Source organism: Myroides sp. NP-2 (assembly GCF_014145665.1).
Lineage (GTDB): Bacteria > Bacteroidota > Bacteroidia > Flavobacteriales > Flavobacteriaceae > Flavobacterium.
The window spans coordinates 115,344-173,014 of record NZ_JACHTD010000006.1; the positions used below are offsets into that span (position 1 = coordinate 115,344).

52 protein-coding genes, 2 tRNA genes and 2 pseudogenes (1 of these 56 only partly in view) are annotated in these 57,671 nt (G+C 36.8%); 24 read left to right on the forward strand and 32 right to left on the reverse strand.

The window, feature by feature from the left end; all coding sequences use genetic code 11:
* Positions 1 to 925: the 5' portion of a GSCFA domain-containing protein gene (locus H4K35_RS07785; protein WP_182626805.1), read on the reverse strand. The gene continues 32 nt to the left of window position 1, outside the view; only the first 925 of its 957 coding nucleotides appear in the window; the start codon lies at positions 923 to 925; the stop codon falls past the left edge of the window.
* A 63-nt stretch (positions 926 to 988) separates the two neighbouring features.
* Entirely contained in the window at positions 989 to 3,625 is a 2,637-nt protein-coding gene (gene alaS / locus H4K35_RS07790; RefSeq protein WP_182626806.1) for an alanine--tRNA ligase, read from the reverse strand.
* A gap of 216 nt (positions 3,626 to 3,841) precedes the next feature.
* Between alaS and H4K35_RS07795 the strand changes: the two genes are divergently transcribed.
* From H4K35_RS07795 to H4K35_RS07815, 5 genes are read left to right on the forward strand one after another with little or no spacing between them, the layout of a single operon-like run.
* Positions 3,842 to 4,819 (forward strand): M23 family metallopeptidase, encoded by a 978-nt coding sequence (locus tag H4K35_RS07795; protein ID WP_182626807.1) that lies wholly within the window; start codon positions 3,842 to 3,844, stop codon positions 4,817 to 4,819.
* On the forward strand, positions 4,819 to 5,148 hold the full coding sequence (locus H4K35_RS07800; RefSeq protein WP_182626808.1) for a MerR family transcriptional regulator: 330 nt from the start codon (positions 4,819 to 4,821) through the stop codon (positions 5,146 to 5,148). Before H4K35_RS07795 ends, H4K35_RS07800 begins: the two co-directional genes overlap by 1 nt.
* A gap of 12 nt (positions 5,149 to 5,160) precedes the next feature.
* Complete coding sequence (locus H4K35_RS07805; RefSeq protein WP_182626809.1) at positions 5,161 to 5,745, forward strand: LemA family protein; 585 nt, start codon at positions 5,161 to 5,163, stop codon at positions 5,743 to 5,745.
* 5 nt (positions 5,746 to 5,750) lie between these two features.
* Positions 5,751 to 6,191: a TPM domain-containing protein gene (locus H4K35_RS07810; protein ID WP_182626810.1), complete on the forward strand. Its 441-nt coding sequence runs from the start codon at positions 5,751 to 5,753 to the stop codon at positions 6,189 to 6,191.
* Between the two features lie 6 nt (positions 6,192 to 6,197).
* On the forward strand, positions 6,198 to 7,025 hold the full coding sequence (locus H4K35_RS07815) for a YgcG family protein (protein ID WP_182626811.1): 828 nt from the start codon (positions 6,198 to 6,200) through the stop codon (positions 7,023 to 7,025).
* Positions 7,026 to 7,351: 326 nt separating this feature from the next.
* Here H4K35_RS07815 and H4K35_RS07820 read toward each other — a convergent pair whose 3' ends face one another.
* From H4K35_RS07820 to era, 3 genes are all read right to left on the reverse strand, one after another.
* On the reverse strand, positions 7,352 to 10,105 hold the full coding sequence (locus tag H4K35_RS07820; protein WP_182626812.1) for an outer membrane beta-barrel protein: 2,754 nt from the start codon (positions 10,103 to 10,105) through the stop codon (positions 7,352 to 7,354).
* A 61-nt stretch (positions 10,106 to 10,166) separates the two neighbouring features.
* Positions 10,167 to 11,480: a ribosome biogenesis GTPase Der gene (gene der, locus H4K35_RS07825; protein ID WP_182626813.1), complete on the reverse strand. Its 1,314-nt coding sequence runs from the start codon at positions 11,478 to 11,480 to the stop codon at positions 10,167 to 10,169.
* 66 nt (positions 11,481 to 11,546) lie between these two features.
* Positions 11,547 to 12,434, reverse strand: a complete 888-nt coding sequence (era, locus tag H4K35_RS07830) for a GTPase Era (RefSeq protein WP_182626814.1) — start codon at positions 12,432 to 12,434, stop codon at positions 11,547 to 11,549.
* A 162-nt stretch (positions 12,435 to 12,596) separates the two neighbouring features.
* Between era and H4K35_RS07835 the strand changes: the two genes are divergently transcribed.
* From H4K35_RS07835 to H4K35_RS07845, 3 genes are all read left to right on the forward strand, one after another.
* The gene (locus H4K35_RS07835) at positions 12,597 to 13,253 is read left to right on the forward strand and encodes a CatB-related O-acetyltransferase (protein ID WP_182626815.1); all 657 of its coding nucleotides are present in this window, start codon (positions 12,597 to 12,599) and stop codon (positions 13,251 to 13,253) included.
* Positions 13,254 to 13,394: 141 nt separating this feature from the next.
* Positions 13,395 to 13,467 (forward strand) — tRNA-Met (locus tag H4K35_RS07840).
* A gap of 167 nt (positions 13,468 to 13,634) precedes the next feature.
* The gene (locus H4K35_RS07845) at positions 13,635 to 14,252 is read left to right on the forward strand and encodes a peroxiredoxin-like family protein (protein WP_220497665.1); all 618 of its coding nucleotides are present in this window, start codon (positions 13,635 to 13,637) and stop codon (positions 14,250 to 14,252) included.
* 601 nt (positions 14,253 to 14,853) lie between these two features.
* Here the strand turns inward: H4K35_RS07845 and H4K35_RS07850 are convergent.
* Positions 14,854 to 15,702: an AraC family transcriptional regulator gene (locus tag H4K35_RS07850; protein ID WP_182626816.1), complete on the reverse strand. Its 849-nt coding sequence runs from the start codon at positions 15,700 to 15,702 to the stop codon at positions 14,854 to 14,856.
* A gap of 85 nt (positions 15,703 to 15,787) precedes the next feature.
* On the opposite strand from H4K35_RS07850, the gene H4K35_RS07855 reads away from it, so the two are divergent.
* From H4K35_RS07855 to H4K35_RS07870, 4 genes and pseudogenes are all read left to right on the forward strand, one after another.
* Positions 15,788 to 16,735, forward strand: coding sequence for an NADP-dependent oxidoreductase (locus H4K35_RS07855; RefSeq protein ID WP_182626817.1), 948 nt, complete (start codon positions 15,788 to 15,790; stop codon positions 16,733 to 16,735).
* A 1-nt stretch (position 16,736) separates the two neighbouring features.
* A complete protein-coding gene (locus H4K35_RS07860; RefSeq protein WP_182626818.1) occupies positions 16,737 to 17,690 on the forward strand; it encodes an alpha/beta hydrolase in 954 nt (317 codons plus the stop codon).
* Positions 17,691 to 17,693: 3 nt separating this feature from the next.
* A complete protein-coding gene (locus H4K35_RS07865; RefSeq protein WP_182626819.1) occupies positions 17,694 to 18,275 on the forward strand; it encodes an NAD(P)H-dependent oxidoreductase in 582 nt (193 codons plus the stop codon).
* Positions 18,276 to 18,294: 19 nt separating this feature from the next.
* Positions 18,295 to 18,444: pseudogene (locus H4K35_RS07870) on the forward strand (transposase); the annotation flags it as partial.
* Here H4K35_RS07870 and H4K35_RS07875 read toward each other — a convergent pair.
* Both H4K35_RS07875 and H4K35_RS07880 read right to left on the reverse strand, forming a co-directional pair.
* Positions 18,428 to 18,910 (reverse strand): hypothetical protein, encoded by a 483-nt coding sequence (locus tag H4K35_RS07875; protein WP_182626820.1) that lies wholly within the window; start codon positions 18,908 to 18,910, stop codon positions 18,428 to 18,430. The pseudogene H4K35_RS07870 and the gene H4K35_RS07875 overlap by 17 nt on opposite strands.
* Positions 18,903 to 19,460 carry a hypothetical protein gene (locus tag H4K35_RS07880; protein WP_182626821.1) on the reverse strand — a complete coding sequence of 186 codons (558 nt, stop codon included), beginning with the start codon at positions 19,458 to 19,460 and terminating at the stop codon, positions 18,903 to 18,905. The genes H4K35_RS07875 and H4K35_RS07880 overlap by 8 nt, the downstream gene beginning before the upstream one ends.
* A 113-nt stretch (positions 19,461 to 19,573) precedes the next feature.
* On the opposite strand from H4K35_RS07880, the pseudogene H4K35_RS15790 reads away from it, so the two are divergent.
* Positions 19,574 to 19,744, forward strand: a pseudogene (locus H4K35_RS15790) (IS256 family transposase); the annotation flags it as partial.
* 58 nt (positions 19,745 to 19,802) lie between these two features.
* Here the strand turns inward: H4K35_RS15790 and H4K35_RS07890 are convergent.
* The 9 genes from H4K35_RS07890 to H4K35_RS07930 form a co-directional block, all read right to left on the reverse strand.
* Positions 19,803 to 20,360 (reverse strand): hypothetical protein, encoded by a 558-nt coding sequence (locus H4K35_RS07890; RefSeq protein ID WP_182626823.1) that lies wholly within the window; start codon positions 20,358 to 20,360, stop codon positions 19,803 to 19,805.
* Positions 20,361 to 20,463: 103 nt separating this feature from the next.
* A complete protein-coding gene (locus tag H4K35_RS07895) occupies positions 20,464 to 20,967 on the reverse strand; it encodes an endonuclease V (RefSeq protein ID WP_182626824.1) in 504 nt (167 codons plus the stop codon).
* A gap of 28 nt (positions 20,968 to 20,995) precedes the next feature.
* Complete coding sequence (locus H4K35_RS07900; RefSeq protein WP_182626825.1) at positions 20,996 to 21,535, reverse strand: hypothetical protein; 540 nt, start codon at positions 21,533 to 21,535, stop codon at positions 20,996 to 20,998.
* A 183-nt stretch (positions 21,536 to 21,718) separates the two neighbouring features.
* A complete protein-coding gene (locus H4K35_RS07905; RefSeq protein WP_182626826.1) occupies positions 21,719 to 22,675 on the reverse strand; it encodes a hypothetical protein in 957 nt (318 codons plus the stop codon).
* Positions 22,676 to 22,679: 4 nt separating this feature from the next.
* Complete coding sequence (locus H4K35_RS07910) at positions 22,680 to 24,026, reverse strand: hypothetical protein (RefSeq protein ID WP_182626827.1); 1,347 nt, start codon at positions 24,024 to 24,026, stop codon at positions 22,680 to 22,682.
* Between the two features lie 83 nt (positions 24,027 to 24,109).
* A complete protein-coding gene (locus tag H4K35_RS07915; RefSeq protein ID WP_182626828.1) occupies positions 24,110 to 24,502 on the reverse strand; it encodes a hypothetical protein in 393 nt (130 codons plus the stop codon).
* Positions 24,495 to 25,319, reverse strand: a complete 825-nt coding sequence (locus H4K35_RS07920; RefSeq protein ID WP_182626829.1) for a hypothetical protein — start codon at positions 25,317 to 25,319, stop codon at positions 24,495 to 24,497. The genes H4K35_RS07915 and H4K35_RS07920 overlap by 8 nt, the downstream gene beginning before the upstream one ends.
* A complete protein-coding gene (locus H4K35_RS07925; protein WP_182626830.1) occupies positions 25,316 to 26,590 on the reverse strand; it encodes a hypothetical protein in 1,275 nt (424 codons plus the stop codon). The genes H4K35_RS07920 and H4K35_RS07925 overlap by 4 nt, the downstream gene beginning before the upstream one ends.
* A gap of 2 nt (positions 26,591 to 26,592) precedes the next feature.
* The gene (locus H4K35_RS07930; protein ID WP_255492399.1) at positions 26,593 to 28,830 is read right to left on the reverse strand and encodes a type VI secretion system Vgr family protein; all 2,238 of its coding nucleotides are present in this window, start codon (positions 28,828 to 28,830) and stop codon (positions 26,593 to 26,595) included.
* 727 nt (positions 28,831 to 29,557) lie between these two features.
* Here H4K35_RS07930 and H4K35_RS15905 point away from each other — a divergent pair.
* Entirely contained in the window at positions 29,558 to 29,749 is a 192-nt protein-coding gene (locus tag H4K35_RS15905) for a transposase (RefSeq protein WP_220497668.1), read from the forward strand.
* Between the two features lie 147 nt (positions 29,750 to 29,896).
* A tRNA-Met gene (locus H4K35_RS07940) sits at positions 29,897 to 29,969 on the forward strand.
* A 62-nt stretch (positions 29,970 to 30,031) separates the two neighbouring features.
* Here H4K35_RS07940 and H4K35_RS07945 read toward each other — a convergent pair.
* From H4K35_RS07945 to topA, 10 genes are all read right to left on the reverse strand, one after another.
* Positions 30,032 to 31,060: an SseB family protein gene (locus H4K35_RS07945; RefSeq protein WP_182626831.1), complete on the reverse strand. Its 1,029-nt coding sequence runs from the start codon at positions 31,058 to 31,060 to the stop codon at positions 30,032 to 30,034.
* A 213-nt stretch (positions 31,061 to 31,273) separates the two neighbouring features.
* A complete protein-coding gene (locus H4K35_RS07950; protein WP_182626832.1) occupies positions 31,274 to 31,828 on the reverse strand; it encodes a hypothetical protein in 555 nt (184 codons plus the stop codon).
* Between the two features lie 100 nt (positions 31,829 to 31,928).
* The gene (locus H4K35_RS07955) at positions 31,929 to 33,845 is read right to left on the reverse strand and encodes an ABC-F family ATP-binding cassette domain-containing protein (RefSeq protein WP_182626833.1); all 1,917 of its coding nucleotides are present in this window, start codon (positions 33,843 to 33,845) and stop codon (positions 31,929 to 31,931) included.
* Between the two features lie 5 nt (positions 33,846 to 33,850).
* The gene (locus tag H4K35_RS07960; protein WP_182626834.1) at positions 33,851 to 34,906 is read right to left on the reverse strand and encodes an FAD-binding oxidoreductase; all 1,056 of its coding nucleotides are present in this window, start codon (positions 34,904 to 34,906) and stop codon (positions 33,851 to 33,853) included.
* 66 nt (positions 34,907 to 34,972) lie between these two features.
* Positions 34,973 to 35,860 carry a gliding motility protein GldN gene (gene gldN / locus H4K35_RS07965; RefSeq protein ID WP_182626835.1) on the reverse strand — a complete coding sequence of 296 codons (888 nt, stop codon included), beginning with the start codon at positions 35,858 to 35,860 and terminating at the stop codon, positions 34,973 to 34,975.
* A 36-nt stretch (positions 35,861 to 35,896) separates the two neighbouring features.
* On the reverse strand, positions 35,897 to 37,462 hold the full coding sequence (gene gldM, locus H4K35_RS07970; protein WP_182626836.1) for a gliding motility protein GldM: 1,566 nt from the start codon (positions 37,460 to 37,462) through the stop codon (positions 35,897 to 35,899).
* 27 nt (positions 37,463 to 37,489) lie between these two features.
* Positions 37,490 to 38,158, reverse strand: coding sequence for a gliding motility protein GldL (gldL, locus tag H4K35_RS07975; RefSeq protein WP_182626837.1), 669 nt, complete (start codon positions 38,156 to 38,158; stop codon positions 37,490 to 37,492).
* Positions 38,159 to 38,214: 56 nt separating this feature from the next.
* Positions 38,215 to 39,615 (reverse strand): gliding motility lipoprotein GldK, encoded by a 1,401-nt coding sequence (gldK, locus tag H4K35_RS07980; RefSeq protein WP_182626838.1) that lies wholly within the window; start codon positions 39,613 to 39,615, stop codon positions 38,215 to 38,217.
* Between the two features lie 128 nt (positions 39,616 to 39,743).
* On the reverse strand, positions 39,744 to 40,892 hold the full coding sequence (locus H4K35_RS07985) for a formimidoylglutamase (RefSeq protein ID WP_182626839.1): 1,149 nt from the start codon (positions 40,890 to 40,892) through the stop codon (positions 39,744 to 39,746).
* Between the two features lie 13 nt (positions 40,893 to 40,905).
* Positions 40,906 to 43,449 (reverse strand): type I DNA topoisomerase, encoded by a 2,544-nt coding sequence (topA, locus tag H4K35_RS07990; protein WP_182626840.1) that lies wholly within the window; start codon positions 43,447 to 43,449, stop codon positions 40,906 to 40,908.
* Positions 43,450 to 43,955: 506 nt separating this feature from the next.
* Between topA and miaB the strand changes: the two genes are divergently transcribed.
* The 8 genes from miaB (at position 43,956) to H4K35_RS08030 (ending at position 51,450) form a co-directional block, all read left to right on the forward strand.
* Entirely contained in the window at positions 43,956 to 45,404 is a 1,449-nt protein-coding gene (gene miaB, locus H4K35_RS07995; RefSeq protein WP_182626841.1) for a tRNA (N6-isopentenyl adenosine(37)-C2)-methylthiotransferase MiaB, read from the forward strand.
* Between the two features lie 37 nt (positions 45,405 to 45,441).
* Complete coding sequence (locus tag H4K35_RS08000; protein ID WP_182626842.1) at positions 45,442 to 46,734, forward strand: sigma-54-dependent Fis family transcriptional regulator; 1,293 nt, start codon at positions 45,442 to 45,444, stop codon at positions 46,732 to 46,734.
* Positions 46,735 to 47,241, forward strand: coding sequence for an LptE family protein (locus H4K35_RS08005; RefSeq protein WP_182626843.1), 507 nt, complete (start codon positions 46,735 to 46,737; stop codon positions 47,239 to 47,241). It begins immediately after the preceding gene.
* 104 nt (positions 47,242 to 47,345) lie between these two features.
* A complete protein-coding gene (locus tag H4K35_RS08010) occupies positions 47,346 to 48,350 on the forward strand; it encodes a tetratricopeptide repeat protein (protein ID WP_255492400.1) in 1,005 nt (334 codons plus the stop codon).
* 2 nt (positions 48,351 to 48,352) lie between these two features.
* Positions 48,353 to 48,736: a preprotein translocase subunit SecG gene (gene secG / locus H4K35_RS08015; protein ID WP_182626845.1), complete on the forward strand. Its 384-nt coding sequence runs from the start codon at positions 48,353 to 48,355 to the stop codon at positions 48,734 to 48,736.
* A 150-nt stretch (positions 48,737 to 48,886) separates the two neighbouring features.
* Positions 48,887 to 49,162, forward strand: a complete 276-nt coding sequence (gene groES / locus H4K35_RS08020) for a co-chaperone GroES (protein ID WP_182626846.1) — start codon at positions 48,887 to 48,889, stop codon at positions 49,160 to 49,162.
* Between the two features lie 38 nt (positions 49,163 to 49,200).
* Complete coding sequence (gene groL / locus H4K35_RS08025; protein WP_182626847.1) at positions 49,201 to 50,829, forward strand: chaperonin GroEL; 1,629 nt, start codon at positions 49,201 to 49,203, stop codon at positions 50,827 to 50,829.
* A gap of 84 nt (positions 50,830 to 50,913) precedes the next feature.
* Positions 50,914 to 51,450, forward strand: coding sequence for an adenylate kinase (locus H4K35_RS08030; RefSeq protein WP_182626848.1), 537 nt, complete (start codon positions 50,914 to 50,916; stop codon positions 51,448 to 51,450).
* A gap of 42 nt (positions 51,451 to 51,492) precedes the next feature.
* Here H4K35_RS08030 and rpe read toward each other — a convergent pair whose 3' ends face one another.
* From rpe to H4K35_RS08045, 3 genes are all read right to left on the reverse strand, one after another.
* Positions 51,493 to 52,161, reverse strand: coding sequence for a ribulose-phosphate 3-epimerase (gene rpe, locus H4K35_RS08035; protein WP_182626849.1), 669 nt, complete (start codon positions 52,159 to 52,161; stop codon positions 51,493 to 51,495).
* A gap of 72 nt (positions 52,162 to 52,233) precedes the next feature.
* Positions 52,234 to 52,938, reverse strand: a complete 705-nt coding sequence (gene lipB, locus H4K35_RS08040) for a lipoyl(octanoyl) transferase LipB (protein WP_182626850.1) — start codon at positions 52,936 to 52,938, stop codon at positions 52,234 to 52,236.
* A gap of 10 nt (positions 52,939 to 52,948) precedes the next feature.
* A complete protein-coding gene (locus tag H4K35_RS08045) occupies positions 52,949 to 53,113 on the reverse strand; it encodes a YqaE/Pmp3 family membrane protein (RefSeq protein WP_182626851.1) in 165 nt (54 codons plus the stop codon).
* 198 nt (positions 53,114 to 53,311) lie between these two features.
* Between H4K35_RS08045 and lysS the strand changes: the two genes are divergently transcribed.
* Positions 53,312 to 55,012, forward strand: a complete 1,701-nt coding sequence (gene lysS / locus H4K35_RS08050; RefSeq protein ID WP_182626852.1) for a lysine--tRNA ligase — start codon at positions 53,312 to 53,314, stop codon at positions 55,010 to 55,012.
* Positions 55,013 to 55,046: 34 nt separating this feature from the next.
* Here lysS and H4K35_RS08055 read toward each other — a convergent pair whose 3' ends face one another.
* Both H4K35_RS08055 and H4K35_RS08060 read right to left on the reverse strand, forming a co-directional pair.
* On the reverse strand, positions 55,047 to 55,910 hold the full coding sequence (locus H4K35_RS08055) for an RNA polymerase sigma factor RpoD/SigA (protein ID WP_002987652.1): 864 nt from the start codon (positions 55,908 to 55,910) through the stop codon (positions 55,047 to 55,049).
* Positions 55,911 to 56,094: 184 nt separating this feature from the next.
* Positions 56,095 to 57,480, reverse strand: a complete 1,386-nt coding sequence (locus H4K35_RS08060) for an NAD(P)-binding domain-containing protein (RefSeq protein ID WP_182626853.1) — start codon at positions 57,478 to 57,480, stop codon at positions 56,095 to 56,097.
* Positions 57,481 to 57,671 lie beyond the last annotated feature (191 nt).

Here is a 57,671-nt window from a genome sequence, read left to right on the forward strand (position 1 = left end):
GCAAATCGTCGATTTTTTCAATCAACGTATCTAAAAACTTCAAATGTTGTGCCGCTGTAGGATTAAAAGGACGATGGTTCAATCCTCTTTGCACCTCCTCTACTTTTTTCATCACTTCCATCATTGCTTCGTCAATGTAGTGGGCAACAAATCGCTCCCAAACATACTGAATAGCAATAGCATTAGGATGGATTAAATCGGCTGCATAAAAGCGATAATCGCGTAATTCATCCATTACAATTTCGTAAACGGGAATATAGCTTACCTTATCATCCTGTAAGTCGTCGATTGCGTCGTGTAGGGCAGCAAGTAGTATACTTTTACTGCGTTGATTTTCGGAAAAACCATCTTTCGTATGGCGAACAGGAGAGATCGAACACATGATATGCGCATGTGGATTCAGCGTTCGAATCATTTGCACAATAGACGTATAGCTTTGTCTTACTTCTTCATAGGTCAACAGACGCTTGTCAAATTGCGTATTAGGCAACTTATGACAATTAGCCACAATCTCTTGGGTTTCTTTGAATACGTACACCCAAGCTGTTCCGAAAGTCAGCATAATAAACGAGCTCTCGCGCAAAGCAACTTGTAAGTCGAACACCTTGGCGTTTAACTTTACTACAATATCCTCTTGCTCCAATTCGTTTAAATCGGAATGAGCTGCGAAAGAACTCCATATTTCTTGGTGTTCAAAAACATCTGCAGCGGTAAATTCAAAATTATGCACTGCGTATTCCACCACTTTCTCTATAGCTTTGGGATGAAACAAAATCCCAAAAGGGTTGGTGGTTTGCTGAAATTGAAACGACTTAAGCTTTTCTCCTATATTCGCTGCAAAACAAGATCCCAAGCAGAGAATCTGGTCGTCATAGGTGATTTTTCTCCCTCCATAAGACAAGGGAACAACGGTACTAAAATTCATATCCTAGATCTAATAAGAAAAAAAGATTCCTGCGAATAGGAATCTTTTTATGGTAAAACTACATTAGTTCAAATAATCAATAGCATGGCTGATTGCCTCTTTCATGCCCTCAGGATTTTTACCTCCTGCAGTAGCGAAGAACGCTTGTCCTCCACCGCCTCCTTGGATATATTTACCCAATTCGCGAACAATCTGTCCAGCATTCAAGCCTTTTGTTTCTACAATTTCTTTAGAAACATAACACGTCAACATGGGTTTATCATTGACAACAGAACCGAAAACGAGGAATAAGTTAGCGTATTCGCTTCCTAATTCGTAAGCGAGATCTTTTGCTCCATTTGCATCTAAGTCAACCTCAACAGCTAGGAAAGAAACCCCGTTAATCAATTGAATTTGTCCTTTTAATTCGCCTTTTACGTTTTTCGCTTTCTCTTTCAATAATTGCTCCACTTGTTTTTTAAGTCTTGCATTCTCATCTTGTAGAGAGACAACAGCTTTAAGCGTATCTTGTGGGTTTTTCAACACCGCTTTTAATTCCTTTAACGTATTCTCTTGCTCGTTGTAAAACGCACGTGCAGCTTGGTTACTAATTGCCTCAATACGGCGGATTCCAGCTGCAACAGCACCTTCACTTACAATTTTAAACTGCCAAATATCGGCTGTATTTTGGACGTGAGTACCTCCACATAACTCCATACTCTCACCAAAGCGAATTGCGCGAACCTCATCTCCGTATTTTTCACCAAAAAGAGCCATTGCTCCTTCTGCAACTGCTTGATCAAAAGGAATACTTCTTCTTTCAATCAACGGCAATTGCTCGTGAATTCGCTCATTGACGAAATCCTCTACCCTTTGCAATTCCTCTTCTGTCACTTTAGCAAAGTGAGAAAAGTCAAAACGCAAATGAGTCGGAGCAACTAAAGATCCTTTTTGCTCTACATGCGTTCCTAAAATCGTACGCAATGCCTGGTGCAACAAGTGAGTAGCAGAGTGATTTGCCATGGATTGCTTGCGTGCCTCGACATCCACTTTAGCGGTAAAAGTTCCCTCTACATTGGCAGGTAATGCTTTTACAATATGTAAAATTAAATTGTTCTCTTTTTTAGTATCCAGTACTTCAATTGATTCATTAGCCGTTACAATAGCACCGCGATCGCCTACTTGCCCTCCTCCTTCTGGATAGAATGGCGTCGCATCTAAAACCAATTGGAATAATTTTCCATCTTTCTTACTGTCTACTTTTCTATAACGCGTAATTTTTACTTGGTTCTCTAACTGATCATATCCAACGAACTCTTCGACGTTACCGCCGATCAATACCGTCCAATCATCTGTTGAAACTTCGGAAGCCGCTCTTGAACGCGTTTTTTGTTCATGCATAGCTGCTTCAAATCCTTTTTCGTCTAACTCCAAGCCTTTTTCTCTCAAGATTAAAGCCGTTAAGTCAATAGGGAATCCAAATGTGTCATACAGTTCAAATGCCTTAGCACCATCTACAATGTTACCGTTTGTTTTCTCAATCACTTGATCCAACAAATGCAATCCTTGCTCTAAGGTACGCAAGAAAGAAGCTTCTTCTTCTTTAATAACATTTTCGACTAAGTTTTTTTGTGATACGATCTCAGGAAAGAACGTTCCCATTTGCGCAGACAATACCTCTACTAATTTATAGATAAAGGGTTCTTTAATTCCCAAAAAGGTAAATCCATAGCGAATTGCGCGACGCAAAATACGACGAATTACGTAACCAGCTCCATTGTTTGATGGCAGCTGTCCGTCTGCAATGGCAAAAGCAACTGCACGTACGTGATCTACCACTACGCGGATTGCAATATTAATTTTATTTTGTTGTTCGCTTATCCCTTGAACAGTATTATCTGTGTATTGCAATCCTGTAACTTCTTCAACTTTTCGGATTAAAGGCGTAAATACATCTGTATCGTAATTTGAAGTTACCCCTTGCATCGCCATACACAAACGCTCAAATCCCATTCCTGTATCGACGTGTTGTGCTGGTAGTTTTTCAAGTGATCCATCCGCTTTTCGGTTGAACTCCATGAATACGTTATTCCAAATTTCAACAACTTGAGGGTGATCAGCATTCACTAAAGAGAAACCAGAAACAGCTGCTCTTTCCGCATCAGTACGCAAGTCGATGTGAATTTCAGAACAAGGTCCACAAGGTCCTTGGTCTCCCATTTCCCAAAAGTTGTCCTTTTTATTCCCCAAGATGATGCGATCTTCCGAAACGTATTGTTTCCAAAGGTCGAATGCTTCTTGATCAAAAGGTACATTTTCCGCTGGGTTTCCTTCGAATACAGAAACGTATAAACGGTCTTTTTCTAATTTTAAAACCTCAGTTAAAAACTCCCAAGCCCATGCGATTGCTTCTTTTTTAAAGTAATCACCAAAAGACCAGTTCCCCAACATTTCAAACATGGTATGGTGGTAGGTGTCAAAACCAACGTCTTCTAAATCATTGTGTTTTCCCGAAACGCGTAAACATTTTTGAGTATCTGCAATACGCTTGCTTTTCGGCGTGGCGTTTCCTAAAAAATATTCTTTAAACTGGGCCATCCCAGAGTTGTTAAACATTAAAGTTGGATCATCTTTTAAAACGATCGGTGCTGAAGGAACAATTAAATGTCCTTTTTCTTCAAAAAAGTTTAAAAACTTCTGACGAATTTCTTGTGATTTCATATTTTCGGAAACTAATATTTTCTATCAAACATTTGAATTACTTGCTAATTATCTCGTGTAAACTGGCATAGACTAACAAAATGTGTTAATTTTTTATTTCCATTTGTTACCTAATCAAGTATTAAACCAAAACATTGTTTAAATTTGTTGTTCAATGCCTTTTTATTCTATCCAAGGTGTTCACGAAATTATTGCAAAAATAGTGTTTTTTAAATTATGGCTAAGGTAAAATATTATTACGATTCTGAAAAGTTAGCGTTTCACAGAATACGTCCAAAATCTTCGAAGCGAATCGTAAACATATTGTTATTCATTCTATCGGCAGCAGCATTTGGATTACTTGGCTTATTTATATTAATTAATGCCAGTATATTAGCGACACCAAAAGAGAAAATGCTCGAGCGAGAAGTGGCTGAATTCAAGACCAATTATACCTTGCTAAATAAAAAGATAGACCTGATTGCGGAAGTATTAGATGAATTAGAAGTTCGAGACAATGAAATTTACAGGGCTTACTTCAACACAGCTCCTATTCCGGCAGAACAACGTCGCGCAGGACTGGGTGGATTAAACCGCTACAAAGAGTTTAAGAACTTGCAAAATGACAAGCTCTTACGCCTCACTACAGAAAAAGTGGATATTATAGCAAAGCAAACGGCCATACAGTCGCGCTCTTTAGATGATATTATCAACTTAGCCAAAGGAAAAGAAAAGCTATTAGCAGCAATTCCTGCGATTCAGCCAGTAAAGAACGAAAGTCTAAAACACATGGCCTCTGGGTATGGATACCGAAGTGACCCTTTTACAAAAATTAAAAAATTTCACGCGGGAATGGATTTCTCTGTCAATATTGGAACGCCTATTTATGCAACGGGAGATGGACGTGTGACACGAGCCAACAACCAGCTTCCTGGCTATGGAAATTTAATAGAAATAGAACATGGCTATGGGTACCAAACGCGTTATGCTCACTTGAGCAAGTACAACGTAACCCAAGGGCAAACCGTAAAAAGAGGTGACATCATTGGTTATGCAGGTAGCACAGGACGAAGCTCAGGCCCGCATTTACATTATGAAGTTCACTATAAAGGCAACCCTGTCAATCCGCTAAACTATTACTATGGCGATATTTCAGCCAAAGAATTTGAGCTGTTGTTACAAGAAGCGAACCACGAAAATCAATCCCTAGACTAATGAAAGTTAATTTACCAGAGAAACGATATTACAGCATAGGCGAATTAGCAAAGGCTTTTGATGTCAATACTTCTTTGATCCGCTTTTGGGAAAAGGAATTTGACATTATTAAACCGAAGAAAAACGCCAAAGGCAATCGCATGTTTTCCCAACAAGACGTCAAAAATTTCGAACTTATTTACCACCTTGTAAAAGAGAGAGGGTTTACCTTAGACGGAGCAAAAGAACAACTAAAATTAAAGCCCTCAGAAGCCGTTGACAATTTAGAAATCATAAAGCGACTGGAATACATTAAAGAAACATTAATAAGTATAAAAAACGAACTCTAAACAAAAAAGAACATGAAAAAAGCGTTACCCATTATTATCGCCCTAGTTGTATTAATTGGAGGCTACTTCTTATTATCCATGAATTACCAAAACACTGCTTTAGTACACAAACAAGCCGTGGATAAATCGTGGGCAGATGTAGAAGGTGCTTACCAAAGAAGAAATGATCTAATCGGAAATTTAGTTGAAACAGTAAAAGGAGCTGCAGATTTTGAAAAATCAACGTTAGAAGCTGTAGTAAATGCAAGAGCCAAAGCAACTTCAGTAAATATCGATCCAACGAATATGACCGAAGAACAATTGGCTAACTTCCAACAAACACAATCGGGCGTATCAAGTGCATTAGGCCGTTTATTAGTTACGGTTGAGAAATACCCTGATTTAAAAACAAATCAAAACTTCTTAAAATTGCAAGATGAACTAGCGAGTACAGAAAATCAAATTTTCACTCAACGCAGCCGTTTTAACGAGGCTGTTCAAGCTTACAACGGTTATATTTTAAAAATACCTAATAAGTACTTTTTGAGTGGGTATACAGAACGTCCTTTCTTCAAAGCAGAGGCTGGAGCGGAAAGTGCACCTAAAGTAAAATTCTAATTCATATGCAACCTATCCATCAATTTTTAAGTCCATCGGATGAACAAGAAGTGATTGAAGCAATCACACAAGCGGAAAAAAACACGACAGGTGAGATTCGAGTACACATCGAGTTAGCATCAGACAAAGAGCCTTATGCAAGAGCGCAGGAAGTATTTTTCGAATTGGCTATGGATAAGACCACTCATGCGAATGGTGTTTTATTTTACGTTTGTTTAACTTCTAAAGCTTTTGTTATTCTAGGGGATAAAGGGATTGATCAACGCGTGCAAAAAGAAAATTTTTGGGAAGGCACAAAAGAATTGGTCATCAATCACTTCAAACAAGGATTGTATAAACAAGGGCTGATTTACGGCATACTCAAAGCAGGTAGTCAATTAAAGATCTATTTCCCTTCTACAGGGGAAAACAACAACGAACTATCGAACGAAATATCAAAAGCTTAACAAAACATGCAAAAACGAAGAAATAAAGTCCTATCATTTGTTGTATTTGCTTTCATTTTCCTTTGTTCGCAAGTCAATTATGCCCAATTTGATATTCCGCCTGTTCCTTCAAAAGCACAACAGACCTCAGTCTATGATTATGCTCAGATACTAAGCAGTCAGCAGAGCAAAGCATTAGAAGAACGCCTGCTAACATATAGCAAGGAAACCTCAACGCAAATTGTTGTAATTACCATTCCCTCTTTAGAAGGAGAGAGCATAGGTATATTGGGGCCTAAGTGGGGACAAACGTGGGGTATTGGTCAGAAAGACAAAGGCAATGGAGTACTCATCCTCTTAGCGGCTAAAGAAAGACAGATTGGCATCTATCCAGGATATGGAGCAGAAGTTCAAATTACTGCGGGACAAGGCGGCGAATTGATTCGAAATAGGATTATTCCTGAATTCAAGAAAGGCGACTATTACGCGGGATTAAATGAAGGTGTCACGGGGATAATGGAAATGCTAGCAGGTACTTATCAAGCAGATAAAGACACCCGTATGGAGGGCGATAACGAACTTGGAGGTTTACTTTGTGTATTTGCTATCATAGCCTTGATTATTGGAACTATTGTATTTAAAAACAAAAATAACAACGGAGGAGGTCGTGGTGGCAATGGATCCCATCGCGGTTTCTTAGATGATTTAGCCAGTATGGTTATCCTGAGTAACCTAGGAAGAAGCTCCGGTGGCGGTGGCTTTGGAGGAGGCGGAAGCTTCGGTGGCGGCGGCGGTTTTGGCGGCGGCTTCGGAGGTGGAGGTTTCTCTGGTGGTGGATCAAGCGGAAGTTGGTAACCAATACATACAAAGAGGGTGATCTTAATAGATCACCCTCTTTTGTTTTTTAGCCGTTCGCTGAACCATTTACCATAAGTATATCAACATAATACCTCTATTGTACGTCCATAGTGCCTCTATAAAACAACCGCGTTTTAATAGAGGCACTATGGACTTATAATGGACTCACTATGGACTCACTACCTATCATTTTCCTTCTGATCCTATTCTAGTCTTGTAAAAACAACGCGTGATTTTGCCCGTTTTTTACTCCTAGTAAGCTTGAGATTATCTAGTTTACAAATTAACGCTGTAATTTTTCCTTTTCACCTCGCCTTTTTCATTTATCTTGTACGCATCATACTGCCTCGAGAACTCCTTCCTCCTCCATAATTCCCTCTATTTCCTCTTGTTTCTTTTCCGCCAAATGCCTTTAGACTATAGGTTAAAGAAAACATCACATAGCGCTTTAAAACCAAACTCTCCGAATCGACAATTGACGTTGCATCTATCGTTCTTCTCGAACTGGTGTTCTGATTCAGTACATCATACACTTTTACTTTAGCTTTGAATCGATCCCCAAAAAACTCATACGCCAAACTGATGTTCCACATATAGAAATCTCGATTATAGCCACTGGCAATTTGCGAGTTATACGTGTAACTAAAATCATTGCCAATCGTAAATTTACTCGGCCAATATAAAATCGCTTCCAAAGCCGCATTGTGTGTGTAAGTACTAGCACGATCAACATTAAAATTCTTGTAACTCGACCAATTCGTCGTATAATTGTAAGAAGGTGATATGCGAACTAATTCGTCATAATCAAAACTTGCATATACCCGAGGACTTAAACTATTGGAAAGTGCATCATAGGTTACCCCATCGATATAACCTTTACTCACACTGTGATTATATCGCAGATTAACCCCATAACGCAAAGCGATTTCATCCCATTTGGACGATCGATACCACGATCCATTTAACGACCAGTTATAAGCCCCTGATACATTTTTATAGGTAGAAATACTCTTGCGATCCTCATCATAATCTACAGCACTAACAATACTGTTGTTCAAAAGGTTGATATTTCCGTAAAGCGAATAGCCCGAACGCGTTTGAAAATTATACGATCGATAACTCGCATTAAAGGAGTGATTTCCCGTAGGACGCAAATCGGGATTTCCAACAAAGGTGTGCAGCGGATTACTCACATCAACGATATCCAAAAGCTCCGTCGCTCGTTGATAGGTCACATTGTAATTATAGGTGAAAAAGAAAAAATTCCCCCTTGATAACAAGTAGCGAAGATTGAGCCGAACATTAGGATCAATGTACTTTTTGTCTAACGCATAAAGTTGATTGTTGTATAAGGCTTCTACGTTATTTTTTACAATTTGAGTCGATGTATTAAAATCGGCGTTGAATTTCTTATGAGTAAAATTAAACCCTACATAAGGCGCTACTGTAGTTTGAACCGTCAAATAGCGATTGGTTTGCAAGGTATTTAAATCTGTATACCCTTGTGTGGCTTCATTGAAGTCAAATACTTTTGCATCGGTAATGGTTTGGTTTCTGTCCCATCTATTTCCGATTAGCATCGTTAATGAATCAGTCACAGGTTGGCTATACTCAAAAGAAAGCGTATAGGAGTCATTGGAGTTGTTCTGTTGTTGATACTGACGACGAATATCCACTTCTTGTTCAGATTTATAAAAGTTTGTCACAGACTCTTGCAAGATATCACTCGTATTCACCCCATTAGAGTTTAAAAATTCAACAGTAAAAAATTGTCGATCTCTTTTTAACTTTCTCATATAGCGCATGGCGTTTGAAAAACTATTGCTTTCCCCTTTGCTTTTCGCTTGAGATTCACTGTCATTGAGTAATTCCCCCGCTTCATTCAGTGCCTGATCTGACGAATTTGTACTCGAATTTGAATAATTGCGTTGAAAACTAGGCATGATGTAAAAGGAGTCTTTCTCGCCAATATAATCAATCGACACATTAGCCGAATGTCCCTCAGAATCACTGTTAGATCCCGATTCCGAATTGTTGGTGAATTCACCCGAAGGTAAAAACTGGGTTACAGTAGAACGGTTCTTACTTTCATTGTCGGAAAAATTATAGTTGTAACTGCCATTAACTTTTAATTTACTCGAGAGGTCTTGCACAAAATTGACCCCTAGCATTCTCGATGCTGTAATTCCGCCAGAACTTCTCCCCATCCGCATATTGTCAAACACCTCATCCATAGAGAATCCCATCGCATTGATGTTGTTGGCAGAACCAATTACATTTAGCTGAGTTTTGTCAAAAAAAGTATTGAAAAACAAGCTGCCTTCATAGCGTTCGTCTGAGCCATAGCCTCCAGTTAATTTCCCGAAATATCCCCTATTATTCTCTTCTTCAATGGTGATATTAATACTAGCATGATCTGATTTTGCACGTTCACCTGTGAATTTCTCTTTCTTGGTTTTCTGATCGGTTACTTGCACCTTATTGATGATCTCAGCGGGCAAATTTTCCAAGGCTATTTTGCCATCCTCTCCAAAAAAAGGTTTTCCATTTACCAGGATCTCATTGACTTCCTTTCCGTTAATTGTGATTTTCTTATTTTCATCCATCTGAAATCCAGGCAATTGTTTGAGCAATTGTTCTAAATTCGCATCGGGTCGTACGGAGAATGAAGAGGCATTGAACTCCAGGGTATCCTTCTTCACGCGAATAGGAGGTATGTCTGCTTGAATGACCAATTCATCCAAATTCGTAATGAGTTCTTTCAGCTGAATCGTTCCTAGGTCATAGGTAGTTTTATCTGTAGGTTCTAAAGCTTTTACATAAGGTTTAAAACCTAGCATACTAGCTTTAAACAGTACTTTTTCTTCGGGCATTTTTACTTTGAGATCAAAATTGCCTTCGGCATTGGACATGCTGTATTCCAAAACTGAATTGTCTTTTTCTCTGACTACATATACTGTTACGGCTTCCAAGGGATTTTTAACAGAATCGGTCAATTTTCCGTGAATACTAACCGTTGATTGGGCCAACACTATTGGAGCCATTAAGAGTATGATCAAGCCTAATATTTTCTTCATAGCAATAAAAAACGGTCTTTGTTCTTTCAAACAAAGACCGTATATTTTAGTATAATTACAATTATTTTTGTCTAAAATAAATATCGATAGGTACACCGCTAAAGTCATAAATCTCGCGTAATTTATTCTCAACAAATCGGCGATATGGATCTTTGATATACTGAGGTAAATTTGCAAAAAACACAAATTGAGGCGATGGAGTTGGCAACTGCATACAATATTTAATCTTGATATACTTTCCTTTAATTGCTGGCGGAGGAGTATGTTCAATAATTGGCAACATTGTTTCATTAAATTTAGAAGTCGAAATGCGGTTCTTTCTATTTTCATATACTTGAACTGCTGTTTCTAAAGCTTTTAATAAACGCTGTTTCGTAATTGTAGAAGTAAACACAATCGGCACATCCGTAAACGGAGCAATGCTTTCGCGAATTTTATCTTCAAATTGTTTTGACGTTAGTGTATCCTTATCAATTAAGTCCCACTTATTTACTAAAATAACAATTCCTTTTCTATTTTTCTCAGCTAACCAGAAAATATTTTGATCTTGTCCTTCAAAACCTCTCGTCGCATCCACCATTAGAATACAAACATCACTGTGTTCAATAGCGCGAATAGAACGCATTACAGAATAAAATTCTAAATCTTCTTTTACTTTTGTCTTTCTGCGAATACCCGCAGTATCAACTAAATTAAAGTCAAAGCCAAATTGCGTAAAACGCGTGTCAATAGCATCTCTTGTCGTTCCTGCAATATCAGTTACAATATAGCGATCTTCTCCAATTAACGCATTGATAAAACTTGATTTCCCAGCATTTGGACGTCCTACTACCGCAAAACGAGGAAGTTCTCCATCTTCACTTTCTTCTCTGATTTCCTCCTCTGGCAATACTTTTATTACCTCATCTAATAAATCCCCCGTACCACTACCGCTCATTCCGGCAATTGGATAAATTTCACCCAATCCTAAATTGTAGAATTCATAGGTATCTTCCATGCGCTTTCCACTATCCACCTTGTTTACTGCTACAAAAACAGGCTTTGTTTCGCGGTGTAATAGTTTGGCTACTTCAGCATCCATAGGAGTAATTCCCTCTTCTACGTCTACTACAAATATGATCACGTCCGCCTCTTCAATAGCTAATGCTACTTGACGTCTGATTTCTTCTTCAAAAACATCATCAGAACCTTTTATATATCCTCCTGTATCGATTACAGAGAACTCTCTTCCATTCCATTCTGATTTGCCGTAGTTTCTATCACGAGTTACCCCGCTAACCGAATCTACAATTGCCTCTCTCCTTTGAATCAAGCGATTAAAGAAAGTGGATTTTCCTACGTTTGGTCTCCCAACTATGGCTACTATACTACTCATATACTATTTTAATATGTCGCAAAGTTAATACTTCAATGCAATATTTGATGCTATTATTTAATTTCTCTATTTTTTTTGATTGTATCCGAAACGTCTCAATTGATAATCGCTCGATCTCCAATCCTTATTCACCTTGACAAACAATTCTAAGTGAACCTTTTTACAAAAGAACTTTTCCATCTCCTCACGAGAGGCAATACCCACCTTTTTCAATGCGGCCCCTTTGTGGCCGATTAAAATTCCTTTTTGGGTGTCTCGTTCCACCATAATAATGGCTTTGATGCGAATAATATCTTCTTCTTCTTTAAATTCTTCTGTTTCTACCTCAACGGCATAAGGAATCTCTTTGTCGTAGTTCAACAAAATTTTCTCGCGAATAATCTCACTGACGAAAAAACGTTCTGATTTATCAGTCAACGCATCCTTAGCATAAAAAGGAGGTGATTCTGGAAGCAATTCAATAATGCGATCATACACCGCTTGTGTATTGAATTTCTCCAAAGCAGAGATAGGGAAAATCTCAGCATTTGGGACTTTTGATTTCCACAAGGCTACTTGTTCCTCCAATTGCTGCTGGTTGGATTTATCAATCTTATTCAACAACAACAAAATAGGCACTTTAGAATGAATGATTCGGTTGAAAAAAGCTTCGTCTTTTAGTTCTTTCTCCCCTACTTCAACCATATAAATTAAGACATCTGCGTCTTCAAAAGCAGATTTTACAAAATCCATCATGGATGCTTGCAATTCATAGGCAGGTTTTATGATACCCGGTGTGTCCGAAAATACAATTTGATAATCCTCTTCATTTACAATTCCTAAAATGCGATGTCTTGTTGTTTGTGCTTTTGATGTAATTATCGATAATCGCTCCCCTACTAATGCATTCATTAGGGTAGATTTACCTACGTTAGGATTACCTATAATGTTCACAAATCCAGCTTTATGTGCCATAAAAATATATTTTTCGCTACAAAGGTAGTTTTTATCAATGAGATAGTTGAAAAAAAATGAAAGAACTCGACCTAAAACCTTCCCAAAAGATTTTTTTGGGGATCAAAATTTTGATTTAGATGCAAATTGACTAGCTTTAGGTTTTAAAACGAATACAATTTTATGCATACAAACCACAAACATTGGTCCATCGTTGAATATTTACACCAAACCGTAAAGAATCCCAATATCCACATCAAGGGAAATACTAGTTATTACAGTGCTGCATGGAGCGGTTCATTTGAAGAAAGTGTAGTGCGTTATTTATATGGAGATGATTATAGTACGAGCCAATGGGAGCCTGCTTGGCCAATTGATCAACTCTATATTGGATCCCACGTTTGCATTGCAGCAGAAGCAGTGATTCTAATGGGGGGCAATAATACCCATCGCACGGATTGGTTTAGCTTATACCCTTTTAGTGAAACACTCGTCCAATCTTATGAGCAAAAAGGAGATACTAGTATAGGCGATGGTGCATGGATTGGTATGAGGGCAATGATTATGCCAGGGATTACTATAGGAGAAGGAGCCGTCATTGCATCAGGAGCAATCGTAACTAAAAATGTTGAGCCCTACACCATCGTGGCAGGCAATCCAGCTAAACCCATTAAAACGAGATTCGATGCTTCAACTATTAAAACACTATTGCAATTGAAGTTGTATGAGTGGCCAACCGCCAAATTCCAGGCCTTACAGCCTCATCTGTGTGCGAATGACATCGCAAAATTGGTACACGAAAGCTATTTATATGATCTGGCACATGATCTATCAAAATAATTTAAAAAAAAGAAAAAGACAACTACACTAATGCTCAACCCCTTACACCAAGAACTTTCAACAAAGTCTGAGTAATTGAAAAAAAAACACTGCTTTACTTGTTTCATAGCAATATTAGTTTGTATATTTGCACCACAATAGCGCGGGATAGAGCAGTAGGCAGCTCGTCGGGCTCATAACCCGAAGGTCACAGGTTCGAGTCCTGTTCCCGCTACAAAGCCAAAAAGACTTAATCATTTGATTAAGTCTTTTTTTTTGCACTTTTTTTTACACCTCCTCCCTCATGTATTCCAATATTGACTTTTTTATCCCTTAGGGACAAAACTATGCGGTATTGTCTCCTTGGATTTAATTCCAAATCTTTGCTGAAAATTATCGCCCATGATCCCTACATTAACTCAACAAATTGCTGAATTAAATGAAAATTTAGCACAACAAGTACCCACAGAAGTATTAACTCGTTTTGGTCAATCCATTGAAGACCTCAAAAAATTACAACTCGAACAAAGAGCCATTGCACTAGGCGATCCTTTTCCTAACTTCAAACTTCTGAATACGGAAAATCAAATAGTGGAATTGAGTGAATTAGTGCGAAAAGGACCCGTAATCATCAGTTTCTTCCGCGGATCCTGGTGTCCTTATTGTAATTTAGAGCTACGCTCCTTCCAAAATAAACAAAGTAGTTTAGCGCAACAAAAGACAACTGTTGTTGCCATTTCTCCTCAACTTCCCGCGTATAACCTAGAACTGAAACAAACCCATCAGTTGGATTTCGAACTTCTTACGGATCGAGATAATCTATTGGCTAAACAAATTGGAATTGCCTTTCAATTACAAGACTATATCATTCCCATCTATGAAACACTAGGCATTGATCTCCCTACCTTCAATGGCACAGCACAACATGAATTACCTATTCCCGCTGTTTTTTTATTGAACCAAGAGGGAATTGTCACTTATAAATTCGTCGACTCGAACTATATGAAACGCGATGAGTAAATGGTGAGTGGTGAGTGGTGAGTTACTTTTAATCAAAACTACGAGTTAGAACAGGCTCTTATCGATATAACAACACGTGATTTTACTAAAAAAGAACTTGATTTATACACGCTTAGACAAGTCGCCTTAGAAGATATTGCTCAAGATACCCTTTACAAGAGATACCGAAACACTCAACTTAATTTAGTACCACTTATCCATGGAAAGGAAAAGAAAGTCTATGTTCTAACTGGACCATCGATAAGTGGAGTCGTTATTTTTGGAAATGATTACCTCATCACCTTCAACAAAGACAATACAATACGCTCCAAAAAACAGCTTCACAAAAACATTATTCCCATTAACACAAATGAAACAGAAAATGGACATCTTGTACTGAGTACTATACATTCCCATTTACCTGAAACAGGTCACTTACCTACTGCAACGGATATTTGTACTTTATTGCTTTATTCGCCATTTACTACTTGGGAGAGTCACCTCATTATTTCAGATAAGTATAGAAGTATTTGGGACTGTAAAAAAAGTGATTTACTTGTATTATCGAATGAGGTAGTCGACAAGATAAATCAACATCAAGACGCTAAAGAAAAAGATTAAGTCAATACTTTTCAACACTTACCACTTCCCCTTTCCGAAACGCAGACATGCTCATACCTTTATGGCGTTTAAAGAACTTATTGCAATGACTTTCATCTGCAAATCCAAATTCATGAACTATTTCATTGATTCGCAGATCACTAAAGAGCAACCGGTGTTCAATTAGTCGGATTTTATAAGCTGAAATATACGCTTGTAACGATTCACCTCCATGCTTGCGAAAATAACTTCCCAAATAAGTTGGCGACATGCCAAATCGATCGGCAATGGCCGCTATTTTCAACAAGTCTGGTTCTCGAATGTGTTGCTGAATATAGTTGAGTATTTGTACGATTTTAGCATCGCTAGTCTCTCCTAAAGGTTTTAGTTGAATTTGAGCGATATTACGGGCAGCAATAACTAGAATGGCATTGACAATCGGTCGAATTAAATCTTCATTATACATCAATTCTACCTTCAACACTCCTTGTAGGGTTTGTATTAACTGTGCAACTAAGCGCTTATCCTCTTGGTGAACCAATACAGAAGCAGAAAGATGAGAGGCATAATACAACAGGCATTCAATATGATCAATACTCTTCCATTGGTATTCTTTGACATAAGACTCTCCAAAGCGAATCACCATAAATTCACATATTCCCTCTAAATCAAATTCATGACAATCTTGAGGCGTAATCAAAAACAGATCGCCTGCTTGAAAGGGAATGCGATTGCCATTGACGGCATGACTTCCACCTCCTGCAATCACGTACACGAGTTCAAAGAAATTAAACTGCCTATTGCGCAAAGGGCAAACCTCTACTTTTTCATAGTACACCTCTAGGGCTTGGTAAATATTTTCTTTCGCCATACTGCAAAAATACCGAAATACACTTGATTTATACCTAATAGCACATAATTTATCAGTCTATTTTTGCTTGAAGTAAAAAAAGATAATGAAAGCAATTACATTAGAAGGATTTGGAGGGATTGAACATCTCCAGTATAAAGATATTCCTATCCCTAGACCCCAAGCGAATGAAGTACTCATTCAAACCAAAGCAATCAGCATAAATCCCGTAGATATAAAAGTTCGCACCCGTCAAGCGCCCTTAGCAGAACAGCTTCTTCAACATCACCCGTTGATTCTGGGATGGGATATTTCAGGGATTGTCATTGAAGTGGGGGCCTCAGTGACAGATTTTACCGTTGGAGATGAAGTTTTTGGCATGGTTAACTTTGTAGGTCATGGGCAAACCTATGCTGAATATGTAGCTGCCCCTGCCCATCATTTAGCGTTAAAACCCACCCATATTTCTCATTCAGAAGCTGCAGCGAGTACACTCGCCGCACTGACTGCTTGGCAAGCGTTTACGTCCTATGGAAAATTACGTCCTCATGATCGCTTGCTCATTCATGCCGCTGCTGGTGGTGTCGGCCATTTCGCCATACAAATCGCAAAATACCTCGGTGCTTACGTCATTGCTACTTCATCTACAACCAATAAGGATTTTGTACTTTCTTTAGGGGCTGATGAGCACCTAGACTACCGTCAGGTTGATTTTGAAAAAGAATTGAGCAACCTCGATTTTGTTCTAGAAGCCATAGGAGGTTCAAATTTTCAAAAGTCCGTTGCTATACTCAAACCATTTGGAACTATTGTCACCTTACCGTCTGGGCACACAAAAGAAGATGAACAAAAAGCACAAGCTAAGTTTTTACACGCTTGTTATTTTATGTCTGTGTATTCGAGTCAAGAGGATATGAAGCAAATTGCTCAACTATTAGCAGCAGGTCACATCAAACCTCATATCTCCCACCTTTATTCTTTTGAAGAATTACCACAAGCCCATCTACAACTAGAAAGCGGACATACCGTAGGAAAAACAGTAATTGAATTTTAACATGATACAACAAGATATTGCTATCGAATTAATGCAAGCCATAAACGAAAGCCCATATAGTCAAATTGACTATGATCATCTATTAGTTCATCATCCTGAGCAAATTCGCATTGAAGAACAACAACTAGCGAATAAAGAGGAGCCGCTGGATATTCCCGAAGGCTTAACCGTTGAAAATATAGTAATTCCCTCTCGCAACGCTGAACGGAGCATTCGTTTGAGAACCTATCGTCCTTCAAATCAAAGCAAGCTTCCTATACTGCTGTATTTCCACGGAGGAGCCTTTATTTATGGGACTCCTGAGCAATATGATTTTATTTTTTATCCATTGGCATTGGCTGTGAATATAGCAATTGTATCAGTGGATTACAGATTAGCCCCCGAGCATCCATTTCCAGCAGCCTTAGAAGATGGATATGATGCATTACTATGGTTAGTCCAAGAAGCGGGTCAATTGGGAGGAAATAAAGAGGATATCAGCCTTGGTGGAAGTAGTGCAGGGGGGACTATCGCTGCTTCTCTTGCTCATTTAGTCCGAGACAAACAAGAAATTGTTATACAGCATCAATATTTGCTATATCCCCCTATGGACCACCGTTTGCTCACGCCTTCCATGCAAACGTTAGCCCATGCCCCTATGCAAAGCAAACAAGCAGCTGCTTGGATGTGGCACTATTATTTAGGCACACATCAAGATCCTCCACTCCCCTATGCAGTACCTCTTTTGCAAGCGGATGTATCTCATCTGCCTCCAACTACGATTATCATAGCCGAAGCTGATCCGCTTAAAGATGAGGCGAAACAATATGCAGAACGCCTCCAACAAGCGGGCATTCCAACAACTCTTTTTAAAGTTAAAGGAGCTACGCATGTATTTGACTTTTTTCCAACAACTATGGCCCGCGAATTTTGGCAGCAACAAATTACCTATTTAAAATCTATTTTTATTCGATAACCCATGAATATACTAGTCATCAATGGACATCCTAATCCAACGAGTCTTACGACCTCTTTGGCACAAACATATATTGAAACTGCACAAAGTTTAGGTGCTTCAGTTCGTTATCTGCCGATCGGCGACCTACACTTTAATCCGAATCTTCAATACGGATATGCAAAACGCATAGAATTAGAACCCGATTTACTTCGTGCATTAGACGATATCAATTGGAGTACCCATCAGGTTTGGATATACCCGATGTGGTGGGTTGGCATGCCTGCAATTATGAAAGGATTTTTTGATCGTTTATTTTTACCGGGATTAGTGTTTAAGCATCATATGACCAAGCCTACCGAAGGACTTTTACAAGGTAAAACAGCACGTATTATAGTCACTATGGGTGATCTATCTCCAGAAATCCATCACTCCGTTTATCGCGATAGTGGCATCACTCCCTTACAAGAAGGCATATTAACCTATTGCGGTGTTCAAGTAGAAGAAGCCGAAGTATTTGGTCCTCTAAACGATTATAGTCCAGATGACATCCGTCAACTCCTCTTACAAATGAAAGAAAAAGCGAAAGAGGATGTGAAAAAATAGTATTCGGTCAAGGTAAAAAAACAACCTTGTTGAAAATGCGATGAGACCAGTAGCGCTTGGACGTAAAAACTCCCTCTTTGCAGGATCACATGATGCTGCACAAAGAGGGACGATGATTTATACTTTTATTGCTAATTGCAAAAAGTATGATGTTAATCCATACCAATGGCATAAAAATAGTACAGATCTATATCTTTAATAGCATACGATGCAGCGATATCACGAGCCATTTCTCCTAAATAATTCCCTCCAAAAAGAGCTACTTTACTTACTATACTAAAAGTATTTTTTGCTCTATTCCATTTTACTCTAGAGTTATACTTACCTATTGCTTTCTGATGGTTACTTGTATTATTAGCCCCTTGTCTAGTCCCATTTTTATTACTAAAAATATCTTTGTCCTTTTGCATCTGCTCAGCTAATTCAGGATTAGATACAACAGAGTTCCACTGTGTTTTACATTTAAAATCCTCGTCAATAACAATATCAATTTCTACTAAAAGAACTTTTTCTTTACTTCCTAACAAAACAGAAGATTGTACACGACGATTCTTATCTATTTGCAATTTTCTATAATCCGTACCTACATGATGGGTACAGACTACATAATTTCCTTCATATAAATAGCTACTCATCTTTTATATATTTGGGATTAATATACATGCGCATAGCCTTATGACCTTTTCCTAATGAAGTATGCACCTCTTGTCTTTCAAAACCGTATTGATTTACAAAAACTCGTAAAATATGTTGCACTTCAGCAAATTGATCAACATTAGATTGTTTTGAAGAAAGTCTAATGCCAAATTTAAATATAGTATTATCTGTGAAATAAAAACGCAAACTTCCTTTTCCCATATTTGAGTTTTGTCCTCTAATATCAGCCCCATAAATCTTCTCTATTTCCTCAATCTTTTTAGACAACACTAATTTTTCATTTTTATACACTTCCATATTATCATTTTCAAACACTATTTTTAAAGAATACTTAGTAAAGTAAATAGTGCCATAAACTAAAACTTGCCAAATTGCTCCCATTAGAATCACACGAGCAAGCATATTATGAGTAATAAGAATACTACCAATTAATAAAGCTATGTTAAGACTAATAAACATAAGCCCTAAAAGCCCTAAAAAACCAAGACTTGACGCTTTTAGACTAAACTCTTTCTCTATCTTTTTCATCTTTTTAATAATTCGAATTAATATACATAAACATATACTTACTTTTTCCCAACTTAGTATAATGATCTTGTTTAACGAAACCATATTCATCTATAAAATAACTAGGTTGAGTAAAATACACCAAGAACAAATTATCCTTCCCTACAGATGAAGCTGTGATGAAATCCGTATATTTGGCTGTAAGAGAAGCAACTAAAAAATGGTACATGCCTGTGAGAAACTGGGGAGTGATTATTGATCAATTCTTAATCCTATTTAAGAAAGGGTTAGACTCTAGAAAGTAAAACCTAACCCAAGCTTTATTTTTGAACTCACACACTTTAAGAGACAGTGCCTAATAAATTATAAAACACTAAAAATTTTTCCAAAAAATAAAATCATTAATATTAATGGAAATGCATAAATCATCCCTGCCATTCGTATCAGATTATCACTAAATTTATGTTTTTCTTGTATTTTATGTTTTTTTAAATATAATTCTATTTCAGACATATAGTTGACATCAATATGCAATACATGTTTCTTTCCTTTCTTAGTCTTAATTCGAAATAAAAAATACTTTTCTATATTTGTACACATATAGTAATCCTGTATATCACTTAGATTTACTACTCTGTCTTTATAAATCATACGCTCTGGAGTGAATGTTACCACTATAGCTGTCTCATTAAGATGCTTAACCATATATCTAAATAACAATCCTCCTACTGCTGCTACTAATATTAACCGGGTGCTTTTATTATAAGAGGCTGCCAACATAGCAGGTGCTATTACTGGTATCCACATATATAATACTTTTAGCGATGTATAATAATTAAAAGCTTTTATATCTATTAACTCTTTTAAATTCTTCTTGTTATCTACTTCTTTATACTGATTCTGCGGCCAATCTTTTCTCATCCCTATTTTATTTAACCTATAAATCCACTTGCTTTAATTCAAACTTAGAAATAATTTGATAATTATTCTTTACCTGTTCACTCATTGTAATACTCGCAGATTTCTAATTCTTTTTTGTTTCAGTATCCATTAGTTTTAATAAATAAGGCATTCTATACTCTCCATGCATTTGTTGGATATATTCTTTTGCTTTATTCAATTCAATACCAACTGCTGAGACATATAAAGGCTTTTTACTTTCTCCTCTATAGACCTGCGCTACAAGCTGAGCAGAAGTAAAAAAATATGACTTAGCTACACCTATTACAGGTATTTTAGTGTCTAAAGCTTCAAATACATAACTACCCAATCCCTTTTTTTTATGGTCATCTAAATAAACATAACCATCTACTATAATCAATTCAATGTACTCTCGATTAAGCGTATTTACCAATTCTAAAATACATGGTAGCTCTCTTTTATAGAAAGCTCCTGGCTCATACTCTTTCTGTAGAGGTAACAACTTTTCTATAATATCTATAGGAGCTTTTGAATCAAAAGATTCAAACAAAACACCTACTACCTTTGCCCCAGTCTCGTAGTAGTACACATCTACTGCTAATATCATATTTAGATTTTTTAATCTTACAACGACTTCAAATATTATAAGGAGGTCTTAAATAAGGGTTATCTCTTTTAAACTCATATTCTACCAATTCCTTATCAGATAGTTCTAACAACATTCTTATATACTTCGGTAGTCTTTCATAAGACATATTAGTTATTATCTTATCACCTTCGGGTATTTTGTCCCCTTTAGTTACATCGTAGTAAAATTTTTGAACATTAATTATCTCATAATTATGACCTATTTCTAAATATTTCACTAATCTACCATTATAGTTTATACTTACTGATGTAAGGTATCCCTTCTCAAATTCTTTTGAGATTCCAAACTCAATATTTCCTCTACACTCACTAATCAGTATCAATTCTTCTTCTTCATTATACACATGCTCCAATCCATTTTTTAAACCATCTATAAATTCTGCTTCACTTTCTATCTTACCTTGCCATTTATTATATATTACTCCCGTATAAGGCTTCGTTAATTCCGGGTCTAAATAGTATGTTACTATCCCATTTACATCATTCTCTACATAAAATGAATCATCAATATCTTCTAATCTCATCATTTTTTTTTATATTATTTGTGTCCATGTAGTTGAATTCCATCAGTCAATTATTCACACTTGGCGTGTAATATTTAGAACACTCAAGATGTACTTGCTCTGGGGCATACTTTGTTATTGTCTTTTGAGCACAACTACGTACTTCTAAGTTCAAAAAAAGAAGAACATATATACTCCTCTGCATAATCAACGGATTACTTCTAATGGTGCTCCTGCCTTAGGGCGGTGGAGATACATAAAGTATTGTGTCGCATCACCATTACTATCTTCTCTCATTAATGCAGAGAAATTAATATAATACTTATCTTCCATTTTGGCTAATTTTACAATCTTTCCATTACCATAAAATTTCATTTGGTAACCAAAGAAGATAAAGGGAGCTTTCTCGTTAACATCTTCTACAAGACCATTAACTATAGCTTTAGATTTATATTCCTTATTCTGATATAGAGATTGTGCTATTTCATATTGTCTCTTATAATACTTCCCTGCTAATCCATTAACATCTTGACTTTCGTAAAGATGTATTAAATCCTTATAAAATACTTCAACTTCTTTTAGCAATTCTTCTTTATTCTCTTTAGACAAATCAACACTATTAGTCCATCCCTGCACTTCATGCTCATAGGGCACTTCTGGAGCATCAAAGAATAAATTAATCTCATAGAATGGTACTTTGCCTTCCTTCTTAGACATCTCATAGGTAAAAACATCTTTAAAGTCTTTAACCTTCTGTTGACTATAATCGCCATAATTAATACTTAGCTTTAATTCTGCTAAAGACAAATCTATTTCTTTCCCCATATTAAACTCATCATCCACAGGAGGTGTCATTCGCACAGTCAGAGATTGTTTACCTGGTTTTAAGATAGCCTCATTTATAGGTATTGATCCTGTAATAATTCCTGGATCATAATTAAATTTAATAGGATAATCATTTACTAACAACTCAAAACTAAAATTAGCGGCTGTAGCTATATGTAGTGTGTACTCTGGATTATACTTGTATCTCTTTACTTCTTTATAGATATTGGCTACTTTCTGTACATTTTCCATATCGATTATTTCTTCTTTTGTTATTGTCTTTTGAGCACAACTATTTAGCCCTATACTCAAAAAAAAAACGATTAATACTCTTTTCATTTTTTTATGATTTTAAATAAAATTTGTCTGTCTTACCAGTCCATTCAGCAAATGTTGTTTTTCCTTCTATCTCTTTTTTATAACCTGCAACTTTCTCTGCTTTTTTATTATCTTTCTCTTTTCTTAACTCAACAACAATCATAGCAGAGAATTCTAACAATATTCCCTCAAAAATAAGTTCTGTTTGCATATAGACTCCTTTGCGGTCAACACCTAAACTAAAATTTGTTCCTAATCCTGAACTAGCTCCTGCACTAAATCCTAACTTAGCTATTGCTTTATAGTTCAAAATTTGCTTAGTACTGGATAAATTAAGTTTTAGTTCTAATTTTACCTGGATTGATGCCCCTCCTTTTGCGGATATATCCTTGAAACCCGCTAACATATTATGTTGAAAACCTACTTCTGCTTTAATTTGACCAGACACTATAAAATCTAAATTAAAACAACTATCATCATCAGCTAACAAGTCCATTAGAATATCAACAGTCTTTAATAATGCATATGCAATAGGATGTTTTCGAGCTACCAATTCTAGAATATCCCATCTTATAGATGTACCTACTAAAGGGCTAGCACTCAAATTAATATCAATCCCTAATCCTTGCCTCCCTACTAATGAAGGATATTCTTTAGAATCAATAGCTTCATAAAACCATGAGCCTGCAAAAGCAATTTTGGGATATAGAATTTCATATTCTACAGATTTTCGGCCTTTATAAAACAGATTCCGATCTAATAAATCCCTGTTTTCACCAATGGCTGTAAAAGCTTTATCGACCTTTTTAATTATATCATCCGAAACCTCAGATTGATAATACTGCTTTAACTTAGGTAGGGTATCTTCCTTCCATCTTTTGACTATCTCTGTGTCATTGGATATTGAGTCTATCTTTCCATTTGAAGTTGTCATAAGTTCTAAAGGATACATAGTTTTATCCATTTTTTCAAACATCTGTTCTACTACTCTTTCAACTCCTTTATTATTGATAAACACTCGTTCTTTAAATAGAGTGACTTTTTGTTGATTTCGATTGACCTTTATCTTATAATGAATTTGAAGTTGCTTAGGTGAGTACTTTATGTGCACCCCATATTCCTTATCCGAAGTTATAGATTGTAACCGAAGTTGTGTACTAGCTAGGGTAATGTCTTGCCTAGTCAGATAGTTATCCGCAGGCATATACACAGACTCTAAATATTTAGGAAAGGAGATGCTCAATAAATCCACTACAGAGCAGCGAGCATTGTGAAACTCTACCAACTCCTGCATAGTGATATCGTACTCTGCAGCTAAATCTTCTAGGGTAGGATAGCCTTTTGTTTTCACTCTTATAAAATCTTCTTTCATATACCACTAGCTTTCACATCTAAGTTTAAGTTTTTTTTCAATCCTTTTCTAGTAAACATACCTAATACTTCAAACACTCAGTTTTAAAACAATGATGAATCCCACTCTATCAGATCATTTACATTCTTCTCATCTGGCTTTGACAACTCAAAGTTTAATTTATATACTTCATCTTTTAAGACAGATTTAAATACTCTAACCTTATCATCAGATGTAATAAAAAACCTATATCCATATCCATTATGTTTATACTGTCCACTATCTAGAGTCAAGAGAACTTTAGAAACATCAAATTCATTAATAATAACATTAGAGAATCCGAATGGATTGAAACTCGTAGTGTATACAGTACTTGTATCTAAATCTATTTTATTAAATCTATAGGTATTAACAAGTCCTACACTAGGTTCAGACAAGCTATAAATCACATTATCAAGGATTTTAATATCAGTAAACTCTTCTGTTCTATTAATCAATCTCTGGGAACTCAATTAAATATTCTTCTCGCATCAACTTACCTGTCTCATAATTATAGCACAATAATACTTTACCAAAACCTAATTTCTTCATTACCTCCCATTCCTTACTTTTCCAATTAATATCTATTTCTAAACGCTTTACGTCTTCCCTATCATAGGGATTGATGTAAAAATAATTACTCTGTCTTTCATTACTTTGTCCTATCATTTCCAACTCTCTTCTAAGTAATTCTTCTTTAATCATTTCTTCTCCTATTAAATTAGTGGTTAGTACTTCTGCATTAATCGCTCTTTCAATAGTCAAAGTATTATAGTTACCAATACCAACTCTAGTCTTTTCTAATTTGCTTATTAAACTATCTAAATTAAAAGGTAAAGCATCATACTTTTCTGCATAATCCTCTATTTTTACAATATTTCCTTCTTTATTAAAGAATTTAAAAACTCCATACTTAAAACCTAGAAAAATTTTACATAATCTCTCTCTCTCAACATGAATGAGACCTAAGCTATTATATTGTCTAGTAAAAAAATACAAATTTGGAACAGGAGGAAGAAAACTTTTTAAATAATACCGTTCTTTTTCTCGTAGTACAAATATTGATTTTTCTTCTATAATTGTATCTGATATAGAACTATACCTAGTAAATTTCCTCTTACTAGAATCACTATTCCCTCCACTACTTACAAAATCATTAAAATTTTTTATATCAAATGTATCAATCTTCACATTAACAATATTACTTTTTTGATTAACTTTTAACTCATTACATGAAACATTTATAAAAAACAAAACCAACAAAAAATATTTCATAATTTATCATTTAATTTTCGCCATTGCCAAATTGTTGTTGTAAACCGATTCTTATTCTTATGGTGGCTATAATCCATTATATTATCAGTTTTATATATCTCAAATGTATATCCTGCATCATTATCAAAACTATGATATAACCCCATTACATGTAATAATTCATGGCTAACTGTAGTAGTATTATCTCTATTTCCAAACACTACGACTGCTTTTTCATTGCCAACACCTCCAGCTATACCATTTAAGTTTTTTGAATTTGGAACAGAGTATACCCTATAATACATGTTATAAATGTCATTTTCTTTTTCATTCATGAAAATATCATCAAAATAATGCACAATTGATCTAATATTAGAATCATCTAACACTTTTTTATCACCCTTCGTTTTTGCAGTAAAAAAAATCTCATCATACCAATTACTTTCTACAACTAAGTCATCAGATAATTCCTCTATATCAGGAAGGATGTAAGCTTGATTTAACGAATTTCTTAACACTAATATTTCCTCTGGAGAAATGTCTTTTTGTCCATCAATTGTAGGATATGACACATTTATCAGTAAAATTTTAACATTTTTAATCTCACCATTTTTAACAATCACTAATTCACCAACAATACTTTTTATACCATCTTCTATTTTTACAATTTTAATACTTTGATTTTTGTTAAAAGATTTCAAAGCTCTAATTGTTATTGCATTAGCATTATAGTATGTTCCTTCTTCGCTAGGATGAGATTGATTCAATATTACAGTAAATAATTCTTTATTATAATCAAATTCAACAGAATCAGTAATTTTACTTATTCTATAATATAAATCTAATGTAACTTCCTGTCCACCTAGTAATGTTAAAAACGGTATATAATATTTTTCTCTAATTGAACTAATAACATTATATTCTTTAACACATTTAAAATATTCTTGAAAACTTTTTATAAATTTTGCTTTTTTACTTGTTGCATAGTGCATTCCATACTTTCCTACTATATCGGAATATCTCTCATCTACTTGAACCGTACTATCTGTACCATTTCTAACCCAATCGAAACCAAACTCCCCTTTCCATGTCCTGTTAGGACGAAAATGGACAATATAAGATTCTTCATAAACCAATATGGGAATTAACGGCTTTCCATACTTCACACCACTCTCTGCACCTACTTGACTGACTACTTCTTCTGAACTATTAATAATTTCTTTTTGAGCATAAGCATAACTATTTCCTCCTGTAGTTTCGATAATATCTCCTTCAACCTCTCTAATCTTCATCTCTAATTATTTTTAGATTTTTCACCTGAATTATTCTGTATTTCTTGTGCCGAATGCTGTTCTATATTTCCAGTACTTTGGTTCATAATCTTCCCATTGCTAACATTAACTCTATCTTCCTCTGTATGAGACTCTAGATTTCCTTTAATATACTCTACCATTTTTCCCAATACATTAGTCATATAGTTAGCACCTATGTTTAGATTCTTCATAAGTCCTACTCGCTCAGAACTATTCATCATAACTGTTTCTGTTTTATTCATAGTCACAGTCGTAGTCATATTCTCAGCTACATTGATATTTAGATTCTTACTGTTGAGTGTCATCGTCTCAGGAGCTGTAACAGTTATATTCTTGTTTCCATCCATATACCATACATTCCCACTTGGATCTTTTATAGTAATACTACCTTCGTTATCCTCATCATCTATCTGTATAGTAACTCCACTTCGTGTGGTTATAGTTTTTAAATGATTATTAGTTCCTCCTCCTGCTCCTATACCTCCATGGAATAAACCTCCCATTACAAAAGGTCTATCAGGGTGGTTACCTACAAAACTGATCATCACTTGATCTCCCTCTTCTGGTATAGCTACAAACCCTCTGTTAGAACCTACCTTATCACTACTACCTGCATCTGGTGTCATCACGCGAATCCACTCTGTACTTTGACCTCTATACTGCCAATCAAATTGTACTTGTACTCTGCCTTTTCCTTGTGGGTCAGCATTGCTAACTACTGTAGCTATCTGTTGTTCCACTGTAGGATGATTAAAATCTATACGTGGGATAAACCCCGTTTGTGCATCCACAGCTTCAAAGTAGCCATGATACTTACCTAAAGTGTCTACCGTATGGGTAATATCAGTAATCATCAGAGTAGTGAAGTGGTTACTCTGTTTAGTTAACGGATCTAACATATCTAGTTCTACTATACAACCTGGATATAAAAAGGGCACTGTGGTCACGCCTGAGGTTATAAACACATGAAGTCCTTCACTACCTATAACTCCTTTCTGAGCTTGTAATACATCTTGATCTGTAGATGCTTTCATTGGTGCTAATTGCAGGGAAGGTGCTGTGAATATATCCTCTGATTTCTGATACGCTACTTTGGCTAGTGTTCCCTTGACATCTAGTTTCGTTTCACCTGCTGCACTTAGTTTTTGATTGGTATAACTATTATATCCATATAGTTGTCTATTAACATGACGAGCTTGCATGCGTATTTGGATATCTTCTACATCTCTACCATATACCAGCTGTATAGGTTCTTCTCCAACAGGTAAATCTCCAAAATACAACTGTTCTCCATCATAAAAAAACTGTTCTCCATAAGCCTCTGCCATACGAGCTAGATAATTATAGGCAGTCTCGTTATACTGACATGAATAAGATAAATTACAATTCTTACTAGACCTTATAAATGACTTATACTTGCCATTACGCTCATAACCTTCTTTTAATATACTGTGTACTATAGAACTAAGGGACTCTGGCTCTAAGCCGCCAAAGCTCTGAATATGAGGAGCCATATCAAGTAATATGGTCGGACTGTATCCTTTTAGTACAAGATAGCCACGACTTCCATGAGCTTGTTTAAAACTTACATCGGTAACGATTCCATAAAAATCTCGCTCTGGCTTTTCTTTGATATTTTTATAGTTTAAAGTCACTAATATGCGTTTTCCTAAAAGATTTTGAGCCTGACTCATCTGATACGTTTCTTCTACACCTAGTGCATCATGACTGAGCTCCAATGTAAACTCATGGTGTTTCTTTACACTCTGTTTAAGCTCAAAATGCTTATAGTTTTTAAGCACTTTTCCATCTACTACTATGGTTAAATCAACCAGGTGATTCACCCCTGGTATGAAGTGATTTAATATAGCAACCGCATTACTAATAGCACTATTACCTGTATTAATATTACTGATTTGACTTAAAGGCTGTGGTGTGTCTACTCTGCCATTTATTCCTTCAATCTGATGTTGATATGCAGATGTCTTACCCATCACACTACCAGCAGTTCCATAGGCAGTAGAGGCAAAGCCTGCTATCTCTTGTGGGTGAATAAGTACCTTTTCTTCTACTAAATCCTCTGTTTTTTCCGTTGCTTTTTCCGTTGCATACTCATTTGTAGCATCACTTAGTATCCCCTTGCTTTGTCCTGGGATTTCTTTAAAATTCTCTTTCATAGTCATTTTCTTTTTCTTCTTTGGTAAGCAATTAAAAAACAACAAGCTTGACAAGCAACATTTAAATTAAAAGACTAAATAGAGCATGGTAATTTAGCGCTGTTTTTGCTCGTCCTAACTCTTGATTAAGCACTTAGCCAGTTCCTTGGTAAGTTTAATTTTCATAATTGATAGATGCCTCACACCGAATGCCACTACCGTTCGAGCTACTCGTATTGAAGGTTCAATACTTTTGTGCTTCTCTCTCATTGAATTGATAGATAGCACTTCGTGTATGCCCTTAACCTTATGAATTACATGACTCAAACCTAAAAACAAATTTTTTTACAAAAAAGCAATTGGGTAAAATCTTGAAAAAATAGGGGGATTCTACGCATAATATTTTGTTAAAGAAGTGTTTTGAAGATGCGCTATTTTAAATATATATAAATGATTACCAATTAATTAGCACCTAAATCCAAGCTCAAAAGTATCCATTGCTATAAAACATGGACCAAACAGAAGCCAATTGAAGAAATTTTGATAAAGGTATTTTTAGCCTTATAGTCCAAATGACATCCGTCAATTCCTCTTACAAATGAAAGAAAAAGCGAAGGAGGAGGTGAAAGAATAGTATTCGACCAAGGTAAAAAAACAACCTTGTTGAAAATGCGATTAGTGGACTTGCTAACTTAGTCTGGACAAAGAGTTAAGCATAAAAACTTATCCTTGAACTAAGAAAATAATTAAAAAGACCTACAATACTGCTTTTAAGAAGCAAGCCGTTGAACTGGCTAAAGAAAGAACAAGCAAATCAGAATTAGCTCGAAAACTTGGAATTCGAGCCACTTTATTGTATAAATGCTCTAAAGAAGCTCAAGAATTTGGAGATGGTAGTTTTCCAGGCAATGGCAAACAAAAGCTTACACCAGAACAAGAAAGAATAAAAGAGATAGAAAAAAGTGAGCAGCTGTTGAATTAGAACATGAAATAATAAAAAAAGCAATTACATCAAAAAACAAACAACTAAAAATCAGACCAATACCCCTATAATAGGTATATAAATTATATTTTATTCCTTTTTATTTGTTTTGTATCATAATTAGTTTGTATATTTGCACCACAATAGCGCGGGATAGAGCAGTAGGCAGCTCGTCGGGCTCATAACCCGAAGGTCACAGGTTCGAGTCCTGTTCCCGCTACAAAGCCAAAAAGACTTAATCATTTGATTAAGTCTTTTTTTTGTACTTAAGAGTTAAGCATTTTAACTACCTATAGTCTCTTCTATCGTTGGGCGTGCACGATCACCCGCCATAACTTCTAAAATTAAGCTTTTTACGTTTTCATTGACTTCATCTTGAGGTTCTAATACCAATGCTTCCTCAATTAAAGCCAACGCTTCATGATCGCGTTCTGCCAAAACCAAATTCATGGCATGATTACCCATCAAAGCAAAATCATCAGGTTTTCGCTTCATGGATGCTGCTGAATAGTACAGCGCTTTTTCCAAATCGCGTAAGTGAACGGCTTCTAAAGCAGCTTCCATCGGAATGGAGTGGTTTTCTTGGTTAATTGCAAACGCTTGTTCCAATAGAACGAGAGCCTCTTCATGACGTCCTAAACGCTGCAGGGCTTTAGCCATCAATACCATACTCGGCCAATGGTCTTCAATTAAAAGCAAACACTGCTGAAAGTAATCCACTGACTCCTCCAACTTCTTTTGATCTGCAGGATCCAATACCTCCATGCGGTATCCGCCTAATAGAATTAGTCCTTCTTGTTTGTCACAAGCTAAATTGTAAAGATTCGAGAATTTCTCCGTTCGAATTCGCTCAGCCTCATCCGCATCAATGCGATCGTAAATTGTCCCATTCATCAGCTGTTCGATCTCCTCAGGAACCAGGTCTTTCCCATAAGGGGAATAAGGATTCAAAATAAACGATGCCCCTTTGGTCATAGCGAATAAATCTTGTCCTTTTAAACTAATATAGGATACTTTTTCCTTGATGATCTCTTGATCAAATATGCGGTTCAACGAAGTAAAAACAGGAATTTTACCTCCCTCAAAAGAGACCAATTTCAATTTGCTGTTTTCTTCTACGATTTGTTCTCCTTCGGCTACTTCTAAATAATCAGGAGTCAACACAATCAATTGGTTCCAGATTAACTTTTGATAAAAATACTTTTGAGCATCAACATTGGAAGATGCTTCCATTAAATAGCGCTCTAACTCGTTTTCTGGGAAGGTTGATTTATTTTCTTTTTTCTTTTTAAAAAGATCTAATAGTTTCATTTCTACACACTTAATTAATACCCCCTATACCAAAGCTGGCTTGCTTTCTGTATTTAGGTCTATCTTTTTTCATTCGACAACTATTAAAGATACGACAAAGCCAAGCGTCCTTCCAAACACTTAACAATACATTAGAACTAAAAAAACGGATATAGGATTAAAAGATCACCAAGTCCAATATGCTAAATGCAGCTATAAGCACCATCGTATTAATTATCTGCTACTGATCTTCGCTCCTGATTTAAAATTTTCTTTGGTTTTGGTACGCAGTTTAACGACTGTAACTGGTTTTTCAAAGCCCAATTGATCCAAAACAACAACTTCAGAATCTAAGATAAAATTTTTGTCTATCAATACATATTCAGGCTTAACATTCAATACGGTTTGATTGAGCAAAAAAACAACATGACTATCCACTAATCCAGCATCTTTCGACCATTCTTGTAAGGTGAGTAATTGCAGTTGTTTAGCATCCTTGGTTTCCATTTTAATTTTGCGATCGTAGGTAAATCCATCCATTGCAAAAGCTCCTTTTTCCAGCGTAATATCTTTGATCATTTTAGGATTCAATCCTAAGCTACTATAACCTGAATAAACTTGATTCTGAATCTCTATTACATAAGAATAATTGTGTTGATTCAAATCGGCTAGATTAAACGTAGCTGTCGCAACAGCGGAAGGGTTGAGTTTTTCTTTAGATTGCGCAACAGTAGCGCTGCTCCATAGTCCTAGTGTACTTAGACAAATAAGGTAAAAAATGCGTTTCATAATCTTTATTTTCTCTTAAAAATAAACAAAAAACACCTAAAAAACACAGAACATAAAAAAAGGTTTGAGCGAATTGCACAAACCTTTTCTATATTCTCCTTTACATTAGCTCTGCAGCAACATCTTCCCATTCCTGCATCAATGCCTCTACTTTCTTTTTATTCTTCTCATATGCGCTAAAAAAAGCTTCATCTTGCATGAGTTTCTCATAATCTACTGCTAAACGCTCATCGTCTTTGGCGATTTTCTTTTCCAACTCACTGATCTCACTTTCAATTTTACTCAATCGATTTTGCAGTGTTTTCTGCTTTTTTTGATCCTCATATGATAAAGCCTCCGCTTTTTTCTCTGCCACTTTTACCACTTGAGGTTCTTGTTTATCGCTTTTCTTTTCAATTTCACGCATGTTTTGCGCTTTGCGTTCTTCCAAGAAATAATTAATATCTCCAAGGTATTCTTTGATTTTTTGATCTTTGAACTCGTAGACAAGATTGGTCAATCCTTGTAGGAAATCACGGTCATGCGACACTAAAATCAAGGTTCCTTTAAAATTCAGCAAGGCCTGTTTCAACACATTCTTCGATTTAATATCCAAGTGGTTGGTCGGCTCATCCATTAGTAATACATTAATAGGCGAAAGAAGCATACGACACAGAGCCAAGCGATTTCGCTCGCCTCCAGATAGCACTTTTACTTTCTTTTCAACATCATCTCCTCTAAATAAGAAAGCACCAAGCATATCGCGCACTTTTACGCGATTCCCATCGGTTGCAGCGTCTAACATCGTATCTAAAAGTGTTTTTTCTCCATCCAAATAATCCGCTTGATTCTGTGCGAAATACCCGATTTGTACGTTATGTCCTAATTTGATCGAGCCTTCATAGTCAAATTCATTCATCACTGCTTTGATCAACGTTGATTTTCCTTGACCATTTTGTCCGACAAAGGCAATTTTACTGCCGCGTTCTATTAAAAAATTGACGTCTTTAAAAATAACCTTATCGCCAAAGCGCTTGGTAACACCTTCCATTTCCAATACTACCTTACCTGGGTCGATACTCACCGGAAACGATATGTTCATAACTGCATTGTCGTCTTCATCGACCTCAATACGCTCTACTTTATCCAATTTTTTGATCAGCGATTGCGCCATAGACGCTTTGGTTGCTTTATAGCGGAAACGCTCAATCAACTTCTCTGTTTCTTCAATTTTCTTCGCTTGATTTTTTTGCGCCGCCAATTGCATTTCGCGCAATTCTTCGCGTAGAATTAAATATTCAGAATAAGGCTTGTCGAAATCGTATATCTTTCCTAATGAAATTTCAATGGTGCGATTCGTTACATTATCTAGGAACATTTTATCGTGGGAAATAATAACTACAGCTCCAGGATAGCTTCTTAAAAACTGTTCCAACCAAATTATACTCTCAATATCCAAGTGGTTGGTTGGCTCATCCAGTAAAAGCACATCATTGTCTTGTAGTAATAATTTTGCTAATTCGATGCGCATACGCCATCCCCCAGAGAAAGTATCCGTTAGATTTTCGAAATCCTCTCGTTTAAACCCCAATCCTTGCAAAATACGCTCCGTATTTCCCACGTAGTTATATCCGCCAATGATTTCAAAACGGTGGGTTAAATCACTTAATTTCTCAATCAATTCGGAATAGGATTCCGATTCGTAATCAGTACGTTCGGCTAACTCTTTATTTACTTTATCTAAAGTAGCTTCTACTATTTTAATCTCTTCAAAAGCTTGGTAAGCCTCTTCTAAAACCGTTCTACCAGGAATGAAGTCAATATCCTGACGTAAGAACCCGATTTTTAGCTCTTTTTCCATAGCGATACTCCCCGTATCTGGTTCCATATCTCTAGACAAAAGTTTCAGCATTGTTGATTTTCCAGCGCCATTCTTTCCTACTAACCCAACGCGATCACCAGCACCAATTCTGAATGTAACGTTTTCAAATAAATATTCGCCTGAAAACGAAACAGACAAATTATGTATATTCAACATAAATATTACTTCTTTAATTTAAACTTTTTGTAGCGGTGAATGGATATATTTTCATCCAACGCTATATTATTTTCAATATAATTATACAACTGTTCAGCCAAGTAAGGGGCGAGTAAAACACCGCGTGTACCAAGGCCATTTAATACATAAATACGATTAGATTCCAAACTTCTCCCCAACAATGGACGTCTGTCCTTTACCGTTGGACGAACACCAGCTAGGTGTTCGATCACTTCAAAATCCAAGTCTATGAAACTGCGCAGACCATCCAAAAGTTCTGCAGCTCCAGCTGCTGTAGGCACATCAGTTTTATCTTCCCAATTATATGTAGCTCCTAATTTATAGTGATCATTACCAATCGGAATTAAAAACACGCCTGCTTTTAGCATAAAATCACAGTTGAGATTCGGAATTTTCACAATCATCAATTCGCCTTTTGTACCATCTAAAGGAAGCGTATTGAAAAAAGGATTCTGTAACATACCAAATCCCTCTGCGAACACAATGTTACGCGCGTGAATCCCTTTATAAGAAACGTCTTCTGCAGTATACACTAGCGCATCATAGTCAAAGCTTTCCTTTTTATAACAACCGATTTGCGACAAATATTGACGATAAGCCGGAATTAAATCATCCGTTTCCAAGTAACCTGTTGCGTTTACTTTCCCTAAACCGAATGACAAATCTACTCCATCTATCTTTTTCTTTTCAATTTCTGGGGATAAAAAAGCACTTAAATTAGGACGATCAGCTGCTTGAAACCAATTGTTTTGTTCCTCAACTGAAGCCAATCGACGGTACAAATCCATTGGATACCAACACTTAATTTGCAATTTGGCTTCCAATGCGGGATAAAAAACATCCGCTAAGGCCAATTGTTCGTTGACTTTCCAAACGTCCGTAAATCGCTTTAAAACAACGGGATTGTACATTCCTCCAGCCACTAAAGAAGAGGATCGTTCTTCCGCATCAATCACAATAAAGGTTTTACCTTCTTGAGCCAATTTCTCAGTAAAAGCGATTCCTGCTAATCCTGTTCCAACAACAATATAATCCACCATAGGTTAAATAATAAAAAAGCTCTTATCTAATTTAGAGAAGAGCTTTATAAATTAGTAATTACAAAATTAGTAATTCCATAAATCATCTTCAAGGTTTCTGATCAATTCTTTGATGCGTTCGCCTTCAAATAATTGACTTAACTCTCCACCTTTGATATAATCGTTAATACGTGAATCCCCGTACTGATTATCTGCTTTATAAATCGTAGAGCTAAAGCGTCTAGCATTTAACAAATGATCAAAGTTCATTGGATTCATTGGGTTTTTAGAGTTGAACACTTTCGCTTCAAACAGTGTCGTTCTAGCATTCGGGAAGAAAATCCAGAAAAGCTCAACAGCGTTTTCAACCTCTGCACCTTTGGTGTACAAATCGACTACTACTGGTGCGATACCTAAAAGGCGGTATTTCAATTGACCTTCATTGCGGTCAAAATACCACATTCCCATGACGTGATACGATTTTACATCAGATGGACGTAACTCTACACGTTGAATATATTCTTCTGGAATTCTTTCACCAGCATTATAGTATTCAATACCAGCATCTGTAGTATCAATTTTAACGAAAGATGTTTCAAGTTCCTTTAACGTTCTTTTTCTTTTAAAGTCACTATCATCATATACTTCTGTGATAGCTCCAGACTTAATACCATCAATTATAGCTTGGAACATAGATTTTCTTCCATCGCCCACAACCTCTTCGATTGGATAGTAATAAGACTCATTAGCTTTCTCTTCTAGAGAAATGTTTTCCCATACTTTTATACCAAATAGGATGTCCTTATCTGCTACATACCCGTATGGAATTGGTCCTTCGCTTTGTACGTATATTTCTTGAATACTTTTCATTCCAATTTCCTCAGCAGACTTGGCGTTTAACAAGTTGCTTTGTGCAAATGATTGCAATGAGAATATCGAAAATGCTACAAATAGTGAAATTTTTTTCCAGTTCATATTATTCAAAGTTTTCTTCTTTTATTTATTTCGAAATTACATGATTTCGAATGTACAAGGCGCTGTTTTCTTCAGTGCATAATCACCCGCACCGTCTAAACGTACCTTGATATCAGAAATAACAACTACATCTCCTAGTCTTGCTTTTGAAATCGCAGCTTTCGCTCTGTCATTCATTCTATTTCCTTGAACAACAACTGAAGGTTGTCCAGGAACTTGCAATACAAATCCTGTCACTGTTAGACCTAATTCAAAATCAAAATCTTCTAATTTTGCACCAATTGTAACGATCTCTAAGTTAGACTTAGGACCTTTCGCAGCGTATTCACCGCGAACTGTACCACGAGGTGCAGGAATATCCTTAATTCTAAATACTTTTTTATCGCTTACCGTTGATCCGTCAGGTAGTTTTCCAGATACATTAATTGTAACCTCTCTACCTGCTTGTGGACGCATAGTATACTGTCCAGCTTTTCCTCCTTTTGATAAACCAGGAGCGTTAGCTACTACTTTATCATCAGAGATACCCGCAAATGAAATTGTCATTGGGTTGGCCACTCCGCGGTAAACTACGTTCATTTTATCAGCAGAGATATTCGCAGAATTCGGTTTAGGAACAACAACATAGTTTCCTTTGATATCGATTTCAACAGGTTTTCCGTCTTCCATAAATGTAAATTTACCTTTTACATCATGTTCTCCAACGTTACCTGTACCGAAACTCAACTTCACTTGTCCGTCCTCTAAAGCGTTTGATAAATCCACTTTTTGTCCATTTACCACAACTTCTGTAGGAACTGTAGATTTGTCATAACGTCCTAAAACCACTTTTCCTTTGAATTGCTCTCCAGCAAAGAAAGCAGATTTTTCAGGAATCACAATGGCAGCATAGTTACGCATTGAAGCCGCTTGACTCAACGTGTTTCCTAATAAGCTATTGTAAATATCGTGTTCAAGAATCATGGCGTCATTTTGCATTGCTGATAACTTCGTCAAAGAAGCAATAGCTGGAAACCCTTGAAAATTGTAATTCAAATACGGTTTTACAATACCTTCTGCATCTTTTACATCTGAAATATCAAAACGCTTTTGTAAATCTACAACAATTGGTTGAAACTTAACGTCTTCCCCAACTATTCCTAAAATATCGCTTTTGTATTTTTCAATTGCTCCGATGAATGCTTCCCCTTCTGCAGAGTATTTATCACCGTTAAACCAAGCTTGATCAATCACATCTCCTTTTTCCATACGCTCTGCTGGTAATTTACCATCAACACGTTGTGCCTCTAAAGGGTCTGTGATTTGTTTCTTTACACCCGCTACATAGTCGTAAAACTCTTTTGTAACAGCCGCTACTTGCTTCGCTTTTTTATAAGGCTCGCCGAAACGAGTTGGATCATCCGCTGATTTAGCTTCAAGACCTCCTAATAAAGCTTCATTATTACCAACCGCCGATTCATTCGCCGATTCAAATTTGTCGTTTACCATACCAAAAGCTGATAAAACCTCCTTTGACATCTGAAGTGCCATCATCGCGATGAACACAAGATACATAAGGTTAATCATCCTTTGCCTAGGCGTCAATTTTGCTCCTCCTGCCATTATTTATAACTTTATCTGGATTATAAATTAATTAGCACTGCGGTTTCCCATTGCAGAAAGCATTCCTCCATAAACTGTGTTTAAAGAAGATAAGTTGCTCGTTAAAGCAGACATTTGCTCTTTTAATTTGATGTTATTTTCAGCAACTTCTTTATTGATCTCAGCATTGCGTGTTGCACTTTCTAATTGAACTTTATACATAGAGTTTAAAGATTCTAATTGTGCAGCAGCCAATGACATTTCTTCAGCGTATTTTCTTGTAGAAGCAACTGAGTCTACTGTTGGAGCAATTTCTTTTGATGCCGCTTCAAAGTTTCTGATACTTCTGTTCAAGCTACTCATTAATTCACCATCAATTTTTGCCTCTTTAAGTAAATCATCTAATTTCTTAGATAACATTCCTTGCTCTTCTGTTCCTCCGCCTACAAATCCTACAGCACTACCACCACCTCTAACTTGTGTTGGTTCTCCTCCTTTTAATTCAGGATAAACTTTAGACCAGTCTAACTCGTCATCAACTGGTTCAAAAGCAGATATCGCAAAAATAAGAGCTTCCACAACCAATCCTAAAGTTAGCATATTATTTCCATTAATTGGTCCTAACTCCATGTGCGTAATTTTAAATAATGCACCGATAATTACAACTGAAGCCCCCATTCCATAACAGAAGTTCATTACTTTTTTAGGTATTGCCATAATTTTTTAATTGTTTTAATTGTTTGTCTATAATCTATAATTGTTTTGGTTCAAAATTATCGTGCCATTTTAGCGGCGTTGCTTCTCGACATCGATCCAGAAACTGATTGTACTAATCTAAATCCGATATAAGATCTAGCTGAGTCAGCGTATTCAGAATCACGGGTTGCAACTTGTAACATATAAGCAGGGTCTCTCCAAGATCCTCCTCTGATTACTTTTAACGGTGTATCAGATGTTCTGTTTTTTGGTTTTAAGCTTGACATAAAGTCATAAGATGAAGAATCGTAAGGAGAACTTGTCCATTCTGCCACGTTTCCAGACATATTATATAGATTATATCCATTTGGTGGATAAGCACGTGCTTCTGCTGTATAAGTAGCTCCATCCGCAGCATAATCAAAACGACTTGGTTTAAAGTTCGCCATAAAACATCCTTTTTCGTCTGTAGTATAAGGTCCACCCCATGGGTACATAGCTCCTTCTAAACCACCTCTAGCTGCAAATTCCCATTCGCTTTCCATTGGCAATCTGTACTCGTGTACTTCTGAAGGTAAACGCTTAGAACGCAAAAATGTATTTTTATAAAGCGTTCTCCACGCTGCAAATGCACGCGCTTGGTGCCAGTTTACTCCTACCACTGGATACTCTCCAAAAGCTTCATGCCAGAAGTAATCGTTGTGCATTGGCTCGTTGTACGAATATTGGAATTCTTTAATCCAACGCGTTGTATCTGGATAAATTAATAAAGTTTCCGTTTTTAGATGTCTGTTGCGTTTCCCGCGAGGATCCGTTCCTTTGTCCTTCATAGCTCCTTCTAAATCCACATACGTATACTTGAATTTAAGTTTAGATGCATCAAACATACCTAACCCATTGTACGTTTCTGAAGCAGGAATATACAAAGAGTCCATAACTTCTACATAGTACTCATCTGGATAACGATCAGCTGTAGCAGGTAAATTTACTTTTTTGTTTAATCTTCTTCCAGCATACATATCATCACTCGTGTCCATGCTGTAGTAGTTTTCATACATGTATCGCTGATACGGCGTCATACGATCTAGATTTTCTTCATTATCTAAAAACGCATATGCACCAATACCACCACCATCGGGAGTTAACCCCATATCATCAGCTGCAATAGCTAAACGAGTTCGGATAACCGAATCCTTTACCCACTCAACAAATTTTCTATACTGGTTGTTTGTAACTGCCGTCTCGTCCATATAGAACGAACCAACCGTTACCGTTTTTGTTGGAGCATCCTGTGCACCAAGGAAATCTTCGTTTGATTGTCCCATTGTGAAAGTCCCTCCAGGAACTAAAGACATACCATGAGGCTTCGTCGTTGACCATCTCTTCCCTTCAATTCCTCCTAACAACTCACCTCGATCTCCAGTACCACAGCTGCATACCAAAGCTAAAACTGCTCCTAACGTAATGATCTTCTTCATATATTATTTAGGTTTTCTTATATACTTCTTAAAAATGTAAACGTATTCAATTATTTTTAATTTTCAAAAACAAAGCTAAAAAAAATTTAGTTTATATTTAACATATGGAAATGTTAAATTTTTTTAAGCTAAACTAAACTCTTTTTAAATGCTCTCCACCACCGATCAGGCAGTTGTTGAGCAATAGCATTTTCGTAATCCTGATAACTACATGGCAACAATGTTTTCTTTGTTAACTTTTCGTTAACACCCCCACCAATAGTCACCTCGATCCACCACCTGCCTGAAATATCGCTCTTGTAGAACACTAAATTCTCATAGTCGTCAAACGGCACTATGTATTTGATGTAGTTATCTTTACAAGCAAACGGATATTCGTTATAGCGATAATTAACACCCTCTATAAAATACCACATCAGTTGTCCTAATAACAACGTTTCACTTACTTGATTATTGTAATTAAACACACCAAAAGTGCTAACCTTGTCACTTAAACCGCTGTAACGCGCCAAAGAACATATTTCTCGTCCATCAAATCCATTGGGATTATAAGTCTCAAAATTACCAGAATCACTGGACTTTACAGCATTTATATCTATACTTACAATATCTGCATCCCGCAAAACGGGTTCTGCCAGTGCAATATTATTAATAATTTCACCAACTCTGTATGCTTCAAAGTATAAACTTTCAATTAAATCGATCTCTTCTTGAGAATTATAGTAGGTTTGGTAGCCTAAATTTGAAAAATTGAATAAATTATTCGGTTCTTCTAAAATAATTCGCGACAGAAAACTTTCTGCTGCATGACTTCCATCCTTGGCAACATCTAATTTGTGATCAATACAAACCAAGTTGACCATCTGTTCCAATTTGTCATAGCCACGGTATAAAGCATAGGTTAAGTCTTGGCTTCCCCCTATTACAATGGGAATCGTGCCATTTTTAACTAAATCTGCAATAACCTTTCCCAACAAAAAATATGTATCCTCAACAGATTCTCCAGGTGCTATATCTCCTAAATCCACAATTCGAAGATGCCAATTCCCAGGAAATAGCGTATAGAATGATTTTCGAACCTTTAGTAAATCAACCGTATCAACCCCAGAGGCTAATCCCCTGTTATCGGTAACTCCTATAAGCGCAATCTTATATTGATCATACTTATCGAAATCTCCACCGGAGTGAAAATGAACCTTCTTACCCAAGCTCTGGCTGGGCAATCCATCTATATAATTCCTAAACTCGACACTAACTGGACGTAAAAGTTCTAACATAACTGCTATTCAATTATTTCTTTGTTGTCGTTTTTTTAGCTGCAGGCTTTTTGGCAGCCGTTTTAGTTGCAGGCTTTTTTGCCGTGGTTTTCGCTGCTGCTTTTGTCTTTTTAGCAGGCGTTTTTGCCTCGATCATCGCTTTCACTTCTTCTAAAGTCAATGCTTGTGCATCAACATCTTTAGAAAGCTCAATCTTAACCTTCCCTTTTAAGATAACAGATCTTCCCCATCTTGCCTTTTCAACGCGAATGCCCTCTTCAGTCCAATCGTGAATGACCTTATCTTTTTCTTTTTGAATTTTATCTTCAATTAATTCGATTACATCTTGATTCGAAAGATTGTCAAAATCATACTTTTTGTTGACATTGATAAAAATACCATTCCACTTCAGATAGGGACCAAATCGTCCCACTCCTTTTTGAACAGGCAAATCTTTATACGTAGCAATTGGTCGATCTGCTTCTTCCTTCTCTTTAATATATTCTAAAGCCGTTTCAAAAGATACATCTAACGGCTCAACGCCTTTTGGCAGGGAAATAAACGTTTTACCCACGCGTACATAAGGTCCAAAACGGCCGTTGTTCACTTCAACCTCTTCTCCATTGTACTCTCCTAACAGTTTAGGCAATAAGAAGAGTTTTAGTGCTTCTTCCAAAGAGATGGTACCAATATTTTGATCCGGTGCTAAACTTGCAAATTGTTTATTTTCATCCTCTGCGTCACCGATCTGCGCCATAGGTCCAAATTTACCAAGGCGAACCAATACAGGTTTACCTGAAGCTGGATCTGTTCCCAAGATTCGCTCGCCTGATTCACGCTCTGCATTTTCCTCTACATCTTTTACAGTGGGGTGAAAGTGATCGTAAAACTCACGCATCATCTTTGCCCAATCCTCTTCTCCAGCAGCAATCGCATCAAAGTCTTCCTCCACTTTTGCCGTGAAATTATAATCTAAAATAGTTTTGAAATTCTTTACTAAGAAGTCGTTTACGATAATTCCAATATCCGTAGGAATCATTTTCCCTTTATCTGATCCTGTTTTTTCAACAAGTACCTTTTCGGTAACAGTAGCTTGAGCTAGCGTCATCACTTTATAGGGGCGTTCTTTTCCTTCTGTGGTTCCTTTTTCCACATAGTTACGCGCAATAATCGTCGAGATGGTCGGTGCATAGGTTGAAGGACGCCCGATTCCCAACTCCTCTAACTTCTTTACTAAAGAAGCTTCTGTATAGCGCGCTGCTGGCTTGCTAAAGCGCTGTGTTGCTACCATCGAATTAGACAAAAGAGACTCTCCAACTTTCAAGTGTGGTAAAATTCCTTCTACTTCCTCTTCTTCGTCATCGTGTCCTTCTAAATAGACTTTCAAAAAACCATCGAACAATAGTACTTCTCCTGTGGCAACGAATAAATCACTGTATTTATTTGCGCCAATTTTCACATTTGTACGCTCTAATTTAGCATCACTCATCTGAGAGGCCAATGTACGCTTCCAGATCAAATCATATAGACGCGCTTGGTCGCGGTCCAAAGGCACTGAGTGCAAAGCCATATTCGTAGGTCGAATGGCCTCGTGCGCTTCTTGAGCCCCTTTGCTTTTCGTTACATAACTTCTCGATTGTACATAAGCGGAACCATATGATTTTGCAATCTCAGCAGCAGCTGCTTTGGTAGCTTCTTCGGATAAGTTTACACTATCCGTTCTCATATAGGTAATAAATCCTTCCTCATACAAACGCTGTGCTAACATCATCGTTTGTCCAACGGAATAATATAACTTACGCGCCGCTTCCTGTTGCAACGTTGACGTTGTAAACGGTGCCGCTGGCGATTTCTTTGCGGGTTTTGTTTCTAAATCCTTAATCGCGTAATCCGCTCCTATATTAAGGTTTAAAAAATCTTTTGCCTCTTGCTCACTTGTAAAGTTTTTCGACAAACGCGCTTTGACAACTTTTCCCTCAGCAGTTTTAAACTCTGCTGTTATAACATAGGAAGATTCTACTTTGAATTCGTTGATTTCTTTTTCTCTTTCTACAATCAGTCGAACAGCCACCGACTGCACACGTCCTGCAGACAATCCCCCTTTTACTTTCTTCCACAATACAGGAGATAGTTCATATCCTACCAAACGATCTAGAACACGTCTAGCTTGTTGGGCGTTTACTAAATTATAATTAATACCTCTTGGGTTTTCAATCGCTTTTAATATTGCTGATTTAGTAATCTCGTGAAAAACAATGCGCTTCGTTTTATTTTGATCTAATTTTAATTCTTCCGCCAAATGCCAAGCAATAGCTTCTCCTTCGCGGTCCTCATCGGAAGCTAACCAAACAACTTCTGCTGTTTTAGAAAGGTCCTTTAATTTTTTTACGACTGCTTTTTTATCACTTGAAACCTCGTACTTGGGTTTAAAATTATCATCTACATCTACTCCTATCTCCTTTGAAGGCAAATCCGCTATATGCCCATAACTAGATTCTACTTGATAGTCCTTTCCTAAAAATTTCTCTATTGTTTTTGCCTTAGCAGGCGACTCCACGATCACTAAATTCTTTGCCATACTTCATTATTTTGTGAAGCAAAAATATGTGTTTTTTCTTAATATTTCCACTTCAACCGATATTATTCACACTTTCTCTTAAAATCCTTCCCGATGATTTAAAAAATATATACTTTTTTAACGTTGATTACCAAAAAATCCTCTTTTGTACCTAATCAATGCATGCATACAGAAATTGTTCAAAAGTAAAAAAACAAAAGTAATTTATACCTAATAACCCCGCTAAATTAGCGCATTCCCTCTTTTTACATCCGATTCCACACGAATTACAGTCATACAAGCACCTCTTTTACATCAATCCATTTACAGGAACCCTTAAAGGATGAACAAGTAATTTTCACTATCTCCCAGCCCTTGACTCCCCTTATCCCTTCCTCTTTATTCTGTTCTAAAACCTTCCTTGTCCAATTCTCAAAATACTATTAAATATAAAGCTGTCAACTTGTCAGCAAATAAATTTAAACTATCTTTGTAAACTAAAATAAAACTCCCTTTTAAATAATCATATGGAAAAGGTAATTGACGAAAATAAACAAGGAACAAGCTTACAGCTAGAACAAAATAAAGACAACACCAAAAAGCTTTTTATAGAAAGCTATGGTTGTCAAATGAACTTTTCTGACAGTGAGATTGTTGCCTCCATTTTATCTGACGCTGGATATAATACAACCAATAACTTAGAAGAAGCTGATTTAGTTTTAGTAAACACTTGTTCTATTCGCGACAAAGCCGAACAAACCGTACGCAAACGCTTAGATCAATACAACCGCATTAAAAGAAAAAACCCAGGAATGAAAGTTGGGGTTTTAGGTTGTATGGCTGAACGATTAAAAAGCAAATTCTTAGAAGAAGAAAAAATTGTAGATATGGTTGTCGGACCCGATGCCTACAAAGATTTACCAAACCTACTAAAAGAAGTAGACGAAGGGCGTGATGCCATCAACGTTATTTTATCCAAAGACGAAACCTATGGCGATATTTCACCAGTTCGTTTACAAAGTAACGGGGTAACTGCATTCGTTTCAATCACAAGAGGTTGCGATAATATGTGTACATTCTGTGTTGTTCCATTTACAAGAGGACGAGAACGCAGTAGAGAACCTCACAGTATTATTTCAGAAATTCAAGATTTACACGAAAGAGGATTTAAAGAAATTACCTTATTAGGACAAAACGTAGACAGCTACCTTTGGTATGGAGGGGGATTGAAAAAAGATTTTGACAAAGCCACTGAAATTCAGAAAGCTACAGCGGTTGACTTCGCTCAACTTTTGGATTTATGCGCGACGAAATTTCCGAAAATGAGATTCCGCTTCTCAACGTCAAATCCACAGGACATGCACATGGAGGTGATTGAGGTAATTGCCCGTCACAACAATATTTGTAAATATATTCACTTGCCAGTTCAATCGGGAAGTACGCGTATTTTACAAGAGATGAACCGCCAGCATACCCGTGAAGAATACATCGAACTAGTGGACAAAATCTACGCCTTAATTCCAGAGATTTCACTCTCTCAAGATATGATTACAGGTTTCCCAACTGAAACCGAACAAGATCACCAAGACACCCTTTCTTTGATGGAACACGTGCGTTATGACTTTGGATTTATGTTCGCCTATTCTGAACGACCAGGTACACTTGCTGCTCGTAAACTAGAAGACGACATTCCAGAAGAAGTAAAAAAACGTCGTCTAAGTGAAATTATCTCATTACAAGGAAAAATCAGTTTAGAACGTACCCAACGTTTTGTAGGACAAACAGTTGAAGTGTTAATTGAAAAATCATCCAAGCGTTCTGATTTAGAATGGAGCGGAAGAAATTCACAAAACACAACCGTTGTGTTCCCGAAAGAAAATTATAAAGTGGGAGATTTCGTAGAAGTATTTATCGAAGATTGTACTTCTGCAACCCTTATAGGTAAAGCTATTGGCTATTCACCTATGCAAGGGTAATCCCATTTAAAAACAGCGCTATCAAAAAGTTCACTACATGGAAAATGTTCAAGCGATAAAACAACGATTTGAAATTATAGGAAATGATCCCAAACTAAACCGTGCCATCCAAAAAGCAATTCAGGTTGCTCCGACGGATATATCAGTTTTAGTAACAGGAGAAAGTGGAGTAGGAAAGGAAAGTATTCCAAAAATCATCCATTCGCTTTCTCATCGCAAGCACGGCAAATACATTGCAGTGAACTGCGGGGCCATTCCAGAAGGAACCATTGACAGTGAACTCTTTGGGCACGAAAAAGGCGCCTTTACTGGTGCAATTAGCACCCGTGAGGGCTATTTTGAGGAAGCCAATGGCGGAACTATTTTCTTAGATGAAGTCGGGGAATTACCCCTAACCACACAAGTGCGCTTATTGCGTATTTTAGAAAATGGCGAATTTATCAAAGTAGGTTCGTCTCGAGTTCAAAAAACAGACATCCGAATTATTGCCGCAACCAATGTCAATATGATGGAGGCCATTCAAAAAGGAAAGTTTAGAGAAGATCTATACTACCGCTTGAGTACCATTGAAATAACCCTTCCCCCTCTTCGAGAAAGAGGTGAAGATATTCACTTGTTGTTTCGAAAATTCGCTTCCGATTTTGCTCATAAATACAAAATGCCCCCTGTGCGTCTCGATGCCAATGCTGCGAACTTCTTAATTCGCTATCGCTGGGACGGAAACATTAGACAGTTGCGAAATGTGGCAGAAGAAATTTCAGTTTTGGAAACAAATCGCGAGATTACCCTCCCTATCTTACAATCGTATTTACCCAATCACGATAGACAACTGCCCTCTGTTATACAAAGCAAAAAAGCAGAAAGTGATTTCAGTACAGAACGTGAAATTCTGTATAAAATTCTCTTTGACATGCGCAATGACATTACTGATCTGAAAAAACTAACCTTAGAGCTCTTAAAACAAGACAAAGGTCAAGTACAAGAAAGCAATCAGCATTTGATTCAACGTATTTATGGCAACAACTCTACTGAATCTGTAGACTATCCAACAAATCCTACGGATATTCTGCAATTGGAAAATACAAACATACACCCTGTTCAATCCAATCATCCTACTTTCCATCCTACTTTAGTTGACGATGACGAAGATGACGAAGAATACCTCATCGCAGAAACGGTAGAAGACGAACCTCTAAACCTAGAGGAACAAGAAGTCGAATTAATTCGAAAAGCACTTGATCGAAACAAAGGAAAGCGAAAAGCCGCAGCCGAAGAACTAGGAATTTCAGAACGAACACTGTATCGAAAGATCAAACAATACAACTTATAAATGAAGAAGTTTAGCCCTATTCTTGCAATTCTTTTTATAGCTTTAGTTTTACAAAGCTGTAAATATTATAACTTTACTGGTACAGGAAAAATTGATGCCGATTCATTCCAAGTCAATTACTTCCAGAACAATGCCCCTTTAGTAGAGCCAGGTATTGAACGTACGTTTACCTTGGCTTTACAGGATTTAATTCAAGGTCAAACTAGTTTAACCCTGACAAACTCCGATGCAGACTTGGTCTATGAAGGAGAAATTGTCGACTATAGAATCAGCCCAATGACGGCGACAGCTGATCAAAGAGCCGCACAAAACCGCTTGTATATAGCAGTAAACGTGAGATTTATAAACAAGAAAAATCCGGAAGACGATTTTGAAAAGCGATTCTCGTTTTACTATGATTACGAAGCTAATGCACAATTAGTAGGAGGAACATTAAACACAGCATTAGACGAAATTTTCGAACGCATTACACAAGATGTCTTCAATGAGTCTTTGGCGAAATGGTAAAAACATAAAAGAATAAAACATAAAAGAATAAAACATTGAATATAAACACATTGCATACCTACTTAGCTGATCCTACTCAAATCAAACGATCAGATATTCAAGAGTTGAAACAACTACTTGAGCAGTACCCGTATGTACAAGCGATCAGGAGCTTATACCTCAAAGCGTTATATTCAAACGAAAGCACCTCTTACAATCAGGAACTAAAGAAGACAGCGGCTTATACGCTCGATCGTGACATTCTGTTTAATTTCATTGTGTCAGATGATTTTACAGTATACCGCCCTTTGGAACTACCAAAAGAAGAGGAACAGCAACCGGAGGCTACCATCCCACTCCCAACAGACAAACAGGACGCCAAAGAGAATAAGGACAGAGAGCCCGAGCAAAACATCAGTGCCTTGTTAGAAAGTATTTCCAAGGTAGCCTATGCTATTACAAAAGAAGACAGAAGATCAGTTGAAGATAATCCTAAGCAGCAAGAAAGTATAGCAGAACCAACTGTTGAACCAACAAATGTTTCAGTTGCCACAACAGACGAATCGACTGTGCTGACTCTTGATCAACAAAAACAGCGAGAAAACGACGAGCAATCACCGGAAGAAATCCGAACAGAATCGCCAGTTGAAGTTCTCGAAAATAAGCTAGAAATTGGCAAACCTTTAGCTTTTGAAGCAGAGGAAAAATACTCCTTCCAAGAGTGGTTACAATTATCCAAACAACAGCCAATTCTTAGAGATTCGAGCACAGAAAGTGACGATTCACCACAAGAAGAACCGGAAAAATTGGAGATAATTACAAAAGACGAAAAAAAATTTCAGGAAAGTTTAGAGAAAAAACAGGCCATGATTGATAAATTCATCGAAACAAATCCTAAAATTATCCCAACAAAAAAAGCGACGGCAAGCCCCATAAATATTGAATTATCTCTACAAGAGAACACAAGTTTAATGACGGAAACTTTGGCCAAAATTTATTTGGAGCAAAAAAAATATCAAAAAGCAATACAAGCTTATGAGATTTTAATTTTGAAATATCCAGAAAAAAGTAGTTTCTTTGCAAACCAAATATTAGATATAAAAGCGTTACAACAACATAATAGTTTATAAGCATGAACACATTTACAGTATTTTTAGTATTGATTGCTATCGTATGTTTTTTATTAATTGTGGTTATTATGGTACAGAATCCTAAAGGTGGAGGTTTAGACTCATCTTTCGGAGGATCTACTGTAGCAGGAGGTGTAAAAAACACGAATGACTTCTTAGATAAGAGTACTTGGACTTTAGGAGCGGTGTTAATTATCCTAATCTTAATGTCGAGCATTAGCTTTAGTGGTGGTGCAATTGGCGATTCTAAAATTTTAGATCCTAATGCAGAAATGCCAGTACAGCAACAGCTTGTTCCTGCGCCTCAAGAAGAACAAACACCAGCAACAGGAACGGAAGCTCCAGCTACAAGCGAGACTTCAACACCTGAAACTACACAAGAATAAAAATTCAAACCCTTTGAATATAAAATGCCAACTGTCAAGTTGGCATTTTTTTTTGTCAATAGCTGTCAATACAAGCTTTGGCACACTTTATGACTATTTTATAGCGTTTAGAACTAATATAAATAATTCAATTTTATAAACTATTAAACTATGGCATTAAACATTAAACCACTTGCAGATCGAGTTCTTATTGAACCTCAACCAGCAGAAACAAAAACTGCTTCTGGTATTTTTATTCCTGATACGGCGAAAGAAAAACCACAAAAAGGAACAGTAGTCGCTGTAGGAAATGGTACGAAAGACCATACCATGACAGTACAAGTAGGCGATACTGTACTATATGGTAAATATGCAGGAACAGAGCTAAAATTGGAAGGTAAGGATTACCTAATCATGCGTGAAGACGACATTTTAGCGATTGTTTAATAAATTGAATCAATAACAAAATAAAACAAGACTAGATCATGGCAAAAGATATTAAATTCGACATTGAAGCACGCGAAGGTTTAAAACGCGGTGTTGACGCTTTAGCAAATGCAGTTAAAGTAACTTTAGGACCAAAAGGACGCAATGTAATCATTGGAAAATCATTCGGAGCTCCTACTGTAACCAAAGATGGAGTGTCTGTAGCAAAAGAAGTTGAGTTAGAGGATGCACTTGAAAATATGGGTGCTCAAATGGTAAAAGAAGTAGCTTCTAAAACTAATGACTTAGCCGGAGACGGAACTACAACTGCTACTGTATTAGCACAAGCAATCGTAAAAGAAGGATTGAAAAACGTAGCTGCTGGAGCAAATCCAATGGATCTAAAACGCGGTATGGACAAAGCAGTTGAAGTAATCGTAAATCACCTAAAAGACCAAGCACAAGAAGTAGGCGGATCAATGGATAAAATCCAACAAATCGCTTCTATTTCCGCTAATAACGACGAATTTATTGGTGAATTAATTGCACAAGCTTTTGAAAAAGTTGGTAAAGAAGGAGTCATCACTGTTGAAGAAGCAAAAGGAACTGAAACATTCGTTGACGTAGTGGAAGGAATGCAGTTTGACAGAGGTTATCTATCTCCTTATTTCGTGACTAATTCAGAAAAAATGGAAGTAGAACTAGATTCTCCTTACATTTTATTATACGACAAAAAAGTATCTTCTCTTAAAGAATTACTTCCGGTATTAGAACCTGTTGCACAATCAGGAAAACCTTTATTAATCATTGCTGAAGACGTAGATGGAGAAGCATTATCTACTTTAGTAGTAAATAAATTAAGAGGCGCTTTAAAAATTGCTGCTGTAAAAGCACCAGGATTCGGAGACCGAAGAAAAGCAATGTTAGAAGACATCGCCATCTTAACTGGTGGTGTTGTAATCTCTGAAGAGCAAGGATATACGTTAGAAAACACAACATTGGAAATGCTAGGTACGTGTAAACGCGTGAGCATAGACAAAGACAATACAACGATCGTAAGCGGAAGTGGTGCTTCAGATATGATTCAAAACAGAGTGAACCAAATCAAAGCACAGATGGAAACAACAACATCTGACTACGATAAAGAAAAATTACAAGAGCGCTTAGCTAAATTAGCAGGTGGTGTTGCTGTTCTTTATGTTGGTGCGGCTACGGAAGTAGAAATGAAAGAGAAAAAAGACAGAGTGGACGATGCACTACACGCTACTAGAGCGGCAATCGAAGAAGGAATTGTTGCTGGTGGAGGAGTTGCATTACTACGCGCAAAAGCAAATTTATCGTCAATCAGTGCAGTAAATGCTGACGAAGAAACAGGAATCCAAATCATCGCTAAAGCAATTGAAGCTCCATTGAGAACAATTGTTGAAAACGCTGGCTTAGAAGGTTCTGTAGTTGTAGCAAAAGTATTAGAAGGAGACAACAACTTCGGATACAACGCAAAAACAAACGAATACATCGATATGCTACAAGCAGGTGTAATCGATCCGAAAAAAGTAACACGTGTTGCTTTAGAAAACGCAGCTTCGGTTGCAGGTATGATTCTGATCACTGAATGTGCTTTAGTAGATATTAAAGACGAAAACGGTGGTGGAATGCCAATGGGCGGTGGAATGCCAGGTATGATGTAATAATTTTATACTTCTATAGTTGGGTGGCTTGAGCATTTCGTTCAAGCCACTTTTTTTTATCTTTACGTATCTAAAAAACATATCATGATTCTTCTACTCACTGGAGCCTCTCACACAGGGAAAACAAACCTCGCGCAACAATTAATGGAGCGCTATCAGTTCCCTTACCTCTCTATTGACCTATTAAAAATGGGGCTCATTCGCAGTAAACAAACGGATTTAACTCCTGAAGACGATGAGGCACTAGAAGAATACCTTTGGCCGATTGTACGCGAGCTAATTAAGACTGCCATTGAAAATCAACAAAACTTGATTGTAGAGGGTTGTTATATTCCTTTTTCTTGGGCTGATGATTTTGAAGATTCCTACCGCAATCACATTCGCTTTTATTGCTTGATCTTGTCTGAATCTTATATCCAACAACATTTCAAGACTATTAAAGAATACGCAAATGTAATTGAAAAACGAATCGATGATTCCTGGTGTACACAAGACATGCTCTTGCAAGACAATCAACGAAACTTAGCCTTGTGTCAACGTCACAACTACCCCTACATTCTCATTGAAGAACGATACAACCTCGATTTGACAGTATTTGATTCGGCATTAATTTCTTCGTAAAAGAAAAAAAGCATTTTACTGAACGTAAAATGCTTTTTTATATTATTTTGATGTAATCTCTTTCAATTGAGCAATGGTAGCTTTTGGATCTGCAGATTTAAACACAAAGTTTCCTGCTACTAAGGCTTCTGCACCTGCATCAACCAAGGCTTTTGCGTTTTTGTCATTGACTCCTCCATCGATTTCAATGATTGTTTTTGCTCCTTTAGCCTCAATCATTGCTTTCAGCCTACGTACTTTGTCATAGGTGTTCTCAATAAAGCTTTGTCCTCCAAACCCAGGATTCACACTCATAATCAAGACCAAATCCAAATCTTGGATAATATCTTCTAAAACCGAAACAGGGGTATGTGGATTTAAGGCTACTCCTGCTTGCATGCCTTCCGCTTTAATCGCTTGAATCGTACGGTGTAAATGCGTACAGGCTTCATAGTGTACTGTCAAAATATCCGCTCCTAGCTCCTTAAACGTTTTGATATAACGATCAGGATCGACAATCATCAAATGCACATCCAACACCTTATTCGCGCTTCTATGCTTGTTAATCGCTTCTAAAACAGGCATTCCAAACGAAATATTCGGCACAAAAACACCGTCCATAATATCAATGTGGAACCACTCTGCTTGACTGTCATTCATCATTTCGATGTCGCGTTGTAGATTGGCAAAATCCGCTGCCAAAACTGATGGCGCAATTTTTATATTTTTCATACTCTTGTGTTGTTTGTACAAAGATAAAAAAAATCTCAAGAGGAATGTCCACCTGAGATTTCATAACTTGTTTTATTGTGCTTTTATTGTCGCTTCAAAAAGTTCGCTAAAGTACTTGATGATCTTTTCGCGTACTTCATCTTCATCTACGCGATCTACTCCAAGTTCAACATGCAAAGAGGTTACTCCTTTACCGCGAATTCCACACGGAATAATATTGTCAAAATATCCAAGGTCTGAATTGACATTCAAGGCAAAACCATGCATGGTCACCCAACGGGAAGAACGTACCCCCATGGCACAAATCTTCCTTGCAAAAGGAGTGCCCACGCCAAGCCATACACCTGTTTCCCCCTCACTTCGTTCCGATTCAATCCCGTACTCTTTCAACACTAAGATTATTGTTTCTTCCAACAAGCGCAAATACTTGTGGATATCTGTAAAGAAGTTTTCTAAGTCTAAAATTGGATAACCAACAATTTGTCCAGGACCGTGATAGGTAATGTCTCCTCCTCTATTTATTTTATAAAACGTAGCTCCTTTCTCTTTTAGTTGCTCCTCATTGAGCAAAAGATTGTCCATGTCTCCACTTTTACCTAAAGTATACACATGAGGATGTTCGACAAATAAAAAGTAATTGGGTGTCTTTTCATTTAAGTCTTCTCTTCTATTTTTTATTTTAACGTCTAAAACAGACTGAAAAAGCTCTTCTTGATACTCCCAGGTATCTTTATAATCTTTCTCACCTAAATCAATAAGGGTGATTTCTTTGTTCATTTCGTAAAACTTATCTATTGTATTTTGGATTATTGAGAATCACTAAAGCACCAATAACCCCAGGTATCCAACCTGCAAGGGTTAATAACAAGACAATTAGTATCGACCCACACCCTTTATCATAAACGGCAATCGGGGGAAAAATTATTGATAGAATGACTCTCCAAACACTCATAATCACAGATTTATAAACAACAAATTTCGGCATTTTTTTAGGAATAAGGACTATAATTTTAGTTAAAGCCACTTTTGGAACACAAGCGAAATCATCAAATAACTAATTAACTGACATTTGGCAAGATACAAATGCCCCTAATTTTTAAAGATTACCTATATTTGCACTTTATAAATTAATTCATAATTCACAATTATTATGCAACTTTCAGAACAAGAAATCATCAGAAGAGAGAAGCTCGCTAAATTGCAAGAGCTTGGTGTGAATCCTTATCCTGCTAACTTATTTCCAGTAAATCATACGTCCAAGCAGATAAAGAACGGTTTTGAAGAAGGTAAGAAGGTAATTGTGGCTGGGAGATTAATGTCTTCGCGTATTCAAGGAAAAGCTTCTTTCGCAACAATTCAAGACAGTGAAGGAAAGATTCAACTATATATCAACAGAGATGAACTTTGTCCAGGTGAGAACAAAGAGCTATATAACGAAGTATACAAAAAACTAATCGACTTAGGCGATATCATCGGAATAGAAGGAGAGTTATTTACAACACAAGTAGGAGAAAAAACGGTACGCGTACAAGGGCTTTCTCTATTGAGTAAATCACTACGTCCGTTGCCATTACCTAAAACCGATACAGAAGGAAATACCTTTGACGCTTTTACAGATCCTGAATTGCGTTACAGAATGCGTTATGTAGATTTAGTAGTCAATCCACAACACAAAGACATTTTCGTAAAACGCACAAAATTGTTCAACGCTATGCGTCAGTTTTTCAACGAAGCAGGCTACATGGAGGTTGAAACACCTATATTACAATCTATTCCCGGTGGAGCATCGGCTCGTCCGTTCATTACCCACCACAATGCTTTGGATATTCCATTGTACTTGCGTATTGCCAACGAGTTATACCTTAAACGCTTAATCGTAGGTGGCTTTGACGGTGTATATGAGTTTTCAAAAAACTTCCGTAACGAAGGAATGGATCGAACACATAATCCTGAATTCACGGCAATGGAGATCTATGTAGCTTATAAAGACTACAATTGGATGATGGAGTTTACAGAGCGCTTATTAGAGTACTGTGCTATTGCGGTAAACGGAACTACTAAAGCAACCTTTGGCGAACATGAAATCGACTTTAAAGCGCCTTACAAACGCATTACTATGGCAGACTCCATCAAAGAGTTTACTGGTTTTGACATTACAGGTAAAACAGAAGATGAAATCCGTCAAGCGGCCTTAGGTATGGGAATTCCTGTGGACGAAACAATGGGCAAAGGGAAATTAATCGACGAAATCTTTGGTGAAAAATGTGAAGGAAATTATATCCAACCTACCTATATCACAGATTATCCAAAGGAGATGTCGCCACTAACCAAAGCACATAGAGATAATCCGGAGTTAACGGAGCGTTTTGAGTTGATGGTATGTGGAAAAGAGATTGCCAATGCATACTCAGAGTTAAATGACCCAATCGACCAAAGAGAGCGTTTTGAAGCACAAATGGCGTTAGCAGATCGCGGAGATGACGAAGCTATGTTCATCGATCAAGACTTCTTACGCGCTTTAGAGTATGGAATGCCACCAACTTCAGGATTGGGAATCGGAATGGACCGTTTAATCATGTTCTTAACCAATAACCCATCAATCCAAGAAGTGTTGTTCTTCCCTCAAATGAGACCAGAAAAAACTGCTCCTAGCGTTGAGTTATCTGATGAAGAGAAAATCATCATCCAAATTCTAACGAAGAACGAAAACAAAGTGGAACTTGGCTCATTAAAAGAACAAGCCGCTTTAAGTGGTAAGAAATGGGATAAAGCCATGAAAGGATTATCTTCTCACAACTTAACAAAAGTAGTTACCGAAGATGACATCAAATACGTTGTATATCAACACTAAAAAAAAGGGATGCAAATTGCATCCCTTTTTTTTATTATCCTAAATACGTTTTTAGTATTTTACTTCTTGATGTATGTTTCAAACGACGGATTGCTTTTTCTTTAATCTGACGAACACGTTCTCTCGTTAAGTCAAAAGTTTCTCCTATTTCTTCTAAGGTCATTGGGTGTTGATCTCCTAAGCCGAAGTACAAACGAACTACATCTGCCTCTCTAGGTGTTAAGGTTTCCAATGCTCTTTCAATTTCTGTACGCAGTGATTCGTGAATTAACTCACGGTCTGGATTTGGTGATTCTCCTGAACGCAATACGTCATATAAGTTCGAATCTTCTCCTTCAACTAAAGGAGCATCCATCGACAAGTGACGACCTGAGTTTTTCATACTCTCTTTTACATCATTTACAGTCATATCCAACTCAACGGCAATTTCCTCTGCAGAAGGTGGACGCTCATTTGACTGCTCTAATAACGCGTACATCTTATTAATTTTGTTAATCGAACCAATTTTGTTTAATGGTAAACGTACAATTCTCGATTGCTCCGCCAAAGCAGATAAAATAGATTGTCTAATCCACCAAACCGCGTAAGAAATAAACTTAAACCCTCGAGTTTCATCAAAACGCTGTGCTGCTTTGATCAACCCTAAGTTTCCTTCATTAATCAAATCCGGAAGGGTTAATCCTTGATTTTGGTACTGTTTTGCTACCGAAACCACGAATCTCAAGTTCGCTTTAGTCAATTTTTCTAAAGCTCTTTGATCACCTGCCTTAATTCGCTGTGCTAATTCTACCTCTTCATCTGCAGTAATCAAATCTACTTTACCAATCTCTTGCAAATACTTATCGAGTGAAGCAGTTTCACGATTCGTAACTTGCTTGGTAATTTTAAGTTGTCTCATATTATTTTACTCCTTATTTGTCTTTGTTCTTATGGTCTACATTAGTTATACGTATACTTCATTAAAAAAGTTACAATATTTGAAAAAATAATTTTTTCCGTAGTTCTGTTTGAAAAATTAAAAGCCTTAAAAACTAGGTTTTCAAGGCTTTTAATAAAAATATTTTTACCAATCCGTTATTGAATTAGTAATAGTTCGTTTTACTCAGTTCTTTTTCATCTACTTCTACCTCATCCAAGTAACGCTCTAAGCTATCGTCTAACTCTTTCATCCAAACGGTATGGTGTTCCTCTGCAGTTACTCCTGTCATGACAGAGGTATACACTTGGTCGCGATAGGTTAGAATATCTATTTCTTTCGAATCTAAATAGCGTTTAAACATCTCACCTACTTCATCTATATTGAAGGTTGGATAATCTGTTAATTGGATTAAATCCTTGATATAAGCAGTTTGGAAATCCACTTGATCATTACTAGACTCAGTTAGATCTTCTCTTTGCAGCCATTTTTTGATATCTGCATCGCGTTCTTCTTTTGAAGGAAGAGGCAATCGCCCTAGCATATAATCTCTAGCGAACCAAGCTTGGGCATCAAACATATTAAAGGTGTAGTATTGATCTTGCATTCCCAAGAAAAGCAGACGTTCGTTTTCATTAAAGACAACCCCTTTATACAAATTGTCAGGATACAAACAGTTTTTGGTTTTCAAGCGCAAGTTGTCTGGTAAGAACGGGAATTTATGTTGATATCCTGTACACAAAACAACCGCATCAAATGCTTTAGACGTACCGTCTTTAAAGAAGGCTACATTGTCTTCAAAATGGGTCACAATTGCCTTCTCTTCTACTCCTTTAGGCCATTTGACACCAATTGGGTTGGTGCGATAAGAAATTGTAACAGATTTACTACCGTGTTTGAAACATTGCACGCCAATATCCTCGGCAGAGTAACTACTTCCAATCAACAGAATATCTTTATCGATAAATTGATCTGCCCCGCGGAAGTCGTGTGCGTGCATGACCGTCCCAGGGAAATTGTCAATTCCTTTGAAGTAAGGCATATTCGGAGTCGAGAAATGTCCAGTTCCCAACACGAGGTAATCGAAAAACTCTTCAAAGGTTTCATTTTTTACCAAGTCGTCAAAAATAACGCGGAACTGTTTTTTATCCTCGAGGTAATCCACCCAACGAGCTACAGTATTGAATTTAATATAGTCTCGGGCATTACTCTGTTTGATACGCCCTTCAATATAATCGAACAGTACTTCTCTCGGTGGATAAGAAGAAATCGGCTGTTTAAAGTGATCCATAAAGGTATAATCAGCAAACTCTAAACATTCTTTGGGTCCGTTCGACCACAGGTACTTATACATACTTCCGTGTAAAGGTTCTCCATATTTCCCTACACCTGTACGCCATGTATAGTTCCACATACCTCCCCAGTTATCTTGTTTTTCATAACATTTAATCTCTGGAATTGGATTTCCCTTTTTCTGTTCTGATTCAAAAGCTCTTAACATAGCAAGCCCACTTGGTCCTGCGCCAATAATTCCTACTTTAAAATTAGTCATTATATACTACTATTTTAGGCCCCCAACTTTCTTGCGAAATGGAGCTAATTAATAAACGATATTTTCGATTTCATCAAAGAAAGAATCCCTAGAAAGATTCTTTACAGACACTCTTGTTGAGTGATTTGATAGGTGGTACTTCGTACAACCTAATTATAGGAGAACCAGAAAGGTCCTTACTAGACGCAAGA

Bases quoted from the DNA above. Each gene is read 5' to 3' on its own strand.
- H4K35_RS07845 (WP_220497665.1), top strand. From the start codon at position 13,635: ATGATCCCTACATTAACTCAACAAATTGCTGAATTAAATGAAAATTTA.
- H4K35_RS07900 (WP_182626825.1), bottom strand. From the start codon at position 21,535: ATGATGAGATTAGAAGATATTGATGATTCATTTTATGTAGAGAATGAT.
- H4K35_RS07925 (WP_182626830.1), bottom strand. From the start codon at position 26,590: ATGAAGATTAGAGAGGTTGAAGGAGATATTATCGAAACTACAGGAGGA.
- H4K35_RS07920 (WP_182626829.1), bottom strand. From the start codon at position 25,319: ATGAAATATTTTTTGTTGGTTTTGTTTTTTATAAATGTTTCATGTAAT.
- H4K35_RS07855 (WP_182626817.1), top strand. From the start codon at position 15,788: ATGAAAGCAATTACATTAGAAGGATTTGGAGGGATTGAACATCTCCAG.
- H4K35_RS08055 (WP_002987652.1), bottom strand. From the start codon at position 55,910: ATGAGACAACTTAAAATTACCAAGCAAGTTACGAATCGTGAAACTGCT.
- H4K35_RS07910 (WP_182626827.1), bottom strand. From the start codon at position 24,026: ATGAAAGAAGATTTTATAAGAGTGAAAACAAAAGGCTATCCTACCCTA.
- H4K35_RS07815 (WP_182626811.1), top strand. From the start codon at position 6,198: ATGCAAAAACGAAGAAATAAAGTCCTATCATTTGTTGTATTTGCTTTC.
- H4K35_RS08060 (WP_182626853.1), bottom strand. From the start codon at position 57,480: ATGACTAATTTTAAAGTAGGAATTATTGGCGCAGGACCAAGTGGGCTT.
- H4K35_RS07875 (WP_182626820.1), bottom strand. From the start codon at position 18,910: ATGAGTAGCTATTTATATGAAGGAAATTATGTAGTCTGTACCCATCAT.
- H4K35_RS07895 (WP_182626824.1), bottom strand. From the start codon at position 20,967: ATGATATTAGCAGTAGATGTGTACTACTACGAGACTGGGGCAAAGGTA.
- lysS (WP_182626852.1), top strand. From the start codon at position 53,312: ATGCAACTTTCAGAACAAGAAATCATCAGAAGAGAGAAGCTCGCTAAA.
- H4K35_RS07890 (WP_182626823.1), bottom strand. From the start codon at position 20,360: ATGAGAAAAGATTGGCCGCAGAATCAGTATAAAGAAGTAGATAACAAG.
- H4K35_RS07810 (WP_182626810.1), top strand. From the start codon at position 5,751: ATGCAACCTATCCATCAATTTTTAAGTCCATCGGATGAACAAGAAGTG.
- H4K35_RS07800 (WP_182626808.1), top strand. From the start codon at position 4,819: ATGAAAGTTAATTTACCAGAGAAACGATATTACAGCATAGGCGAATTA.
- gldK (WP_182626838.1), bottom strand. From the start codon at position 39,615: ATGAAGAAGATCATTACGTTAGGAGCAGTTTTAGCTTTGGTATGCAGC.
- alaS (WP_182626806.1), bottom strand. From the start codon at position 3,625: ATGAAATCACAAGAAATTCGTCAGAAGTTTTTAAACTTTTTTGAAGAA.
- der (WP_182626813.1), bottom strand. From the start codon at position 11,480: ATGAGTAGTATAGTAGCCATAGTTGGGAGACCAAACGTAGGAAAATCC.
- rpe (WP_182626849.1), bottom strand. From the start codon at position 52,161: ATGAAAAATATAAAAATTGCGCCATCAGTTTTGGCAGCGGATTTTGCC.
- H4K35_RS08000 (WP_182626842.1), top strand. From the start codon at position 45,442: ATGGAAAATGTTCAAGCGATAAAACAACGATTTGAAATTATAGGAAAT.
- H4K35_RS07955 (WP_182626833.1), bottom strand. From the start codon at position 33,845: ATGTTGAATATACATAATTTGTCTGTTTCGTTTTCAGGCGAATATTTA.
- topA (WP_182626840.1), bottom strand. From the start codon at position 43,449: ATGGCAAAGAATTTAGTGATCGTGGAGTCGCCTGCTAAGGCAAAAACA.
- H4K35_RS07795 (WP_182626807.1), top strand. From the start codon at position 3,842: ATGGCTAAGGTAAAATATTATTACGATTCTGAAAAGTTAGCGTTTCAC.
- H4K35_RS07880 (WP_182626821.1), bottom strand. From the start codon at position 19,460: ATGAAAAAGATAGAGAAAGAGTTTAGTCTAAAAGCGTCAAGTCTTGGT.
- groES (WP_182626846.1), top strand. From the start codon at position 48,887: ATGGCATTAAACATTAAACCACTTGCAGATCGAGTTCTTATTGAACCT.
- H4K35_RS07960 (WP_182626834.1), bottom strand. From the start codon at position 34,906: ATGGTGGATTATATTGTTGTTGGAACAGGATTAGCAGGAATCGCTTTT.
- H4K35_RS07945 (WP_182626831.1), bottom strand. From the start codon at position 31,060: ATGAAACTATTAGATCTTTTTAAAAAGAAAAAAGAAAATAAATCAACC.
- lipB (WP_182626850.1), bottom strand. From the start codon at position 52,938: ATGAACAAAGAAATCACCCTTATTGATTTAGGTGAGAAAGATTATAAA.
- H4K35_RS07905 (WP_182626826.1), bottom strand. From the start codon at position 22,675: ATGAAAAGAGTATTAATCGTTTTTTTTTTGAGTATAGGGCTAAATAGT.
- gldN (WP_182626835.1), bottom strand. From the start codon at position 35,860: ATGAACTGGAAAAAAATTTCACTATTTGTAGCATTTTCGATATTCTCA.
- H4K35_RS08005 (WP_182626843.1), top strand. From the start codon at position 46,735: ATGAAGAAGTTTAGCCCTATTCTTGCAATTCTTTTTATAGCTTTAGTT.
- H4K35_RS08030 (WP_182626848.1), top strand. From the start codon at position 50,914: ATGATTCTTCTACTCACTGGAGCCTCTCACACAGGGAAAACAAACCTC.
- secG (WP_182626845.1), top strand. From the start codon at position 48,353: ATGAACACATTTACAGTATTTTTAGTATTGATTGCTATCGTATGTTTT.
- H4K35_RS07820 (WP_182626812.1), bottom strand. From the start codon at position 10,105: ATGAAGAAAATATTAGGCTTGATCATACTCTTAATGGCTCCAATAGTG.
- groL (WP_182626847.1), top strand. From the start codon at position 49,201: ATGGCAAAAGATATTAAATTCGACATTGAAGCACGCGAAGGTTTAAAA.
- H4K35_RS07805 (WP_182626809.1), top strand. From the start codon at position 5,161: ATGAAAAAAGCGTTACCCATTATTATCGCCCTAGTTGTATTAATTGGA.
- H4K35_RS07950 (WP_182626832.1), bottom strand. From the start codon at position 31,828: ATGAAACGCATTTTTTACCTTATTTGTCTAAGTACACTAGGACTATGG.
- H4K35_RS07850 (WP_182626816.1), bottom strand. From the start codon at position 15,702: ATGGCGAAAGAAAATATTTACCAAGCCCTAGAGGTGTACTATGAAAAA.
- H4K35_RS07860 (WP_182626818.1), top strand. From the start codon at position 16,737: ATGATACAACAAGATATTGCTATCGAATTAATGCAAGCCATAAACGAA.
- miaB (WP_182626841.1), top strand. From the start codon at position 43,956: ATGGAAAAGGTAATTGACGAAAATAAACAAGGAACAAGCTTACAGCTA.
- era (WP_182626814.1), bottom strand. From the start codon at position 12,434: ATGGCACATAAAGCTGGATTTGTGAACATTATAGGTAATCCTAACGTA.
- H4K35_RS08045 (WP_182626851.1), bottom strand. From the start codon at position 53,113: ATGAGTGTTTGGAGAGTCATTCTATCAATAATTTTTCCCCCGATTGCC.
- gldM (WP_182626836.1), bottom strand. From the start codon at position 37,462: ATGGCAGGAGGAGCAAAATTGACGCCTAGGCAAAGGATGATTAACCTT.
- gldL (WP_182626837.1), bottom strand. From the start codon at position 38,158: ATGGCAATACCTAAAAAAGTAATGAACTTCTGTTATGGAATGGGGGCT.
- H4K35_RS07835 (WP_182626815.1), top strand. From the start codon at position 12,597: ATGCATACAAACCACAAACATTGGTCCATCGTTGAATATTTACACCAA.
- H4K35_RS07865 (WP_182626819.1), top strand. From the start codon at position 17,694: ATGAATATACTAGTCATCAATGGACATCCTAATCCAACGAGTCTTACG.
- H4K35_RS07985 (WP_182626839.1), bottom strand. From the start codon at position 40,892: ATGTTAGAACTTTTACGTCCAGTTAGTGTCGAGTTTAGGAATTATATA.